Annotated in this window: 57 protein-coding genes (2 of these 57 cut by a window edge); 19 read left to right on the forward strand and 38 right to left on the reverse strand. The window is 71.4% G+C overall.

Annotated features, from left to right (window positions below):
* Positions 1–758: the 5' portion of a cysteine desulfurase family protein gene (locus V6R91_RS23420; RefSeq protein ID WP_336397301.1), read on the reverse strand. The gene continues 424 nt to the left of window position 1, outside the view; only the first 758 of its 1,182 coding nucleotides appear in the window; the start codon lies at positions 756–758; its stop codon lies beyond the left edge, outside the window.
* A gap of 114 nt (positions 759–872) precedes the next feature.
* On the opposite strand from V6R91_RS23420, the gene glgX reads away from it, so the two are divergent.
* The 3 genes from glgX to glgB are packed head-to-tail and all read left to right on the forward strand — an operon-like array spanning position 873 to position 7,286.
* Positions 873–2,969 (forward strand): glycogen debranching protein GlgX, encoded by a 2,097-nt coding sequence (glgX, locus tag V6R91_RS23425; RefSeq protein WP_271061477.1) that lies wholly within the window; start codon positions 873–875, stop codon positions 2,967–2,969.
* Positions 2,970–3,009: 40 nt separating this feature from the next.
* Entirely contained in the window at positions 3,010–5,094 is a 2,085-nt protein-coding gene (locus V6R91_RS23430; RefSeq protein WP_442928174.1) for a maltotransferase domain-containing protein, read from the forward strand.
* Positions 5,091–7,286, forward strand: a complete 2,196-nt coding sequence (glgB, locus tag V6R91_RS23435; RefSeq protein WP_271061475.1) for a 1,4-alpha-glucan branching protein GlgB — start codon at positions 5,091–5,093, stop codon at positions 7,284–7,286. Before V6R91_RS23430 ends, glgB begins: the two co-directional genes overlap by 4 nt.
* Positions 7,287–7,289: 3 nt before the next feature.
* Here the strand turns inward: glgB and V6R91_RS23440 are convergent, their stop codons facing one another.
* Complete coding sequence (locus V6R91_RS23440) at positions 7,290–8,699, reverse strand: MFS transporter (protein ID WP_271061474.1); 1,410 nt, start codon at positions 8,697–8,699, stop codon at positions 7,290–7,292.
* Between the two features lie 68 nt (positions 8,700–8,767).
* On the opposite strand from V6R91_RS23440, the gene soxR reads away from it, so the two are divergent.
* Positions 8,768–9,214, forward strand: coding sequence for a redox-sensitive transcriptional activator SoxR (gene soxR, locus V6R91_RS23445; protein WP_336397459.1), 447 nt, complete (start codon positions 8,768–8,770; stop codon positions 9,212–9,214).
* Positions 9,215–9,258: 44 nt separating this feature from the next.
* Here soxR and V6R91_RS23450 read toward each other — a convergent pair whose 3' ends face one another.
* Both V6R91_RS23450 and V6R91_RS23455 read right to left on the reverse strand, forming a co-directional pair.
* Positions 9,259–10,197 (reverse strand): tetratricopeptide repeat protein, encoded by a 939-nt coding sequence (locus V6R91_RS23450; RefSeq protein WP_336397302.1) that lies wholly within the window; start codon positions 10,195–10,197, stop codon positions 9,259–9,261.
* Complete coding sequence (locus tag V6R91_RS23455) at positions 10,194–12,014, reverse strand: glycosyl transferase (protein ID WP_336397303.1); 1,821 nt, start codon at positions 12,012–12,014, stop codon at positions 10,194–10,196. The genes V6R91_RS23450 and V6R91_RS23455 overlap by 4 nt, the downstream gene beginning before the upstream one ends.
* Before the next feature lie 170 nt (positions 12,015–12,184).
* On the opposite strand from V6R91_RS23455, the gene V6R91_RS23460 reads away from it, so the two are divergent.
* Positions 12,185–13,249: an AI-2E family transporter gene (locus tag V6R91_RS23460; RefSeq protein ID WP_067243226.1), complete on the forward strand. Its 1,065-nt coding sequence runs from the start codon at positions 12,185–12,187 to the stop codon at positions 13,247–13,249.
* A gap of 27 nt (positions 13,250–13,276) precedes the next feature.
* Here V6R91_RS23460 and V6R91_RS23465 read toward each other — a convergent pair whose 3' ends face one another.
* From V6R91_RS23465 to rpsB, 9 genes are all read right to left on the reverse strand, one after another.
* Entirely contained in the window at positions 13,277–13,993 is a 717-nt protein-coding gene (locus tag V6R91_RS23465; RefSeq protein ID WP_271061470.1) for an alpha/beta hydrolase, read from the reverse strand.
* The gene (locus tag V6R91_RS23470; RefSeq protein WP_067243225.1) at positions 13,993–14,277 is read right to left on the reverse strand and encodes a hypothetical protein; all 285 of its coding nucleotides are present in this window, start codon (positions 14,275–14,277) and stop codon (positions 13,993–13,995) included. The genes V6R91_RS23465 and V6R91_RS23470 overlap by 1 nt, the downstream gene beginning before the upstream one ends.
* A gap of 15 nt (positions 14,278–14,292) precedes the next feature.
* Positions 14,293–15,003 carry a transglycosylase SLT domain-containing protein gene (locus V6R91_RS23475; protein WP_336397304.1) on the reverse strand — a complete coding sequence of 237 codons (711 nt, stop codon included), beginning with the start codon at positions 15,001–15,003 and terminating at the stop codon, positions 14,293–14,295.
* A 76-nt stretch (positions 15,004–15,079) separates the two neighbouring features.
* The gene (locus V6R91_RS23480) at positions 15,080–15,652 is read right to left on the reverse strand and encodes a DivIVA domain-containing protein (protein ID WP_231821004.1); all 573 of its coding nucleotides are present in this window, start codon (positions 15,650–15,652) and stop codon (positions 15,080–15,082) included.
* A complete protein-coding gene (locus tag V6R91_RS23485; protein WP_084344328.1) occupies positions 15,649–16,668 on the reverse strand; it encodes a phosphatidate cytidylyltransferase in 1,020 nt (339 codons plus the stop codon). Before V6R91_RS23485 ends, V6R91_RS23480 begins: the two co-directional genes overlap by 4 nt.
* A 7-nt stretch (positions 16,669–16,675) precedes the next feature.
* Positions 16,676–17,230, reverse strand: a complete 555-nt coding sequence (gene frr, locus V6R91_RS23490; RefSeq protein WP_336397305.1) for a ribosome recycling factor — start codon at positions 17,228–17,230, stop codon at positions 16,676–16,678.
* Between the two features lie 86 nt (positions 17,231–17,316).
* Positions 17,317–18,033, reverse strand: a complete 717-nt coding sequence (gene pyrH / locus V6R91_RS23495; protein ID WP_219084769.1) for a UMP kinase — start codon at positions 18,031–18,033, stop codon at positions 17,317–17,319.
* Positions 18,034–18,133: 100 nt separating this feature from the next.
* A complete protein-coding gene (gene tsf, locus V6R91_RS23500; protein WP_067243222.1) occupies positions 18,134–18,961 on the reverse strand; it encodes a translation elongation factor Ts in 828 nt (275 codons plus the stop codon).
* Positions 18,962–19,002: 41 nt separating this feature from the next.
* Positions 19,003–19,914: a 30S ribosomal protein S2 gene (rpsB, locus tag V6R91_RS23505; protein WP_067243221.1), complete on the reverse strand. Its 912-nt coding sequence runs from the start codon at positions 19,912–19,914 to the stop codon at positions 19,003–19,005.
* 299 nt (positions 19,915–20,213) lie between these two features.
* On the opposite strand from rpsB, the gene V6R91_RS23510 reads away from it, so the two are divergent.
* Positions 20,214–20,786 (forward strand): murein hydrolase activator EnvC family protein, encoded by a 573-nt coding sequence (locus tag V6R91_RS23510; RefSeq protein ID WP_336397306.1) that lies wholly within the window; start codon positions 20,214–20,216, stop codon positions 20,784–20,786.
* Between the two features lie 12 nt (positions 20,787–20,798).
* Here the strand turns inward: V6R91_RS23510 and V6R91_RS23515 are convergent, their stop codons facing one another.
* The 9 genes from V6R91_RS23515 to V6R91_RS23555 all read right to left on the reverse strand — a co-directional run bounded on the left by V6R91_RS23515 (position 20,799) and on the right by V6R91_RS23555 (position 28,395).
* Positions 20,799–21,701: a tyrosine recombinase XerC gene (locus V6R91_RS23515; protein ID WP_336397307.1), complete on the reverse strand. Its 903-nt coding sequence runs from the start codon at positions 21,699–21,701 to the stop codon at positions 20,799–20,801.
* Between the two features lie 46 nt (positions 21,702–21,747).
* A complete protein-coding gene (gene dprA, locus V6R91_RS23520) occupies positions 21,748–22,962 on the reverse strand; it encodes a DNA-processing protein DprA (RefSeq protein ID WP_336397308.1) in 1,215 nt (404 codons plus the stop codon).
* Complete coding sequence (locus V6R91_RS23525) at positions 22,959–24,527, reverse strand: YifB family Mg chelatase-like AAA ATPase (RefSeq protein WP_336397309.1); 1,569 nt, start codon at positions 24,525–24,527, stop codon at positions 22,959–22,961. Before V6R91_RS23525 ends, dprA begins: the two co-directional genes overlap by 4 nt.
* Positions 24,524–24,886: a YraN family protein gene (locus V6R91_RS23530; RefSeq protein ID WP_231821010.1), complete on the reverse strand. Its 363-nt coding sequence runs from the start codon at positions 24,884–24,886 to the stop codon at positions 24,524–24,526. The genes V6R91_RS23525 and V6R91_RS23530 overlap by 4 nt, the downstream gene beginning before the upstream one ends.
* Positions 24,887–25,414: 528 nt before the next feature.
* The gene (locus V6R91_RS23535) at positions 25,415–25,741 is read right to left on the reverse strand and encodes a DUF2469 family protein (RefSeq protein ID WP_067243216.1); all 327 of its coding nucleotides are present in this window, start codon (positions 25,739–25,741) and stop codon (positions 25,415–25,417) included.
* 53 nt (positions 25,742–25,794) lie between these two features.
* Positions 25,795–26,454: a ribonuclease HII gene (locus tag V6R91_RS23540; RefSeq protein ID WP_336397310.1), complete on the reverse strand. Its 660-nt coding sequence runs from the start codon at positions 26,452–26,454 to the stop codon at positions 25,795–25,797.
* Complete coding sequence (gene lepB, locus V6R91_RS23545) at positions 26,451–27,221, reverse strand: signal peptidase I (RefSeq protein ID WP_271061672.1); 771 nt, start codon at positions 27,219–27,221, stop codon at positions 26,451–26,453. Before lepB ends, V6R91_RS23540 begins: the two co-directional genes overlap by 4 nt.
* A gap of 120 nt (positions 27,222–27,341) precedes the next feature.
* On the reverse strand, positions 27,342–27,689 hold the full coding sequence (gene rplS / locus V6R91_RS23550) for a 50S ribosomal protein L19 (RefSeq protein ID WP_336397311.1): 348 nt from the start codon (positions 27,687–27,689) through the stop codon (positions 27,342–27,344).
* 187 nt (positions 27,690–27,876) lie between these two features.
* On the reverse strand, positions 27,877–28,395 hold the full coding sequence (locus tag V6R91_RS23555; RefSeq protein ID WP_271061671.1) for a hypothetical protein: 519 nt from the start codon (positions 28,393–28,395) through the stop codon (positions 27,877–27,879).
* Between the two features lie 110 nt (positions 28,396–28,505).
* Between V6R91_RS23555 and map the strand changes: the two genes are divergently transcribed.
* Together map and V6R91_RS23565 are read left to right on the forward strand one after the other, a co-directional pair.
* Positions 28,506–29,288 carry a type I methionyl aminopeptidase gene (gene map / locus V6R91_RS23560; RefSeq protein WP_271061670.1) on the forward strand — a complete coding sequence of 261 codons (783 nt, stop codon included), beginning with the start codon at positions 28,506–28,508 and terminating at the stop codon, positions 29,286–29,288.
* Positions 29,289–29,347: 59 nt separating this feature from the next.
* Positions 29,348–29,941: a histidine phosphatase family protein gene (locus V6R91_RS23565; protein WP_336397312.1), complete on the forward strand. Its 594-nt coding sequence runs from the start codon at positions 29,348–29,350 to the stop codon at positions 29,939–29,941.
* A 7-nt stretch (positions 29,942–29,948) separates the two neighbouring features.
* On the opposite strand, the gene trmD is transcribed toward V6R91_RS23565, so the two are convergent.
* The 4 genes from trmD to rpsP are packed head-to-tail and all read right to left on the reverse strand — an operon-like array spanning position 29,949 to position 31,915.
* On the reverse strand, positions 29,949–30,644 hold the full coding sequence (gene trmD, locus V6R91_RS23570; protein ID WP_336397313.1) for a tRNA (guanosine(37)-N1)-methyltransferase TrmD: 696 nt from the start codon (positions 30,642–30,644) through the stop codon (positions 29,949–29,951).
* Positions 30,634–31,245 carry a ribosome maturation factor RimM gene (gene rimM / locus V6R91_RS23575; RefSeq protein WP_336397314.1) on the reverse strand — a complete coding sequence of 204 codons (612 nt, stop codon included), beginning with the start codon at positions 31,243–31,245 and terminating at the stop codon, positions 30,634–30,636. The genes trmD and rimM overlap by 11 nt, the downstream gene beginning before the upstream one ends.
* 1 nt (position 31,246) lies before the next feature.
* The gene (locus V6R91_RS23580) at positions 31,247–31,477 is read right to left on the reverse strand and encodes an RNA-binding protein (protein ID WP_067243208.1); all 231 of its coding nucleotides are present in this window, start codon (positions 31,475–31,477) and stop codon (positions 31,247–31,249) included.
* A 6-nt stretch (positions 31,478–31,483) separates the two neighbouring features.
* On the reverse strand, positions 31,484–31,915 hold the full coding sequence (gene rpsP / locus V6R91_RS23585) for a 30S ribosomal protein S16 (protein ID WP_336397315.1): 432 nt from the start codon (positions 31,913–31,915) through the stop codon (positions 31,484–31,486).
* 240 nt (positions 31,916–32,155) lie between these two features.
* Between rpsP and V6R91_RS23590 the strand changes: the two genes are divergently transcribed.
* Positions 32,156–33,286: a glutamate--cysteine ligase gene (locus tag V6R91_RS23590; RefSeq protein WP_271061666.1), complete on the forward strand. Its 1,131-nt coding sequence runs from the start codon at positions 32,156–32,158 to the stop codon at positions 33,284–33,286.
* A gap of 9 nt (positions 33,287–33,295) precedes the next feature.
* Here the strand turns inward: V6R91_RS23590 and V6R91_RS23595 are convergent, their stop codons facing one another.
* Positions 33,296–34,276, reverse strand: coding sequence for a sugar-binding transcriptional regulator (locus V6R91_RS23595; RefSeq protein WP_067243205.1), 981 nt, complete (start codon positions 34,274–34,276; stop codon positions 33,296–33,298).
* 119 nt (positions 34,277–34,395) lie between these two features.
* Here V6R91_RS23595 and V6R91_RS23600 point away from each other — a divergent pair, with 119 nt between their 5' ends.
* The 3 genes from V6R91_RS23600 (at position 34,396) to glpK (ending at position 38,483) form a co-directional block, all read left to right on the forward strand.
* Complete coding sequence (locus V6R91_RS23600) at positions 34,396–36,102, forward strand: glycerol-3-phosphate dehydrogenase/oxidase (RefSeq protein ID WP_336397316.1); 1,707 nt, start codon at positions 34,396–34,398, stop codon at positions 36,100–36,102.
* 85 nt (positions 36,103–36,187) lie between these two features.
* Complete coding sequence (locus V6R91_RS23605) at positions 36,188–36,943, forward strand: MIP/aquaporin family protein (protein WP_067244499.1); 756 nt, start codon at positions 36,188–36,190, stop codon at positions 36,941–36,943.
* 25 nt (positions 36,944–36,968) lie between these two features.
* The gene (gene glpK / locus V6R91_RS23610) at positions 36,969–38,483 is read left to right on the forward strand and encodes a glycerol kinase GlpK (protein ID WP_336397317.1); all 1,515 of its coding nucleotides are present in this window, start codon (positions 36,969–36,971) and stop codon (positions 38,481–38,483) included.
* A 132-nt stretch (positions 38,484–38,615) separates the two neighbouring features.
* On the opposite strand, the gene ffh is transcribed toward glpK, so the two are convergent.
* A complete protein-coding gene (ffh, locus tag V6R91_RS23615; protein WP_336397318.1) occupies positions 38,616–40,169 on the reverse strand; it encodes a signal recognition particle protein in 1,554 nt (517 codons plus the stop codon).
* Between the two features lie 49 nt (positions 40,170–40,218).
* Positions 40,219–40,809: a TetR/AcrR family transcriptional regulator gene (locus V6R91_RS23620; RefSeq protein ID WP_336397319.1), complete on the reverse strand. Its 591-nt coding sequence runs from the start codon at positions 40,807–40,809 to the stop codon at positions 40,219–40,221.
* Between the two features lie 97 nt (positions 40,810–40,906).
* Between V6R91_RS23620 and lipB the strand changes: the two genes are divergently transcribed.
* Together lipB and lipA are read left to right on the forward strand one after the other, a co-directional pair.
* Positions 40,907–41,548, forward strand: a complete 642-nt coding sequence (lipB, locus tag V6R91_RS23625; RefSeq protein WP_271059759.1) for a lipoyl(octanoyl) transferase LipB — start codon at positions 40,907–40,909, stop codon at positions 41,546–41,548.
* Positions 41,545–42,534 carry a lipoyl synthase gene (gene lipA / locus V6R91_RS23630; protein ID WP_067244489.1) on the forward strand — a complete coding sequence of 330 codons (990 nt, stop codon included), beginning with the start codon at positions 41,545–41,547 and terminating at the stop codon, positions 42,532–42,534. Before lipB ends, lipA begins: the two co-directional genes overlap by 4 nt.
* A gap of 49 nt (positions 42,535–42,583) precedes the next feature.
* Here lipA and V6R91_RS23635 read toward each other — a convergent pair whose 3' ends face one another.
* The 3 genes from V6R91_RS23635 to smc all read right to left on the reverse strand — a co-directional run bounded on the left by V6R91_RS23635 (position 42,584) and on the right by smc (position 47,595).
* Positions 42,584–43,084 (reverse strand): DUF2004 domain-containing protein, encoded by a 501-nt coding sequence (locus V6R91_RS23635; protein ID WP_067244487.1) that lies wholly within the window; start codon positions 43,082–43,084, stop codon positions 42,584–42,586.
* Positions 43,085–43,147: 63 nt separating this feature from the next.
* Positions 43,148–44,023, reverse strand: a complete 876-nt coding sequence (gene ftsY / locus V6R91_RS23640) for a signal recognition particle-docking protein FtsY (protein WP_336397320.1) — start codon at positions 44,021–44,023, stop codon at positions 43,148–43,150.
* A 29-nt stretch (positions 44,024–44,052) separates the two neighbouring features.
* Positions 44,053–47,595, reverse strand: a complete 3,543-nt coding sequence (smc, locus tag V6R91_RS23645) for a chromosome segregation protein SMC (protein WP_336397321.1) — start codon at positions 47,593–47,595, stop codon at positions 44,053–44,055.
* Positions 47,596–48,100: 505 nt separating this feature from the next.
* On the opposite strand from smc, the gene V6R91_RS23650 reads away from it, so the two are divergent.
* The 5 genes from V6R91_RS23650 to V6R91_RS23670 all read left to right on the forward strand — a co-directional run bounded on the left by V6R91_RS23650 (position 48,101) and on the right by V6R91_RS23670 (position 52,806).
* Positions 48,101–48,388, forward strand: a complete 288-nt coding sequence (locus V6R91_RS23650) for a hypothetical protein (RefSeq protein WP_336397322.1) — start codon at positions 48,101–48,103, stop codon at positions 48,386–48,388.
* A 44-nt stretch (positions 48,389–48,432) separates the two neighbouring features.
* The gene (locus tag V6R91_RS23655; protein ID WP_336397323.1) at positions 48,433–49,569 is read left to right on the forward strand and encodes a GNAT family N-acetyltransferase; all 1,137 of its coding nucleotides are present in this window, start codon (positions 48,433–48,435) and stop codon (positions 49,567–49,569) included.
* On the forward strand, positions 49,566–50,666 hold the full coding sequence (locus V6R91_RS23660; protein WP_336397324.1) for a GNAT family N-acetyltransferase: 1,101 nt from the start codon (positions 49,566–49,568) through the stop codon (positions 50,664–50,666). The genes V6R91_RS23655 and V6R91_RS23660 overlap by 4 nt, the downstream gene beginning before the upstream one ends.
* A gap of 116 nt (positions 50,667–50,782) precedes the next feature.
* Positions 50,783–51,490, forward strand: coding sequence for an ABC transporter ATP-binding protein (locus tag V6R91_RS23665; RefSeq protein WP_231821024.1), 708 nt, complete (start codon positions 50,783–50,785; stop codon positions 51,488–51,490).
* Entirely contained in the window at positions 51,487–52,806 is a 1,320-nt protein-coding gene (locus tag V6R91_RS23670; protein ID WP_336397325.1) for an FtsX-like permease family protein, read from the forward strand. The genes V6R91_RS23665 and V6R91_RS23670 overlap by 4 nt, the downstream gene beginning before the upstream one ends.
* Before the next feature lie 86 nt (positions 52,807–52,892).
* On the opposite strand, the gene V6R91_RS23675 is transcribed toward V6R91_RS23670, so the two are convergent.
* From V6R91_RS23675 to coaD, 6 genes are all read right to left on the reverse strand, one after another.
* Positions 52,893–53,720, reverse strand: a complete 828-nt coding sequence (locus tag V6R91_RS23675; protein ID WP_336397326.1) for a TrmH family RNA methyltransferase — start codon at positions 53,718–53,720, stop codon at positions 52,893–52,895.
* Between the two features lie 75 nt (positions 53,721–53,795).
* Positions 53,796–54,704: a bifunctional DNA-formamidopyrimidine glycosylase/DNA-(apurinic or apyrimidinic site) lyase gene (gene mutM, locus V6R91_RS23680; RefSeq protein WP_336397327.1), complete on the reverse strand. Its 909-nt coding sequence runs from the start codon at positions 54,702–54,704 to the stop codon at positions 53,796–53,798.
* A complete protein-coding gene (rnc, locus tag V6R91_RS23685) occupies positions 54,697–55,389 on the reverse strand; it encodes a ribonuclease III (RefSeq protein WP_067244463.1) in 693 nt (230 codons plus the stop codon). The genes mutM and rnc overlap by 8 nt, the downstream gene beginning before the upstream one ends.
* A 16-nt stretch (positions 55,390–55,405) precedes the next feature.
* Positions 55,406–55,615 (reverse strand): 50S ribosomal protein L32, encoded by a 210-nt coding sequence (gene rpmF / locus V6R91_RS23690; RefSeq protein WP_050721097.1) that lies wholly within the window; start codon positions 55,613–55,615, stop codon positions 55,406–55,408.
* 2 nt (positions 55,616–55,617) lie between these two features.
* Complete coding sequence (locus V6R91_RS23695; RefSeq protein WP_067244461.1) at positions 55,618–56,166, reverse strand: YceD family protein; 549 nt, start codon at positions 56,164–56,166, stop codon at positions 55,618–55,620.
* A 73-nt stretch (positions 56,167–56,239) separates the two neighbouring features.
* On the reverse strand, positions 56,240–56,402 hold the end of the coding sequence (gene coaD, locus V6R91_RS23700; protein WP_219084751.1) for a pantetheine-phosphate adenylyltransferase. 335 nt of this gene lie beyond the right edge of the window; only the last 163 of its 498 coding nucleotides appear in the window; its start codon lies off the right edge, out of view; it ends in the stop codon at positions 56,240–56,242.

The following is a 56,402-nucleotide window of genomic DNA, read 5'->3' on the forward strand; positions in this document are numbered from 1 at the left end:
GCCAGCGCCGCGGCCCCCGCGATGTCCTGCGTGCCCGGCCGCAGCCCGCGCTGCTGCCCGCCGCCGTGCAGCAGCGGGGCGATCCGCGTGGTCCGCGAGACCACGAGCGCCCCCGTGCCCACCGGCGCTCCGATCTTGTGCCCGGCGACGCTCATGGCGACGAGGCCGACGCCCGCCGGCGCATCCGCGCGCAGGGCGCGGAACGGCACCGCGACGTGCCCGAACGCGGCGACCGCGTCCAGATGCAGCGGGACGCCCGCTCCCGCGGCGGCCCGAGACAGGCCCGGCGCGTCGTTCACCGTGCCGACCTCGTTGTTCGCGACGAGAGCCGTGGCCAAGGCCGCCCCCTCGTCCGCGAGCCCACGGGCGAACGCCTCGAGCGGGATGCGGCCGACCCCGTCGACGGGTACCGGGATGACGCGGGCGCCGTCCGCGGCGAGCGCGGCGACCGTGTCCAGCGTCGCGTGATGCTCCCCGTCCGGGAGGATCACCGCATCCCGGTCGTCCGCACGCCCTTTCCAGAGCCCCTGGAGCGCCAGGTTGACCGACTCGGTGCCGCCGGAGGTGAAGACCACCTCGATCGGATCGGCGTCGAGCACCGCGGCGAGGCGCTCCCGCGACTCCTCCAGGATCCGGCGCGCCTGCTGTCCCGCGCCGTGGGTGGACGAGGCGTTCCCCACGACCGCTGAGGCCCGGATCCACTCCTGCGCCGCCTCGGGGCGCAGCGGGGACGTCGCGGCGTGGTCGAGATAGTGCACACGACTACTCTCGCACCCCCGTGCCGTTCGGGATCCGCCCGGCTGAGACGCGGTGGCGGCGTTCCTGGGACGCAGTTGCGCCGACGACACGCCGATGGCCGTACTCTGGAACCCATGTGTCCGCATGTGTCCGCCGAGCCCGTCGTGCCCGATGAGCAGGGATGCGCCCTGTGCAGTCCGGCGCTCGACGACCTCGGCGTGCGTCTGCATGACGGCGGCGGCACGCTCCGCGTCTGGTCCCGCAACGCCGGCTCGGTCGAGCTCGTGGTGTTCGACGAGACCGACCTCGACTGGGAGACGGCCCAGCTTCCGCTGGAGCGCAAGCCCGGCGGGGTCTGGGAGGTGACGACCGAGCTGCTGACACCCGGCGCCCGGTACGCGCTCCGCGTCAACGGCGCCCACAGCCCGGGCAACACGTTCAACCCGGAGACGCTGCTGCTGGACCCGTACGCCCGCGGCCTCGCCGAGGGCGACGGGTATGCGGAATGGCGCTCGGTGGTCGTCGCGGACGGGTTCGACTGGGGCGGCACGGCCAAGCCCCGCATCCCGTTGGACCGCACGGTGATCTACGAGGGACACGTCAAGGGGCTGACCAAGCGGCACCCGGGCGTTCCGCCCGCGCTCCACGGCACCTATGCGGGCCTCGCGCATCCCGCGATGATCGAGCACCTCCGAGCGATCGGCGTGACCACGGTCGAACTGCTCCCGGTGCACGCGTTCGTCCCGGAGCCGCGCCTGCTGGAGCGCGGGCTCACCAACTACTGGGGCTACAACACCCTGAACTTCTTCACCCCGCACGCCGCCTACGCGACCGAGGAGTCGCGCAAGGAGGGGCCGGAGGCCGTGCTGGCCGAGTTCAAGGGGATGGTCCGGCTCCTGCACGAGGCCGGGCTGGAGGTGATCCTCGACGTGGTCTACAACCACACGAGCGAGGAGGGCATCGGCGGCCCCCGCTCCAGCCTCCGCGGAATCGACAACGCGTCCTACTACCGGCAGCAGCCGGACGGGGCGTACATCGACACGACGGGCTGCGGCAACACGCTGAACACGGCGACCGACGCCGCCGCGCGGCTGGTGCTGGACTCGCTGCGCTACTGGACCACCGAGATGCAGGTGGACGGATTCCGCTTCGACCTCGCCGTCGCGCTCGGACGCGACGCCGCCCACGAGTTCACCCCGGACCACCCGCTTCTGCAGGCCATCCGGACCGACCCCGTGCTCGCGGACGCCAAGATCATCGCCGAGCCGTGGGACGTCGGAATGGGCGGCTGGCACACCGGCGGGTTCCCCCCGGGGTGGAGCGAGTGGAACGACCGCTACCGCGACCGGGTCCGCAACTTCTGGCTGAGCGACATCGACTACGCCCGCCGCGCCTCCGCCCCCGTCGGGATCGGCGGGTTCGCGAATCGCCTGGCGGGTTCCGCGAACACCTACAGCGAGGAGCGCGGGCCGCTCGCGAGCATCAACTTCGTCACCGCGCACGACGGCTTCACGCTCCACGACCTGGTCTCGTACGACGTCAAGCACAACGAGGCCAACGGCGAGGACAACCACGACGGCGCGGACATGAACCGCTCGTTCAACCACGGCGCCGAGGGGCCGACCGACGATCCGGTCATCCTCGCGGCCCGGCGCAAGGCGATGCGGAATCTCCTCGGCACGCTCATGCTCTCCGCCGGCGTGCCGATGCTGACCGCAGGCGACGAGTTCGGCCGCACCCAGCGCGGCAACAACAACGCGTACTGCCAGGACGGTCCGCTGACGTGGCTGAACTGGGAGCACGAGACGTGGCAGCAGGATCTGCTCGCCCACGTCTCGCTGCTCACCCGCCTGCGTGCGGAGAACCCGGCGCTGCGCCCGCTCCGGTACGCGCGCCTGGGGGAGCACATCCCCAACGCCTCGATCATGGACTGGTACGACCAGGACGGCGACACCATGGAGGTCGAGCAGTGGAACGACCCCCGCAACCGGACGCTGCAGTACGTGGCCTCCTCGACGCCGGACACCGAGGAGTTCAACCGGATCCTGCTGATCGTCCACGGCACGGAAGCGCCGATCGACGTGCGCCTGCCGGAGATCGAGGGCGTCACCCGGTTCGTGTCGCTGTGGTCGAGCGCGGACGAGCGCCCTGCCGAGGATCCCACGGAGCACCGCCCCGGCGAGGTCATCGCGATCCCCGGGACCTCCATGCGGCTGTTCCGCGCGGAGTGACCCGCTATCCCCGCACCGCCCGCCGCGGTAGGTTCGGGGTGTGGCCCCACGTCCTGGTTCCTCTCGTCGTCCCGAGGCTCTCCGGAGCCCCGCGCAGATCCCGCTGCGGCCCGCTCCCGAACCGGACGACGCCGACACGCTGACCCCGCGGATCCCGCTCGCCGCGCCCTCGCCGAGCGTCCCGGGGGGCTTCCTGCCGAAGGCGTTCGCCCGCGAGGTCGTCCCGTTCCGGGTCGTCGCCTTCCGCGAGGGCCACGACCGGATCGGCGTGCACCTGCGCCTCCTCTCCCCCGACGGCGCGGAGACGCTGCACCGGCTGGAGCCGCTCGACGACGGCACGGACCGCTTCGAGGTCTCCGTCGCCCTGGACGAGCTCGGCCCCTGGTCCTTCCGTTTCGAGGCGTTCGCCGACGAGTTCGCCACGTGGGCCCGCGCGGCCGAGGTGAAGCTGCGGGCGGGAGTGGACGCGGCCGTCGTGCGCATGCTCGGCGCCGATCTGCTCCGGCGCGCCGCCGCGCAGAAGGACCGCCCGGCCGCCGAGCGCCGCCGGCTCTCCGCTCATGCCGAGGACCTGGCGGCGCCGGACGGGTCCGCCGAGGCGGCACTCGCGGTCGCGACGGACCCGGAGCTGGCCGCGGTGTTCCGGCAGCGTCCGCTGACGGATCTCGACTCGGTCACCGGCTGGCAGCGGATCCTCGTCGAGCGCACCCGCGCGGGCGTCGGCGCCTGGTACGAGTTCTTCCCGCGCTCCGAGGGGGCGGTGCGCCTTCCGAACGGAGGGATCCGCAGCGGCACGTTCCGGACGGCCGCCGAGCGGCTCCCCGCCGTCGCCGACATGGGGTTCGACGTCGTCTACCTGCCTCCGATCCACCCGATCGGGCGGGTCCACCGGAAGGGGCCCAACAACACGCTGGTCGCCGGTCCCGACGACCCGGGATCGCCCTGGGCGGTCGGATCCGCGGAGGGCGGTCACGACGCGGTGCATCCCGACCTCGGGACGCTCCAGGACTTCCGGGACTTCGTGGGGAGGGCGAAGGAGCTGGGTCTCGAGGTGGCGCTGGACCTCGCCCTGCAGGCCGCGCCGGACCACCCCTGGGTGGCCGCGCACCCGGAGTGGTTCACCCCTCTCCCCGACGGCACCATCGCCTACGCGGAGAACCCGCCGAAGAAGTACCAGGACATCTATCCGCTGAACTTCGACAGGGACGGGGACGGGCTCGGCGCCGAGGTGCTGCGGATCGTGCGGCACTGGATCGCGCAGGGCGTGCGGATCTTCCGGGTGGACAATCCCCACACCAAGCCCCTGCGCTTCTGGGAGTGGCTGATTCGCACGGTCAACGCCGAGCACCCGGACGTGATCTTCCTGGCCGAGGCCTTCACCCGCCCGGCGCCGCTGCGGGGGCTCGCGGCGGTGGGCTTCCAGCAGAGCTACACCTACTTCACCTGGCGCAACACCAAGGCCGAGCTGGAGGAGTTCCTCTCCTCCCTCGCCGAGGAGACGGCGGACTACCTCCGTCCGAACCTCTTCGTGAACACCCCGGACATCCTCACGGAGTATCTCCAGTTCGGCGGCCGCGCCGCCTACCGCATCCGCGCGGCCATCGCGGCGACGGCGGCGCCGACCTACGGCGTCTACGCCGGCTTCGAGCTGTTCGAGAACGTCGCCCGCCCGGGGTCCGAGGAGAACGTCGACAACGAGAAGTACGAGTACAAGCTGCGGGACTGGGCGGGCGCCGAGGAGGCCGGCGACTCGCTCGCACCCCACCTGCGCCGGCTCAACGAGATCCGCCGTGCGCACCCGGCGCTCCGCCAGCTCCGCAACCTCCGCGTGCACTGGAGCGACGACGACGCGATCCTCGTGTACTCGAAGCATCTCGATGCCGCGTTCACGGGCACGGGAGACGCCGACACGATCATCGTCGTCGTCAACGTCGACCCCCACTCCGTGCGTCAGACGACCGTCCACCTCGACACCCGCGTCTGGGGCGTCGAGCCGGGTGACCCGTTCGAGGTCGAGGACCTCCTGACCGGTGCCGTCTGGACCTGGACCGATCACGACTACGTGCGACTCGATGCCTTCACCGAGCCGGTCCACATCCTGAAAGTGAGGGAACTGGGATCATGATCACCGTCGAACCCGCCATCCGCGAGTCCGTGGCCGGGGGAACCCACCACGACCCGCATTCGATCCTCGGAGCGCATCCCGAGCCCGAGGCCGACGGCCGCCTCACCACCGTCGTCCGGGCGCTTCGCCCCCTCGCGGAGAGCGTCACCGTCCTGCTCTCGGACGGCGGGGAGGTGCCGCTGGCCCACGTCGGGGACGGCATCTGGGAGGGCAGGGTCCGCGGGTCCGTCGGGCCGTACCGGATCTCCGCCGCGTACGAGGACGGATCGGAGTGGGTGGTCGCCGATCCCTACCGCCACACGCCGACCGTCGGCGAACTGGACCTGCACCTGATCCGCGAAGGACGGCACGAAAGGCTGTGGGAGGCGCTCGGCGCCCACCATCGGATCTTCGAGGGCGACCCGGGAACGGCGTTCGCGGTCTGGGCTCCGCACGCCCGAGCAGTCCGCGTGGTGGGCGACCACAACGGCTGGGACGGCCGTCTGCACGCCATGCGCTCGATGGGCGCCAGCGGCGTCTGGGAGCTGTTCATCCCCGACGTGGAGCCGGGAACGCGGTACAAGTACGAGATCCTCACCCGCGCCGGGGACTGGATCCTCAAGGCCGACCCCATGGCCCAGCTCGCCGAGGAGCCGCCCGCGACCGCATCCGTGGTCACCGCGTCCGCGCACACCTGGCAGGACGGGGCGTGGATGACCCGTCGCGCCGCCACCCACGCGGTCGCCCAGCCCCTGTCGGTGTACGAGGTGCACCTGGGCTCGTGGCGCCCGGGGCTGGGCTACCGCGCGCTCGCGGACGAGCTCATCGGGCACGTCACGGCGACCGGCTTCACGCACGTGGAGCTCATGCCGGTGGCCGAGCACCCCTTCGGCGGTTCCTGGGGCTATCAGGTCACCGGCTACTACGCGCCGACCCGCCGGTACGGAACGCCCGACGACCTGCGCTATCTGATCGACCGGCTTCACCAGGCCGGCATCGGCGTGATCCTCGACTGGGTGCCGGGGCACTTCCCGAAGGACTCCTTCGCGCTGGCGCGCTTCGACGGGGAGCCGGTCTACGAGCACCCCGACCCACGACGCGGCGAGCATCAGGACTGGGGCACGCTGATCTTCGACTACGGCCGTGACGAGGTGCGCAACTTCCTCGTCGCGAACGCGCTGTACTGGCTGGAGGAGTTCCACGCCGACGGGCTGCGCGTGGACGCGGTGGCTTCGATGCTCTATCTCGACTACTCGCGCCGGGACGGCGAGTGGGAGCCGAACGTGCACGGCGGCCGGGAGAACCTGGAGGCGATCCGCTTCCTCCAGGAGGTCAACGCGACCGCATACCGTCGGAACCCCGGCGTCCTCATGATCGCGGAGGAGTCCACGAGCTTCCCCGGCGTGACCGCGCCGACCGACCACGCCGGTCTCGGATTCGGATTCAAGTGGAACATGGGCTGGATGAACGACTCGCTGGAGTACATCCATCGCGACCCCCTCTATCGCGGCCACCACCAGGGCGAGATGACGTTCTCGTTCGTCTACGCCTTCGGCGAGAACTACATCCTGCCGATCAGCCACGACGAGGTCGTCCACGGGAAGGGAAGCCTCCTGTCCAAGATGCCCGGCGACCACGCGGCGAAGCTCGCGAACGTGCGCGCCTACCTCGGATACATGTGGGGGCATCCGGGCAAGAACCTGCTGTTCATGGGCCAGGAGTTCGGGCAGCTCGCCGAGTGGTCCGAGTCGCGGGGCCTGGACTGGTGGCTGCGGGATCAGCCCTCGCATGCGCAGCTGGAGCAGTTCGTGGCCGCGCTCAACCGGACGTACCGGTCCCATGCACCGCTGTGGGAGCGCGATGACGACGCCACCTCCTTCACCCGCATCGGCGCTCCGGAGTGGGATCCGAGCGTCGTGGCGTTCGTGCGCCGGGACGCGCACGGCGGCCAGCTCGCGGTGATCAGCAACTTCGCGGGTGTGACGAGGACCGGCGTCCCGCTGGATCTGCCGGTCCCCGGCACGTGGACCGAGGTGCTCAACACGGACGCTGCCGAGTTCGGCGGGTCCGGGGCGGGGAACCTGGGCTCGGTCTACGCCCCGGACCGTGAGGACGGCCCAGCCCGGGCGACGCTGACGCTCCCGGCGCTGTCGACGCTGTGGCTGCGTCACGTCCGCGACCCGCACCTGCCGCGCGCGGGCCGGCTCACCTGACGGTCAGCGTCGCCGTACGCCCTGGGCGGTGAGGATGGCCACCGCCGTCAGCGCCGCGAGCCCGAAGACCATCCACTGGGCCGAGCCCAGCGCGCTCGCCCCGAAGCTCACGAACGTTCCGCCGAGCGCGGAGGCGATCGTGTTGGCGATCAGCTGCGTGGTCGACAGCGCCGCGGCCGCCTGAGCGCCGACCGCCGCGTCCGCGGAGCTGCGCATCGCCGCGACGCCGAGATGGGGGAAGGCGAGGCCGATCCCGGCTCCGGCCACGAGCAGGGCCAGGGCCCAGCCGATGACCCGGCCGATGTCCGCACCGTCGCGCAGCAGCACGCCGAACAGCACGAGGCCGCCGGTGAGCAGGAGCGGAGCGCAGCGCAGCACGGCTCCGACCGTCCGGTCCGGGAGCGACACGCTGAACAGCTGGGCACCGACCCAGCCGATCGACAGAGCGGCCCCGAGGAATCCTGCCATCAGGGGCGACAGTGACGCGAGTTCCTGCCCGAAGAGCGGGATGAAGTTCTCCGTCATCACGCCGGCGCAGATCAGCGCGACCGTCAGGTACACCCACTTCAGCGGGTTCCTGCGCTGGTACGTCAGCTTCGGGAGCACACCGGACGCCGATCGGGCGTCGACGACGAGGAACACCACCAGGAGGACTGCTCCGAGACCGAGCGCCGCTCCGACGGCGGGGCCGGCCGGGACCACGGACGACATGCTGAACGCCGCCGCGGCGAGCGTCAACAGGACCAGCGACGCGTACGGGACCGACATCCGCGCGTCGGCGGATCGGTCCGGCCCCGGGAGCACGCGGGTGCTCACGATGGCGAGGACCACGGCGACGGCGGCGAGGGCCGCGAACGCCCACGGCCACGCGTGCAGCTCGGCGAACAGCCCGCCGACGCTCGGGCCGACGAGAGTGCCCACGCCCCACATCGCCGAGACCAGGCCCGCCGCGCGGGTCCAGAGCGCAGGCGGCAGGGCAGTGCGGATCACGGCGTACCCGAGTCCTGCGAGCAGACCTCCGCCGAGCCCCTGGATCACCCGGCCCGCGATGAACAGGCCCATGGTCGGGGCCAGCGCGCTCAGGACGGCGCCGGCGGCGAAGACGAGGAAGCCGACGGCGTAGGAGGCCGCCGCTCCCCATGCCCCGAGGATGCGGCTGACGAGCATCGAGGAGATCACCGCCGCGAGGAGAAACCCGGTGGCGGCCCAGGCGTAGTAGGCGCTCCCGCCGAGGTCCTGGACGATCGACGGCATCAGGGCCGCGGCGATGAAGAGGTTCATCGCGTACAGGCCCACGCCCCCGGCGAGGACCGCGGACACGGCCAGCCGGCGGCCCGAGAACAGGTCCCGCCAGCGGTCCTGGACGACCTCCGGCGGTGCGGCGACGGGGATTTCACTGGTTTCTGTGCTCACGGTGATCTACCGTAGAACTTCAAGTGTCCTTGAAGTCAAGGAGCTCCGTGCGCACACCGACAGACCTCATGACCATCGGCGACCTCGCGGCGAGGGCCGGCGTCGCCACCTCCGCCGTGCGCTTCTACGAGGAGCAGGGTCTCATCCGCTCCGAGCGCACCGCCGGCAACCAGCGACGGTATCCGCGGCACATGCTGCGGCGCCTCTCGCTGCTTCTGTTCGCGCGACGGCTCGGCATCCCCCTCACCGAGATCGCCGAGGTCTTCGCCGAGCTCCCCGAGGACCGGATGCCCGGCAAGCGCGACTGGGCGCGCATCTCGGCACGGTGGCACGCGCACCTCGAGGAGCGTCGCCGGGAGATCGAGCGCCTGGAGGCGGAACTGACCGGCTGCATCGGGTGCGGCTGCCTGTCGCTGCGCCGATGCCGGATCCTCAATCCCGAGGACGCGCTGTCCGACGAGGGCCCGGGCCCCCGCCGGCTGCTCGCCGAGCACGACGACGAGCACGAGGCCTGACGCCGCGGGCGACGGCTCAGCAGGAACGGCTCGAGCGAGCCGGCTCAGAACAGGAGGGTCGCCAGCCGCTTGCGGGCGGAGACCACCCGCTCGTCGGCGTCCCCGACGAGGCCGAAGAGCTCGACGAGGCGCTCGCGGACGCGGCCGCGGTCGTCCCCCTGAACGGCCGTGAACAGGTCCAGGAGCCGGTCGAAGGCGTCCTGGACGTGTCCGCCGGCGATGTCCAGGTCCGCGACCGCGAACTGGGCGTCCACGTCGCCGGGAGCGGCAGCCGCCGCCTCGCGCACCGCGGTGAGGTCGAGACCCTGCGTGCGGTGCAGCAGCCGGACCTGACCGAGCCCGGCGCGCGCGTCCTCGTCCCGGGGGTTCTCCGCCAGCGCCTTCTCGTAGGCCGCGATGGCGGCGGCGAAGTCCCCCGCCTCGATCGCGTCGAAGGCCGCCTGGTGCAGCGGCGGCAGCGGCGGCTCCTCCGGAGCGGCCGCCTCGCCCTCCGCGCGCCCGCCGCCGTCCACGGGGACCGATCCGGTGACGCCGTTCTGCGCCGCCAGGGCGAGGAGCTGGTCGAAGACGTCCCGCACCTGCTGCTCCGGGACCGCGCCCGTGAACAGCGGCACGGGCTGCCCGGCGACGAGGGCCACGACCATCGGGATCGACTGGGCGCGGAAGCTCTGCGCGAGCTGCGGGTTGGCGTCGACGTCCACCTTCGCGAGCACCAGGCGCCCCGCCAGCTCCGTCACGACCTTCTCCAGGATCGGGCTGAGCTGCTTGCAGGGGCCGCACCACTCCGCCCAGAGGTCCACGACCACCGGGACGGCGCGCGAGAGCTCAACGACGCTTCCGAAGGTGGCGTCGGTGACGTCCACGACGAGGGTGCCGGACGCGGCACCGGACGGCGCCTCCCCCGGTGCCGGCGACGCGGGACGGTTGCGCAGCGAGGACAGGTCGACGGCGCCGCGCAGTGCGGCGGCGGAGATGTCGGTCACGGGATGACCTCCACGGAGAGCAGCTGCTGCGTGGCAGCGAGCAGGGTGATCGGGGACGTAGAGCCCTGAGCGGGCACGGCGAAGAAGAGCTGCATGCTGTAGGTCGTGCGGAACCCGGTGGCCGAGGTGGCCGCGCCGGCGAGGACCGCCGTCGTGGAGTTCTCCGCCGTCCGGATGTCCACGCCCTCCTGGGTCGGCGTGACGGACTGGATGTCATCGACCGTGACCGCGACGATCGCGCCGCTGTCGATCGTGGAGATCGCGACCGGCTCCTCATCCCCGGCGACGGCGTCGAACGCGGCGGCCGAGGTCGTCTCCGCCCCGGCGTCGATCAGGTCCTGGGTGACCGAGGCACGACTGTCGTTCACGGCCTTGACGAACGCGAGCGAGGTCTCGTCGAACTGGTCGTACGCGGCGCTCTTCTCCCCGTTGTCGACGACGTCGGCGAAGGTCTCGCCGAGCTTGTCCGGGGCCACGGTGAGGAACGGCGAGTCCGGCGGCGTGAGCTTCGCGCCGAGCCAGGCCGGAGCCATGTCCGGGAGCTTCGCGGAGGCCTGCATCTCGGAGACGTATCCGACCGTGTAGTTCGACCACGGGTCGGCCTGCGTCATCGTGAGGATCAGCGGCGGCACGGTCTCGTCGGAACCGTGCTCGACGAGCATCATGGTCGTGCGCGGCCACGAGTCGTAGGCCTGGGGCACGAGGATGCGCACCTTCTCCGGCGGGATCGTGGCCGGGAGGGCGAAGTCCGCCACGGTGCCGCGCACGGTGTACGCGGTCTCGCGCTCGGCCAGAGCAGCCCCCGACAGACGCGTGGCCGCGAGCGTCGCATCGCGCTTCTCGTCCGCCTCTGCGACCGTCGCGGCGAGGTTCTCCAGGATGCGTGCCGCCTGCGTCTCGGTGACGGCCGGCGTCTGCTGGGTCGCGTCGGGCGTGGCGGTCGGGGTGGGCGTCGGCGTCGGCGAGGCGGTGAACTGAGGCCAGGCGTCGGGCGTGCACCCGGACAGGAGCGCCGCGGACAGCCCCATCGCGGGAACCACGAGCACAGCCCGACGCACGCGGCGACGAGGCGCCGCCGAGCGCTCGGCACGGGAGGCGTCCGACGACGCCCCCGTGTCGATGGCCCCCGTCCGGCCGCGGGCGAGCTCGATCGGCTCGGTCGGCGGCATCGGCGGCGGGCCCTTGCGCCGCGGTCCCTTGCCCCGGCGAGAGTGGCGCACGGCGAGGATGTAGAGGATCAGCCCCAGCAGCGCGAGGACGCCACCGGCCACCATCAGCGGGCCTGCCCAGGGCGTGGCGTTGTCGAGGGGCCAGGAGACCGCCACGTCCGCCGGCGCCTCGGCCGTGCCGTCGGAGGCGAGGAGAACGCTCACGCCGTCCGGGATCTGCATGCGGTCGATCACGGCGTTCTCGTCGGTGAGCTCGTCCAGCCACAGGTCCGAGCCCGCCGGGTCGCGCCCGTCGGCGGAACCGGCTGCGGCATCGGTCGACTCTTCCGGCTCCACCACCGTCGCCGCGGGCTCGCCCGCGTCGTCGAGGGCGATCCGGTTGTAGGGCACGTCGGACAGCCAGGCCTCGAGGTCGGCGGTGCGCGCCTGGGCCACGAAGATCGTGCCGTCGCCGTGCGCCACCAGGGTCTGCTCGCCCGGGTGGGAGCGGAGCACCTCACCGTCGATCATCGTGTAGCGCTGAGGCTGGTCGACGGACAGCTCCGCGGTCACGTCCTTCGGGCCGAGGAAGATGCTCCGCTGCGCGATACCGGTCCCGATGAGGACCGCAGCCAGCACGAAGGCCAGGACGGCCCATACAAAACGCACGAAAAGTCTCCTCCGTGATCCGCCGGCGGACGCCCGGGATCTCCGCTCGACGTTTCAGACTAGCGAAACGACCTGAAAGGATGCCACGAGGGGCACGATCCTGGGGCGTCGCGTCCCGGTTCCGTCCCTGCTCGCGGCTACGCTGTGGTCGTCCGAGACCGAGGAGCCGCATGAAGATCCACAACCCGTTCCGCACCGCCCTGGTGGCGACCCTGGGCGTGGGTCTGGGCATCATGCTCATCAACAGCGTCGAGTCGCTGTCCACGATCCTGCTGTACGTCGGCACGGCCCTGTTCCTCAGTCTCGGTCTCGACCCGGCCATCACGTTCCTCACGCGGCACCGCGTCCCCCGGTGGGCCGCGGTGCTCGTGACGATCCTCGCGGTCCTCGGCGTGTTCACCGGCATCGTGCTGATGGTCCTGCCGATCCTGATCGACCAGATCACGCAGCTGGTGCGCCAGATCACGGTCTTCCTGCAGAGCACGGCCTTGGAAGACGTCAAGGACTGGGTGCTGTCGGTCTTCCCCGGCCTCCAGCCGGCCTTCCTCGACGACCTCATCAGCAACGCCACGGACTGGCTGCTGCGCAACTGGGGATCCATCACCGAGAGCGTGGTGGCGGCCGGAACGGCGATCGTGACGGGTCTCGCCGGGGCCTTCATCGTGCTGATCCTGACGATCTACTTCACCTCGGCGATCCCCTCGCTGAAGAGCTCCGTCTACCAGCTCGTCCCCGCCTCCAAGAGAGCGCGGTTCGTGGACCTCGCGGAACAGATCACCGCCTCCGTCGGCTACTACGTCATGGGGCAGGTCACCATGGGCGTCATCAACGGAGTCCTCAGCGCCATCCTCCTGTCGATCATCCAGGCACCGTTCCCCGCGGTGCTCGCGGTCATCGCCTTCTTCTTCTCCCTGATCCCGCTGGTCGGCACCCTCACGGGGTCCACGCTGATCGTCCTCATCTGTCTCATCCCGGGGCTCGGCGGACTGCCGTATCCGACCACGGCGATCATCGCCGCGGTGTACTACCTCGTCTACATGCAGATCGAGGCGTACGTGATCTCCCCGCGCGTCATGAACCGGGCGGTCTCGGTGCCCGGTGCCGTGGTCGTGATCGCGGCCTTGGCCGGCGGCGCACTGCTGGGGCTGCTCGGCGCCCTGATCGCGATCCCGGTGGCCGCGAGCATCCTGATCATCTACCGCCAGGTCCTGATCCCGCGGATGAACGAGCGGTAACACCCGCGATGCGGCTCGTCCGGGCGGTCAGCGGGCAGCCGGCCAGTGCAGCGGCAGCGGCAGGGCCGCCGGGTGAACGGCGGCGACGATCTCCGTGAGCACCCGCCGGGTCTGGGACTCGCCCACCCAGAGGTGCCGCCCGCCCTCGACCGCGATCAGCGTCGCGTGCGGGATCGCTGCGAATCGCCGCGCGGCCTCGTCCGGACGCAGGTAGTCGTCGAGCTCCGGGATGAGGGCGATCACGCGCCGCGGGTCGTCGGCCCATCCGGCGAGCTCGGCGTCGGTGGTCCGATGCAGCGGAGGCGAGAGGAGGATGACCCCGTCCACCGCGTGATCGCGGCCGTACTTCAGCGCCAGCTCGGTGCCGAACGACCAGCCGAGGAGCCACGGAGCCGGCAGGCCCCGCTCGCGGACGAGGGCCATCGCGGCCGCGACGTCGTGCTCCTCGTCGACACCGCCGCCGAAGGATCCCTCGCTCGTGCCGCGCGGCGACCTCGTGCCCCGCGTGTTGAACCGCAGCACCGCCAGGTCGGCGAGCGCCGGAAGACGGGCGGCGGCCTTCCGGATGATGTGGGAGTCCATGAACCCGCCCGCCGTGGGCAGGGGGTGGAGGGTCACCAGCGTGGCCACCGGATCCCGGTCGAGCGGAAGGGCCAGCTCACCGACGAGGGTGAGCCCGTCGGCCGTGCGCAGGGTCAGGTCCTCTCGCCGCGCAGGAAGGTCCAGAGGCCCGCGGATCTCCATCAGCGCCTCCGCCAGCACCCGTTGTGCCAGTGCCGCCGTGCCGCGAGGTCGGCGGCGTCGCCGAGCACGCCGTCCGCACGCCACGTCACGACGTGGGCGACGCCGGGCAGCACGAGGCTCCGGCATCCGGGGCAGACGTATTCCTTCTGCGCCTGCGCGGCCGAGATCGGCTGCACGTACCACTCCACGCCGCCGCGGATCTCGGTGCGCTTCCACCCCGCGATGAGGCGGTCGAGGGCGTCGTCGCGCGGACGTTCAGGACGACGACGGTGCGATCGGGGCATGGCGGGCGCGGACGCTCACCACCAGTGGTTGGCGGACCAGAAGCCGACGGCCTCCGCCCAGCTCCCGTACCGGCCCTTCGCATAGCCGTCCGCCCAGCGGAGGTTGTCCACCGGATCGAAGCAGCTGCCCGGCACCTTGTCGCACGGAAGCGCCTGGACGAGTCCGCTCGCGCCGGACGACGAGTTCACCGCATTCGGGTTCCAGCCGCTCTCCCGGCTCACGATGTAGTCGACGTAGCCCCAGTCCTCCGGCGCGATGCCCGCCGCCGCCATCCACGCGGCCGGGTCGCCCCCTCCGGTGTAGTACATGGGGCCGCCACCGCCCCCGCCACCGGACGACTCGCCCGACTCCTCGGACGAGCCGGAGCCCGGATCCGAGGCGGGCTCCGGGGTCGGCGTCGGAGTCGGCGTGGGCGTCACGTACACCTCGAAGCCCTCGCGCGCGATCGGGGTCGCCTGAGCGCCCTGGGCGCCCTGCACCGTGATGTCGAAGGTCTGGGCGTCCCTGGCGGCCAGCGAGTACACGCTCTGCGCGGCCGCCGGTTCATCGGCGGACGGGGTCGCCATGGCGATGCCTGCCGGCGCGACGATCGCAGCGGAGAAACCGACGACGGCCAGACCGGCGAGGATCGTCGCGGTCGTGCGGCGCCGGGGCGTCGCGGCACCGCGGCGCGGCGCCTTCGCACGGACGGAGACGTCGGCTCGGGCAGCGTCCGTCGAAACCAAATCGTTATCGGGAGTCACAATGCGCCCCAGTCTAGCGACCCGATGCTGAATCCACCATGAGCACGCGCGCTCGCGGTCAGCGGACCGCGAGGAGCACCTCGATCGTGGCGTCCAGCAGCGCATCCACCTGCTCCTCGCGGTATCCGCGCCGCTGCATCCGGAAGGCCGTGTGACGGACCTGCTCCGCCGACAGCGCGTCACCGTCGCGGAGGTAGCGGACGATCCGCTCGGCCACGTGGTCCACCTCGTCCACCCGGTAGCCGAAGGTGAGCAGTCCCGTCCGCCCGAAGCGATGCCCCTTCGGGCGGTTCAGGTGGTCCAGGATGACCTGGGCCTCGGAACGCGCGCGGCTCACCCAGGCGCGCGCGCCCTTCTGCGAGAGCGCCGTGCTGCGCTCGCGTCCCGCGAACGCGTCCTCGACCCGCGCCAACGCGGCGTCGACCTCGGCGATGCGGTAGCCGCCGCGCACGAGCGGGAACGAGACGGCCCGCACACTGGCCGCGTCGAGCTCGGGCGGGTTCGCCTCGAACGCGGTCTTGGCCCGCGCGAGGAAGGCGTCCACCGCGGAACGCTGATAGCCCTTCTCGCGTCCCTGAGCGAGGGGGAAGGGCGCCGAGGCGCCGTCGGCCGGAGAGGAGGAGAGGGTCACGATACCGCCAGGGGGCTGAGGAGATGGAACAGGGCCAGGGCGACCACCGCAGAGGGGAGGATGCTGTCGAGACGATCGAGGAGGCCTCCGTGGCCGGGGAGCCACGAGCTCATGTCCTTGATGCCGAGGTCGCGCTTGAGCATCGACTCGGCGAGGTCGCCGAGGGTCGCGGATGCGACCAGGGCGGCGCCGATGATCAGTCCCGCCCACCACGGCAGCCCGAGCAGGAAGACGCCGAGCAGCGCACCGGCGAGGAGGGAGCCCGCGACGGCGCCCGCGAAGCCCTCCCAGGTCTTCTTCGGACTCACCCGCGGAGCCATCGGATGCCGCCCGCCCCGCCCGAACAGCAGGCCGGAGGCGTAGGCGGCGGTGTCGGCCACGACCACCACGATGATGAACGAGAGCACCCACCACTCCCCCCGCTCCTCGCGCAGCAGCATGAGCGCGGTCGCAGCGAGGAAGGGGATGTAGATCTGGATGAACCCCGCGGAGACGGCGTCGGTGAGGACGTCGCCGTACGTGCGCCCGTCCCTGGCGGCCATCTGCCCGACCAGGCGCCACACCACGACGACGAACACCGCGACGAAGAGCATCACCCAGCACAGCCACGGGTCGGCGAAATAGCCCGCCGTGACGAGCGCCGCGCCGACGACGAGCTGCGGCCACAGATCCACCCGCCGCCCGCCCGTGCGCAGGGCGAGGACGAGCTCTCCGATCGCCAGCAGCGCCGCCGCGACCGCGAAGATCACGAACGCCCACTTGACGAACACGAGGGACGCCAGCAGGGCCCCGCCGATCAGCAGCCCGATCAGGATCGCCACGACGAGATCGCGGCCCGTCCGCTCCTTGATGCGCTCGTTCGCCTGGTCGAGCTGATCCCGGGCATGCGAGACCTGGGTGCCGATCTCCGCCTTCTTCGCCTGCCACTGCGCATGGAGCTGATCACCGTGGCGAGGAGCGGGAAGCGGAGGGCGCGGCGGGATGTCCTGCGGTTCGTCCGCCGAAGGACCTGTCATCCCGACCTCACACCTCGAGCAGTTCGGCCTCTTTGCGCTTCACAGCCTCGTCGATGAGGTCGACGTGCTGGCGCGTGAGGGCGTCCAGCTCCTTCTCGCCGCGGGCGATCTCGTCTTCACCGAGCTCGCTCTTGAGCCCGTCGAGCTCGTCCTTGGCCTTGCGGCGGATGCCGCGGACGTGGACCTTCGCGTCCTCGCCCTTGGACTTCACGAGCTTGACGTACTCCTTGCGGCGGTCCGCCGTGAGTTCCGGCATCGTCACCCGGATGATGTTGCCGTCGTTCGAGGGGTTCGCGCCGAGGTTCGGCATGTCGCGGATGGCCTGTTCGATGGCCTTCAGCGCCGACTTGTCGTAGGGCGTGATCAGGAGCGTGCGCGCCTCGGGGTTGGCCAGGGACGCGAGCTGGGCGAGCGGAGTGGGCGAGCCGTAGTAGTCGACCATCAGCTTCTGGAAGAGCTGCGGGTTCGCGCGGCCGGTGCGCACCGTGGCGAAGTCCTCCTTCGCAGCCTCGACGGCGCGCTGCATGCGGGAAGTGGTGTCGGCGAGGACGTCCGCGATCACGGGGGCTCCAATCGTCAGAGGGTTCGTCTCAGTCTACTCGGGGCGGCCCGCCGCCCCCGTGCGGGGCGCCGGGCCGGGCGCGGCGCTCAGGCCGTGACGCGGGTGCCGATGGCCTCGCCGCGCAGCGCACGGGTGATGTTGCCGGCCGGCTCCATGCCGAACACGCGCATGTCCATGCCGTTGTCCATGCAGAGGCTGAACGCCGTCGAGTCCACGACCTTGAGCCCCTTCTGCAGGGCTTCGCGGTAGGTGACGTGGTCGATGCGCTCCGCGGACGAGTCCTTGTTCGGGTCCGCCGTGTAGATCGCGTCCACGCCGTTCTTGGCGACGAGCACCTCGGTCGCGCGGATCTCGAGCGCCCGCTGGGCGGCGACGGTGTCGGTGGAGAAGTACGGAAGGCCGGCGCCGGCACCGAAGATGACGACGCGCCCCTTCTCCATGTGCCGCTCGGCGCGCAGCGGGATGTAGGGCTCGGCGACCTGGGTCATGGCGATCGCGGACTGCACGCGCGGCTCGGCGCCGGCCTGCTCGAGGAAGTCCTGGAGGGCGAGGGCGTTCATGACGGTGCCCAGCATGCCCATGTAGTCCGCGCGTCCGCGATCCATCCCGCGCTGGCTCAGCTCCGCGCCGCGGAAGAAGTTGCCTCCGCCGACCACGACCGCGATCTCGACCTCGTCGGTCGCCGCGGCGATCTCGCGGGCGATCTGGCCGACGATGTCGGGGTTGACCCCGAGCTGGCCGCCGCCGAACGCCTCGCCCGACAGCTTCAGAACGACGCGACGGCGTCCGGGTCCTTGCATCATGGGGTTGTTCCTCTCGTCCCTGATCAAAATAGCGTGCGCGCCTCGCGGCGGGCATGAAGAAGGGGTTCGGATCGCGATGATCCGAACCCCTTCCGCGGTCTTACGCGCCGACCTTGAAGCGCGCGAAGTCCGTCACCGTGATGCCGGCGTCCTTCGCGACCTGGCCGACGGACAGCTTGTTGTCCTTGGCGTAGTCCTGCTCGAGGAGCGCGACCTGCTTGAAGAACGCGGACACACGGCCCTCGACGATCTTCGGCAGGGCCGCCTCCGGCTTGCCCTCGTTGCGGGAGATCTCGGTGACGATCTCGCGCTCCTTCTCCACGTCCGCCGCCGGGACGTCCTCACGGGTGAGGTACGACGGGTTGGCGAAGGAGATGTGCTGGGCGATGCTGCGCGCGGTCTCCGCGTCGTCACCCGTGTAGGCGACGACGACGCCGATCTGCGGCGGCAGGTCCTTGCTCGTGCGGTGCAGGTACACCGAGACGGCGTCGCCGGTCACGGTGCGGACGCGCCGCAGCTCGACCTTCTCGCCGATGATGGCGGCCTCGTCGGATATCAGCTGCTCGACGGTCTGGCCGCCGGCGGAGGCCGCGAGGACCTCCTCGACGGTGTTCGCCGACGCCGCGGCAGCCGCGTCCGCGACCTTCTCGGCCAGCGCGATGAAGCGCTCGTTCTTCGCGACGAAGTCCGTCTCGCAGGCGAGCTCGATCAGGGTGACGCTGTTGCCGTTCTCGCGGGCGACGACCAGGCCCTCGCTGGTGGAGCGGTCGGCGCGCTTGGCGTTGCCCTTGGCACCCTTGAGACGCAGGATCTCGGTGGCCTTCTCGACGTCGCCGCCGGCCTCCTCGAGCGCCTTCTTGGTGTCGACCATTCCCGTGCCGAGCTGCTCACGCAGCGCCTTGATGTCGGCGATGGTGAAGTTGGCCATGTGTGGTGGCTCCTTGCTACGTGTCGTGTGTGTACGAGGGATTACTTGTCGGCGGCCTCAGCGGCGGCGACCTCGGCGGGCGCCTCCTCGGCGGCAGCGGCGATCGCCTCGTCGTGCGCGGCGGCACCGGCCTCGTCCGCGGCCGTCTCGGTCGCCGCGGTCTCGGTCGCAGCGGCCTCGGTGGCGGCCGCCTCGGCGTCGCCGCCCTCGAGCAGCTCGCGCTCCCACTCGGCGAGCGGCTCGGCGTCGCCCTGCTCCGGGTTGTGCTTCTGCTGCAGGCCCTCGGCCGCGGCGTCGGCGATGATGCGCGTCAGCAGCGAGACGGAGCGGATCGCGTCGTCGTTACCGGGGATCGGGTACTGGAAGTCGTCCGGGTCCGCGTTCGTGTCGAGGATGCCGATGACCGGGATGCCCAGCTTCTTCGCCTCGTCGATGGCGAGGTGCTCACGCTTGGCGTCGACGACCCACAGGGCCGACGGGGTCTTGGTGAGGTTGCGGATGCCGCCGAGCGACTTGTGCAGCTTGTCGAGCTCGCGCTTCTTGAGCAGCAGCTCCTTCTTGGTGAAGCCCGAGGCGGCGGGGTTCTCGTAGTCGAGCTCCTCGAGCTCCTTCATGCGGGCCAGACGCTTCGCGATGGTCGAGAAGTTCGTCAGGAGGCCGCCCAGCCAGCGCTGGTTGACGTAGGGCTGGCCCACGCGGGTCGCCTGCTCGGCGAGGATCTCCTGCGCCTGCTTCTTGGTGCCGACGAAGAGGATCGTCCCGCCGTGCGCGACGGTCTCCTTGACGAAGTCGTAGGCGCGGTCGATGTAGGCCAGCGACTGCTGCAGGTCGATGATGTGGATGCCACTGCGCTCCGTGAGGATGAAGCGCTTCACCTTCGGGTTCCACCGACGGGTCTGGTGTCCGAAGTGCACGCCGCTGTCGAGCAGCTGGCGGATGGTGACGACGGCCATGGTCGTACTCCCCTGTTCTGGCGGTTCTCGCCGTTGCGGTTGATCGCCGACCGGGCGGTCGGCTGTCCTGGTGCCCGGCGCACACCCCGCCCTCGGAAGGGACCGATGGGGTGTCGCACCACGATGGACGCTGTGGGCACGCGTAGTCACCTCGATCGCTCGAGATGCCTTGTCAGTGTATCAGCCTCGACGCCTCGCGAGCACCGCCCTCGTCCTGCACGAACACCGGTCCCCCGCCCGTCGTCCACCGTTCCGGCGCGGGGTCCGCGCCGACGGCGGCGCCCCGGCATCATCGGGTCATGTCGCCACGTCGTCTCCATGCCGGTCGCGTCGCTCCGCCGCTCGCTCTCATGCTCCCCCTCGTCCTCCTCGGCTCCCCCGTGTCGGCCGCGGGAGCCGTCACCGCCGCGGCGACCACCTCCGCCCCATCGGCTCACGCGGCGACGGCTCCTGCGGGAGCCGACTGGCGATGGCCGGTGTCCGGACCCCGAACCGTCGTCGCCCCGTTCCGCGCCCCGGCCCACGCCTACGGCCCCGGCCATCGCGGGATCGACGTCGCCGCCACCGGCCCCGTGAGGGCACCGGCCGACGGCACGATCGCGTTCCGCGGCACCGTGGTGGATCGCCCGCTCCTCACGATCGACCACGGCGACGGGCTCGTCACGACCTACGAGCCCCTGCAGAGCGACCTCGACCCGGGCGCGGCGGTCGCCGTCGGAGACGCCGTGGGCGAGCTCGCTCAGGGAGGACACGCACCGCCCGGGACGCTCCACGTCGGCGTCCGGTGGCACGGCGAGTACATCAACCCCCTGCTGCTGTTCGGCGAGGTGTCGCGCGCCGTCCTGCTCCCCTGCGGCGGGGTCGTCTGCTGAGCGGTTCTCCGCTCACGCCCGGGGGTGCGCGAGGCGGTACGTCGCGGTCAGCCGCTCGGCAGACACGTGCGTGTAGATCTGCGTGGTACCGAGGCTGGCGTGCCCCAGGATCTCCTGCACCGCCCGCAGGTCCGCGCCGCCGTCGAGCAGATGCGTCGCCGCGGAGTGCCGGAGCGCGTGCGGGCCGACCGTCTCCTCACCGAGCACCGGGCCGAGCGTGCGCGCGACGAGCGCGTAGACGGTCCTCGGTCCGAGCGCGCCGCCGCGCGCGCCCCGGAAGAGGGCGGGTGAGGAGCGGTCCGTGCGCGCCGCCAGGGCCGGCCGGCCGCGCCGCAGATAGGCCGCCACGGCGTCCTTCGCGGGGACGCCGAACGGCACCACCCGCTCTCTGTCCCCCTTGCCCCGCACCCGGGCCGTGGCGCGGTCCAGGTCCACATCGTCGACCGCGAGGCCGCAGAGCTCCGAGACGCGCATCCCCGAGCCGTAGAGGAGTTCCAGGACGGCGCTGTCGCGCAGGCGGACCGGATCGCCGCCCGCCGCGTCGTGGCGAAGTTCGTCGAGCAGGTGCCGGAGCGAGTCCGCCGAAGCGACCGCGGGAAGCGATCTGCCGCGCTTCGGCGCGACGAGTCGGAGACTGGGGTCGACCGGGATCCGTTCCTCCTCCCTGGCCCAGGCGAAGAAGGAACGGGCGGCGGCCGTCCGGCGCGCCAGGGTCGCTCGGGCGTCGCCGCGCTGCGTGGCGCGCCAGAGCCACTCCCTCAGGGTCTCGAGGTCCACGTCCTCCAGATCCGGGTCGCCGGCAGCCCGGACCAGATCGGTCAGATCGTTGCGATACGCGCGGATCGTCGCCGCGGACAGCCGCCGCACCGACGCCAGGTGCGTCGTGAAGTCGTCCACCGCGTGGGAGAGTCGCACCCTCCCAGTGTGCGGCCCCGGCCGTTCGGAACGAGGAGCCTCGCCGTCAGACCGCCAGCCGACGCCAGCCGCCGGGCGTACGCACGACCGCCCCGTCCAGTTCCAGGATGCCGAGCAGGGCCGTGACCCGCTCCAGTGAGAGTCCGGCCGCCCGGGCCAGCTCCTCGACCGCGCGTCCGTGCCGGGTGCTCAGCGCATCGGAGATCCGGATCATGTCCGGGTCCTCCGCGGGGATGCTCGGGGGCGCAGACGGAGCAACCCCGAGCAGCTCCCTGACCTCATCGGCGGTCGTGACGCACTGCGCCGCGTATTCGCGGAGCAGGCGGTGGCACCCGGCCGATGTCGCCGACGTGATCGGTCCGGGAACCGCGCCGAGCGGTCGTCCGAGCGACGCGGCGTGACCCGCGGTGTTCAGGGAGCCGCTGCGCCGCCCCGCCTCCACGACCACGGTGGCCGCGGCGACGGCCGCGATCAGGCGATTGCGGGCGAGGAAGCGCCATCGCGTGGGCGCCGTCCCGCACGGGACCTCGCTCACGACGGCTCCCGAGCCGGCGATGCGGGTGAGGAGCCCCGCGTGTCCGCTCGGGTAGGCCCGGTCCACTCCGCCCGCGAGGATCGCGAGCGTCCGGCCGTCCGTTCCCAGAGCGACCCGGTGCGCCACCCCGTCGATCCCGTAGGCGCCGCCGGAGACGATGGAGGTCCCGTCGGCGGCGAGCGGGCCGACGATCTCCGCGGCCGCGTGCTCGCCATACGCCGTCGATGCCCGCGCCCCCACCACGGCGACGCCGAGCTCACCGAGCGCCGACGGGTCGCCGCGGACCCAGAGGGCATGCGGCGCGTGCGGTCCGAGATCGGCGATCCGCCCGGGCCAGTCCGGATCGTCCGGGATCAGCAGCGACGCCCGCACCCGGGACGCACCGGCGAGCGCCGCGACGACCGCCTCTCGCCGGAGGCGCGGTGCCCACCGGCGGCGCGCCTCCTGAAGGGCGCGGCGGGCCGGGCATCCGGAGTCCTCCTCCCCCGCGGACGATGCGGCTGCGCCGAAGACCTCCTCCACCGCGCCCCGCGCGCCGAGCGCCGCGACGAGGGCACCGGAGACCCCGTCGCCCGGCTCGGCGATGACGCTCCACACGACGCCGGCGCGGGCCTCGTCGGTCGAGCCCGCCGCGTGGACCTCGTCGAGCCTCCGGCCGATCTCGGGGTCGTCCATGATCGCCATGAGCTCCGCTGCCGGATCCACGCCGCGGTCGTGCTCGGTCACGCCGCCAGCCCCTTCTTCAGGAACAGCGCCCGGCCGACGTGCTCCAGCCGCGGTGCGGCCGCGCCGTCGAGGTCCGCGACGGACCAGGCCAGTCGCAGGACGCGGTCGTAGCCGCGCAGGGTGATCGCGCCCCGCCGCAGCGCCCGGTCGAGGGGCTCGCGCACCGGTGTCGGAAGCCGGTGGGCGCCACGTCGGAGCCACGCCCCGGGAACATGTGCGTTCACCCGCCAGGGCGTGCCCCGCCAGCGTCGCGACGCCCGCTCGCGCGCCTCCCGGACCCGATCGCGCGCCTGCGCCGTGGAGACCGTGCCGCGCGTCGCAGCCGTGGCGAGGTCCGCGGAGACCCGGGCCACCTGGATCTCGATGTCGAGGCGGTCGCGCAGCGGACCCGACAGTCGCGACGCGTAGCGCCGGACGGCCGCGGGCGGGCAGACGCACTCTTCCCCGGGCACACCGTAGACCCCGCACGGGCACGGATTGGTCGCCAGGACGAGCTGGAAGCGGGCCGGGAACGAGGCCGTGAACTCGGACCGGTGGATCTCGATCCGCCCCGATTCCAGCGGCTGCCGCAGCGCGTCGAGGACGGCGCGCGGCGCCTCCGACGCCTCGTCGACGAACAGCAGTCCGCCGTGCGCGCGGACGATGGCGCCCGGCCGGACCTGGCGGGACCCGCCTCCCACCAGCGCGGCGAGGGAGGCGCTGTGATGAGGCGCGACGAACGGTGGCCGACGATCGAGATCCACGACCGCCTCACCCGCCAGGGAACGGACGCACGCGACGTCCAGAGCCAGGTCGTCGTCGAGGTCCGGCAGGATGCCGGGAAGCCGTCGCGCGAGCATCGTCTTCCCCGCGCCCGGTGGGCCGCTCAGGAGCACGTGGTGCCCGCCGGCCGCGGCCACGGTCAGCGCGGCCACGGCCTCGTCCTGGCCGATGACCTCGTCGAGGTCCGGCTCCCGCTCCGTCGTCTTCGGGCGCTCCGCACGGGGGAGTCGCTCCGGCGCTGCGGGAGGATCCAGCTCGGCGCCGTGGAGCACCGCGGCATGGGCGAGCGTCGCGACGGCATGCACGTCCAGCCCGGGGACGAGCCGCGCCTCCGCCTCGTTCGCCCGTGGAACGATCGCGCGGGCGATCCCCGCCCGGACGGCGGCGTGAAGCGCAGGGAGCACGCCTGCCACGGGCCGAAGCCGGCCGTCCAGCCCGAGCTCCCCGATGTGCACGGTGCGGGCCAGCGACGCGACGTCCAGTCTGCCCTCGGTGCCGAGGGCGGCGAGAGCGATCGCCAGGTCGAACCCCGACCCGTGCTTCGGCAGGCTCGCCGGCGACAGGTTCACCGTGAGCTTGCGCCGCGGAAGCTCCACGCCGCTGTTCTTGCAGGCGTTGTGAACGCGACGCACGGCCTCGCTCAGCGCCCGGTCGCCGAGGCCGATCAGGTGGAACTCCGGCGTCTGCTGCGAGAGGTCGGCCTCGACCTCGACGAGATGGCCGGTGATGCCGGTCAGCGCGACCGCCCAGGTGCGGGAGGTCCGCGACCCCGAGGCCCCCTCCTCCAGGAGCTCCGCCGTCATCGCAGGTCCGTCAGGTGCTCGAGGACGCCGCAGGAGGGCTCCGATCCGACGATCCCGATGGCCTCCAGGCGCAGCGGTCGGCCGCGCGCCGACAGCGGGTGCTCCCGCACCCACGCATGCGCCAGGCGCCACATCCGTCGCCTCTTGCGCTCGTCGATCGCTTCGAACGGGTGCCCGAACAGGAGACTGCGCCGCGTCTTCACCTCGACGAACACGAGGACGTCGCGCCACTCGGCGACGATGTCCAGCTCGCCGAGCTCGCACCGCCAGTTGCGCGCGAGGATGCGGTATCCGAGATCCGTCAGATAGAGGGCCGCCCGGTCTTCGCCGGCTCGCCCGAGGTCGTCTTTCGCTGCCATGCCGACAGCCTCGTGCGCTCAACCGCCGCGCCCGGCGCGGGCCGCGGGATCAGCGGAGAACAGCGCGTCGTCGTCGGGTGTGCAGGACGAGGCTCGCCGCCCCCGCCGGAGCATGTGACCCCCGCGGAAACACGGGTCCTCCGCGGAAACACGGGTCCTCCGCCCGAGCGTGATCCTCCGTATGAGCGCGTGACCTCCGCGGAACGGAAGCCGTTCCGGAGGACACACTCCTTCGCGCGGACGAATGCCGATCCACCCTCTGCCGACGCGCGGAATCTCCGCCGACGCGTGCGATCTCCGTAGGAACGCGTGGCATCCGTATGAGCGCGTGATCTCCGCGGAACGGAAGCCTTCCCGAAGGACAACACCCGTTCGCGCGGACGAATGCAAGTCACCCCTCCGCCGACGCGCGCGATCTCCGCCGACGCGTGCGATCTCCGTAGGAACGCGTGCTCCTCCGTATGGGCGCGCGATCTCCGCACGAGATTGCGACGAGCGACGGCGGGCCGGCCGTCGGTCAGAGCTGTGTCACTCGCCGTCGAGCGAGAGCTCCTGCGGAAGCTCGAACTCCCGCCGGGACAGCTCCTCGATGTTGACGTCCTTGAACGTGAGCACACGCACGGCCTTCACGAAGCGGTCCGCCCGGTAGATGTCCCAGACCCAGACGTCGGTCATGGACACCTCGAAGTAGAAGTCGTGCTCGGTGTCCCGGCGGACGACGTTGACGTCGTTCGCGAGATAGAAGCGGCGCTCGGTCTCGATCACGTAGGCGAACTGCGAGACCACGTCGCGGTACTCGCGATACAGGGCGAGCTCGAGCTCGCGGTCGTAGTCGTCGAAGGCGTCCTCATCCATATCCGTCCATCCTAGGCCGTGCGGGCCGCCGTCGACGCGCCGTCGCCGACGGGTCAGAAGAGCGTGGGGGCCGCCGCGATCGCCCACGACGACCGGTGCAGCGGGCTCAGCCCGAGCCGGCGGATCGCGTCACGGTGCTCCGGGCTCGCATAGCCCTTGTTCCGCTCCCACTGGTAGTCGGGGTGGGTCTCGTGGAGCTCGACCATGAGGGCGTCGCGCGCGACCTTCGCGATGACCGACGCAGCGGACACGGAGGCGCAGTCGCGGTCGCCCTTCACGACCGTGCGCACGGTGACGGAGGACGGGTGGACCGCGGACAGGTAGTCGTGGTTCCCGTCGAGGATGACGAGCGCCGTGGCCGGATCCACGGCGTCGGCGCACGCGGCGATCAGCGCACGCGAGGCGGCGAGCCCGAGCGCGCGCATGATCCCGACCTCGTCGATCTCCGCGTTGTCCGCCCACCCGACGGCGCTCGACAGCACCCACCCCTGGGCACGGGCGGCGACGTCGGCACGACGGGCGGACGGCACGAGCTTGGAGTCGCGCAGCCCCTCGGGCACGCGTCGCCGGGCACCCGAGGCGTCGATGATCGCGGCGCCGACCGCGACCGGGCCGGCCAGGGCGCCTCGGCCGACCTCGTCGAGGGCGATGATGTGCTGGTGCTCGCGCAGCAGGCGGCGCTCCAGCGTCAGCCGAGGCGCGACGACGGTCACCGCGCGTCCTCCTCGCGCTCCCGCTCCTCGACGCCGTTGAACACGGCGTAGTGGCCGTCGATGAGCCCGAACCGATTGAAGGGCCAGCTGATGAGGAACGCGCGTCCGACGACGTTGTCGAGCGGGACGAAGCCGTTCCCGGGCTGGTCCTGGTTGTACCGGGAGTCCTGGGATCGGTCGCGGTTGTCGCCGAGCACCCACACCGATCCGGCGGGGACGGTGACGTCGAACGGGATCTCCGACGCGAGCGTGTCGCCCGGGGGGAGCTTGAGGTACGACGACTCGTCGATCGGAGAGCCGTTGACCATGATCTGGCCGAGCGAGTTGCAGCACTGCACCCGGTCGCCCGGGAGTCCGATCACCCGCTTCACGAGGTGGTCGTCCGAGTCCGGCGCCGCGATGCCGACGATCGTCAGGAGCCACTCCCCCGCCTCCAGCAGCGGCGATCGCGGAGGCTGCGGCTCGCTCGGCGGCAGCCACCCGCCGGGGTCCTTGAAGACGACGACGTCTCCGCGGTGATACGGGTTCCAGCGGGGCGTGATCTCGTCGACGAGGATCCGGTCCTTGACCAGGAGCGTGTCCTCCATGGAACTGGAGGGGATGAAGAAGCTGCGCACGATGAAGCTCTTCACCAGGAAGGAGACGAGCACGGCGACGAGCACGATGACGAGCACGTCCCTCAGGAACACGAGCCAGCCGCGACGGCGCGACGGGGCACGGCGGTCGCGGCGCAGCGCAGCCGGAGCGGAGGCGGTCTCGTCTGTCATCGGCTTCCTTCACGAGGGGGACGGCCGCCTCGTGACGGCCTCTCTAGCGTCGCACACGTCGGGGAGAACAGAGCACCCCGGGACACCGTGTCCCGGGGTGCTCTGCGATGGATCGGCGCGTCAGTTCTCGCGCTTCTCCTTGATCTTCGCCTTCTTGCCGCGGAGGTTGCGCAGGTAGTAGAGCTTCGCGCGACGCACGTCACCGCGGGTGACGACCTCGATGTGGTCGATCACCGGGGAGTGCACCGGGAAGACGCGCTCGACGCCGACCTGGAAGCTGATCTTGCGGACCGTGAAGGTCTCGCGCACGCCGTCGCCCTGGCGGCCGATGACGACGCCCTGGAAGACCTGGATGCGGGAGCGGTTGCCCTCGGTGATGTTCACGTGCACCTTCACGGTGTCGCCGGGGCCGAAGGAGGGGATGTCGGAGCGGAGCGAAGCCGCGTCGACGGCGTCGAGGATCTGCATGATCGTCTCTCTCTGCACTCGCCTCAGGTCGCGTGCACTCGGAAGGAAGGAAGGATGGTGTGTGTCGAACGGCGCGCAGGGCGTCCGCAGGCTCCCCTGAGGCAGAGCCGGGTCACGGCACAAGAATTCATTCTGTCATGGATCTCGCGTCGCTCCAAAACGCGGACGGCGCCGCGCAGGGTGCGCGTCAGTGCCCGCCGGCGTCGCCGGGGCGGCCTGCCTCGGCGATCACGATGACCTCGCCGCGAGGCGTCCCTCGGACCGACCCGGTGCGGTCGTCACCGCCGATCGTGGTCGCCCAGACCGTCTCGGACCGGGCGTCGACGCGGCGCCCGCCCCGCGCCTCGCTCCACAGCTGCCAGAGCGACGACCAGAACAGCGCGAGGAACGCCGCGATCGCGCCGGTGAGGAGCCAGGCGAAGGCCCCCTCCGGGAAGCAGCCCACCGCGACCGTGAGGCCGTGCCACACCGTGAAACCCAGCACGTCCCACCACGACACCGCTCGCTCGGCCCGGACCGAGGGACGCGCGCGCACGAGCAGCAGGAGCACGAGCTGCCCCACCAGTACCGACGGCACGGCGATGAAGAGGACCCACAGGAAAGCCCATCCGCCCGCCTGGAACACACCCCAGCCGACGAGGAGCCATACCGGCAGCACGGCCGCCGCCAGCGGGAGCCATCGGAAGAACACGCGCCGCAACCACATACCGAGATCGTACGTCGCTCCCGTCCGGCGGGCGCCGATCTTCCGCGATCGTGAGCGAAGTCGCAGGCACGGATGCGGGAGAATGGAGGGCGACGAGAGGAATACCCCCGATGATCGAACTGCGCACGCCCACCGAGATCGACGAGATGCGCGCCGCCGGGCGCTTCGTGGCCGAGACGCTGGCGACCCTGCGCGACGAGACGAAGGTCGGGACCAACCTGCTCGCGATCGACCGCCGCGCGCACGACCTCATCCGCAAGGCCGGCGCGGAGTCGTGCTACATCGACTACCACCCCTCGTTCGGCGCGAGCCCGTTCGGCAAGGTGATCTGCACGTCCGTGAACGATGCCGTCCTGCACGGCCTCCCCCACGACTACGCGTTGCGCGACGGCGACCTCGTCTCGCTCGACTTCGCCGTGTCGGTGGACGGGTGGGTGGCGGACTCCGCCGTCTCGTTCGTCGTCGGCACGCCCCGCGACGAGGATCTCCGCCTGATCGACACGACCGAGCGCGCGCTGGACGCGGCCATCGCTGCGGCGACCGTCGGCAATCGCATCGGCGACATCTCCGCCGCGATCGCCGCCGTCGCGCGCGGCGAGGGCTACTCGATCAACACGGACTTCGGCGGCCACGGCGTCGGCCGGATCATGCACGGCGACCCGCACGTGCCCAACGACGGCCGCGCCGGACGGGGCTTCCCGCTGCGCGCAGGCCTCGTCATGGCGCTCGAGCCCTGGTTCCTCGCCACGACGGACGAGCTGATCACCGACCCGGACGGCTGGACGCTGCGCAGCGGCGACGGCTCGCGGGGCGCGCACTCCGAGCACACCATCGCGGTCACGGAGGACGGCCCGATCATCCTCACCGACCGTTCCTTCCTCGGCGTCGACTGACCGCACTCAGGCGGGCGGCGACGCTTCCCCGCCGCGGCCTCGGCTGTCATCCTGGGTCCATGATCCCGCAGGACCGCCCCGTGCCGCATCGGCTCTTCCTCGCGCGCCACGGCCAGACGACCTGGAACCGGGAGGGACGTCTGCAGGGACAGCTCGACTCGCCGTTGACCTCGGACGGCGTCGCCCATGCCCGGGAGATCGCACGCCGAGTGCGCGGTCGCGGCATCCGGACCATCTGTTCGAGTCCGCTCGGCCGGGCGGTGCGCACCGCCGAGATCATTGCCGAGATCCTGGAGGCCGAGGTCGTCCTCGTCCCCGGTCTCGCGGAGATCCATCATGGAACCCTGGCGGGACGGACCTGGGCCGAGATCGAGGCCGAGCTCCCGGGCACTCGCGCGGAGCGCGCGGACAACCGCTACGGATGGGCCTTCCCCGGGGGCGAGAGCTACGCCCAGGCCCGCGGCCGGGTCCGGCAGGCGCTCGAGCAGTGCACGGAGCTCGCCGACGGCGTTCCGCTGCTCATCTCCCACGAGATGATCGGACGGATGCTCCGCGGCGAGATGCGGGGGCTGAGCCCGCAGGCCTCGTTGGACCTCCGGCACCCCCACGGGGTGGTCTTCGAGCTCACGCACGAGGCGGAGCGGGTGCTCTGACGCGCGCTCAGCCGTCGAGCAGGTCGGGCCTGCGGGCGGCGGTCCGTTCCACCTGCTGCTCGCGGCGCCAGCGCGCGATCCGGCCGTGATCGCCGCTGAGCAGGATCTCCGGCACCGCACGGTCGCGCCAGACGGACGGCTTCGTGTAGGACGGGTACTCGAGAAGGCCGTCCTCGTGCGACTCCTCGATGAGGCTGTCCGGATTGCCGACCACGCCGGGAATGAGCCGGCCGATGGCCTCGACCATCGCCATGGTGGCCACTTCCCCGCCGTTGAGGACGTAGTCGCCGAGGCTCAGCAGCCGCACGTCGCCGAGCTCGGCCGCATAGTCGAACACGCGCTCGTCGATGCCCTCGTACCGGCCGCATCCGAAGACGAGATGTTCGTGCTCCGCGAGCGTGCGGGCGGTCGCCTGGGTGAAGACCTCCCCCGCCGGCGAGGGGAACACGATGGTGGGACGCGCGGCGGCGCCGTCGGCCGCGACCAGTGCGTCCAGCGCCTCGCCCCAGGGCTCGGGCTTCATGACCATGCCCGCGCCGCCGCCGTAGGGGGTGTCGTCCACGGTCCGGTGGCGATCGTGCGTCCACTCGCGCAGGTCGTGCACGCGAAGATCGATGAGGCCGCTCTCCTGCGCCCTGCCGAGCAGTGACAGGGTCAGCCCGTCGAAGTACGACGGGAAGATCGAGACGACGTCAATCCGCACCGGGCGCGTCCTGCTCGTCCGCGGCCGCCGCCTCGTCGGCCAGCTCCTCGAACAGTCCCGGCGGAGGCGTCACCACCAGGCGTCCGGCGGCGATGTCGACCGTCGGGACGATCGCGGAGACGAACGGCACCATGACCTCGGCCGCATCTCCGGAGACGCCGGCCCGGCGGACGATGAGCAGATCCTGTGCCGGAAGATGATCGACGCGGGTCACGCGCCCGACGACGACATCGTCGCGCACGACCTCCAGCCCGACGAGCTGATGGTCGTACCAGGCGTCCTCCTCGGGCGCCTCGGTCTCGTCCTGGTCCATCCAGAGGATCGCCCGGACCAGGCTCTCCGCCGCGGTCCGGTCCTCGACGTCCTCGAAGAAGACGACGGAGCTGCCGTTCATCACGCGATAATCGCGCACCGTGAGCGACTTCCCGTGCCAGGGAGACGCCTCGGGGACCTGCAGCGTGAACGACGCCCCGGGGACGAACCGCCCCGCCGGATCGTCGGTGTAGAGCTCCAGCTTGAGCGCGCCCTTCAGCCCGTGCGCCTTGACGAGCCGGCCCACGCGCAGCTGGTTCCGCCCTCCTGCGCGCCCGTTCGCGGGCACGTCAGTCGTCCGCGACGTCGACACGGACGCGCCGCCCGTCCGCGAGCGCGGAGACGAGCGTGCGCAGAGCCTTGGCGGTGCGGCCGCCGCGCCCGATCACGCGCCCACGGTCGTCCGGGTGCACACGCACCTCGAGCAGTTCGCCTCGCGGCGACGTGGATGCGGTGATGCGCACATCCTCCGGGTGATCGACGATCCCCGTGACGATGTGTTCGAGCGCGGCGGCGAGCACGGCGGATTACTCGGCGTCGGTCGCGGCCTCGGCCGCGTCCTCGACCGGTGCCTCGGCGGGAGCCTCCTCAGCGGGAGCCTCCTTCTTCTCCGCCTTGGGCTTGATGACCGACTTCTTGGCGGCGTCGGCCTCGAAGGCCGGCTTCGCCTCGGCGACCTTAAGCGTGGACTTCGCGTCCTTCTCGCCCTTGAAGGTGCCCCAGTCGCCCGTGATCTTGAGGATGGCGGTGACCTGCTCGGTGGGCTGGGCGCCCACGGACAGCCAGTACTGTGCGCGCTCCGAGTCGACCTCGATGAACGAGGGCTCCTCGGTCGGGTGGTACTTGCCGATCTCCTCGATCACACGACCGTCGCGCTTGGTGCGCGAGTCGGCGACGACGATGCGGTAGTAGGGCGCACGGACCTTGCCGAGGCGCTTGAGACGAATCTTGACAGCCACGATTCTCCTGAATGGTGTGGAAGGAACGAACTGGTCACCTGGAGCGTGGGGTGCACACCCGGTGGAAGCTCTTCGGGTGGATGGCGCGCTGGATAGAGGGTCGAGCGGGCCGTCCGACCCTCTATTCTGCCAGATCGCCCGCCCCGCCGCGAACCGCGTCACGGCGCGCCACGGCCGCGTTCGTGACGCCGCGCGTCAGGGACACAGGGAACGGGCGGCGCCGCGTGCCAGACTGTGCGGGTGACGATCCGCTTCGCCGAATCCGCGCGCTCGACGGTCGGCGTCGAGTGGGAGCTGATGCTCGCCGATCCTCTCTCCGGGGATCTCGTCGGGCGCGCCCCCGAACTGCTGGCCGCGCTGGAGGACGACAGCGCGGCGGAGCGCCACACCGTCACCGGCGAGCTGCTCACCAACACGATCGAGGTCACCAGCGGCGTGGGCGCCACCGTCGCGCACGCGATCGACGACGTCCGCCGGGCGATCCAGGCCGTCCGCGCGGCGACGGATCCCGCCGGCATCGCGCTGCTGTCGGCGGGCAGCCATCCCTTCGCGCAGTGGTACGACCAGCGGGTCAGCGACAAGACCCGCTACCACACCCTCATCGATCGCACCCAGTGGTGGGGGCGGAACATGATGATCTGGGGGATCCACGTCCATGTCGGGATCGAGGACCGAGACAAGGTGCTCCCGATCATCGGCGCGCTGACCGCCTATCTCCCGCATCTGCAGGCCCTCGCCGCCTCGAGCCCGTTCTGGGCGGGCGAGCGCACGGGATACGCGTCCAACCGCGCGCTCGTGTTCCAGCAGCTGCCGACCGCGGGATTGCCGTGGCCGCTGACCACCTGGGCCGAGTTCGAGGCCTACCTGGAGGACATGCGCAGGACGGGGGTGATGGCCGATGCCACCGAGGTGCGCTGGGACATCCGGCCCGCACCCCGCTGGGGCACGATCGAGGTGCGCGCCTGCGACGGCCTGTCGACGCTGCCCGAGCTCGCCGCCGTCGCGGCGCTGGTCCAGACTCTCGTCGAGAAGTTCTCCCGCGAGCTCGACGAGGGCCGGGTCCTGCCGACCCTGCCGCCGTGGTTCCACCGCGAGAACAAGTGGCGTGCGGCGCGCTACGGACTCGACGCCGAGGTCATCGTGGACTCCTCGGGTTCGCAGCGGCCGGTCCGCGAGCACCTCGCCGAGACGCTCGAGCTCCTCGCCCCGGTCGCGCTGGACCTGCAGTGCCCCGCCGAGCTCACCCGGGTGGCGGGGATCCTCGACACCGGGGCGAGCTACGCCCGCCAGCTCGCGGTCGCGGACGCGCAGGGCGACCTGCGGGCCGTCGTCGCGCATCTCATGGAGGAGTTCCGGGCAGGGCTCGACTGAGCCCGCCGCTCAGCGCTCGCCCGACTCCGCCAGCCGGCGCGCCAGCCCCTCGTCGAGCACCACGTCGGTGACGAGCCCGGCGGAGATCGCCGCCTGGAGGCTCGGGAGCTTCTGGAGTCCGGCGACGACGCAGAGACGCCGCGGCACACGACGCAACCGGTCGAGCGTCGGCCCGGTGGCCCTCGCGTTGAGACGGATGTCCTGCCAGGTGCCGTCCGCACGGAAGAAGACCGTCGCGACGTCTCCGATGGCACGATCCTCGCGCAGGCTCCGGTAGTCGTCACGGCTGAGGTAGCCGCCGACGTACACGCGGCTGGGCACCTCGGCCGTCGGCGAGCCCAGGCTGAACACCGCGATGTCCATCTTCGCCTGAAGGTCCAGCACGCGCCGCGTGCTGCGCTCGCGCCACATCGCCTCCCGCGTGAGGGGGTCGTCGAAGAAGGCCGGCACGGGGAACAGCTGCACCTGTGCGCCGAAGGCCCGACCGAACCGCTGCAGGATGTCGCTCGAATACTCCAGACCGCTCGTCTGCGTGTTGCCCGCACCGTTGAGCTGGACGACGGTGGTTCCATGGGTCTCCTGCTGGCCGAGCTCGCGGCTGACCGCGCTGATCGTCGACCCCCACGCGACCCCGACGACCATGTTCGAGTCCACGAAGGACGTCAGCAGCCGGCCCGCGGTGAGCGCCACGCGCTCGAGACGCTCCACCTCGGTCACGCTCTCCGACATCGGCACGACATGGGCGGAGACGCGCAGACGCTGATGGATGCTCTCCTCGAGCATGCCGGCGCGCTCGAACGGCGAGTTGATCCGGATGTCCACCAGCCCGACCTGACGGGCGAAGCTCAGCAGGCGCGAGACCGACGAGCGCGAGGTGCCCAGCTCCTCGGCGATGACCTCCATGGTCTTGTCCTGCATGTAGTAGAGCTGCGCGGCGGTGAGCGCGGCTTCGAGCTTCGCATCGCGCGTCCGTGCATCCTGAGAGCCCATGTCCGACCCCCTTTCCCCCCGATCCTTGCACATTCGTGCACGGAGGTTGCGCAAAGTGCCGAAGGAGTCGATGCTGTGAGCAAGCTCGACGTGATGAGCAGGCAGGAAAGGGGACGACGATGACCGAGCAGCTCTCGTCCGCGCAGGAGCGCACCGATGTCCGACGGGTCCGGGAGGCCGGCCGCACGACCGTTCTGGTGATCGGCGGCGGGATCAACGGCATCTCAACCTTCCGCGAACTGGCTCTGCAGGGCGTCGACGTCGTGCTGGCCGAGCGCGGGGACTTCGCCTCCGGAGCGTCGGCCGCCTCCAGCCACATGGTCCACGGCGGCATCCGCTACCTCGAGAACGGCGAGTTCCGCCTGGTCAACGAGTCGGTGCACGAGCGCAACGGACTGCTGAAGATCGCGCCGCACTACGTCAAGCCCCTCCAGACCACGATCCCGATCTACTCGACCTTCTCCGGGATCCTGTCGGCGCCACTGCGCTTCCTCACGCACAAGTCCGGCAAGCCGAAGGAGCGCGGCGCCTTCCTCATCAAGATGGGGCTGATGATCTACGACACCTTCTCGCGCGACGGCGGGACGGTGCCGAGGCACCGCTTCCACGGGCGCAAGAAGTCGCTCGAGGCGCTGCCGATGCTCGATCCGAAGATCAAGTACACCGCCACCTACTACGACGCGTCCATGCACGACCCGGAGCGGCTCGCGCTCGACGTCCTCCAGGATGGCCGGGCCGCGCACCCGGGTGCGGTCGCGCTGAACTACGTCGAGGCCGTGGGGCGCGACGGTGACCGGATCCTCCTGCGCGATCTGGAGACGGGGACCGAGTTCGGCGTGGCGGCCGACGTCGTCGTGAACACCTCCGGGCCCTGGACGGACCTCACCAACGAGGCCCTCGGCACCGAGACGCGGTTCATGGGCGGGACCAAGGGCTCGCACATCGTGCTGGACCACCCGGAGCTGCTCGCGGCAACGGGCGGCCGCGAGATCTTCTTCGAGCACTCCGACGGCCGCATCGTGCTGATCTACCCCCTCAAGGGCCGCGTGCTCGTCGGGACCACCGACATCGACGCCGACCCCCGCGAGATCGCCCTGTGCACGGAGGAGGAGGTCGACTACTTCTTCGACCTGATCCACCACGTCTTCCCTTCGATCTCCGTCGACCGGGGCCAGATCGTCTACCGCTTCTCCGGGATCCGCCCGCTGCCCCGCCACGAGGACACCGCACCGGGGTTCGTGTCCCGCGACTACCGCGTCGAGGTCGACCGCGAGGGCGCCGTGCCGCTGGTGTCGCTCGTCGGCGGCAAGTGGACCACCTTCCGCGCTCTGGGCGAGTCCCTGTCGGACATCGTGCTGGGTCTGATCGACCGCACCCGCACCGTCTCCACGGCCGGGCGCGCGATCGGCGGCGGACGCGACTACCCCGCCGCCGAGGCGCGCGACGCCTGGCTCACGCGGAACCTCCCCGGCGCCGGTGCCCGCGCCGAGCTGCTCATGGCGCGGTACGGCACGCGCGCCGCCGAGGTGTGGGAGCACATCGAGCAGGGCCCCGACACCCCCCTGGCCGGCGGCGCCGTGTCCACCCGGGAACTGGAGTGGATGGTCGAGAACGAGCTCGTCGTGCGCCTCGCCGACATCGTCCTGCGCCGCACCAGCCTCGCGTTCACCGGCGATGTCGACGAAGCAGTGCTGGAGCAGCTCGCCGCGGCCCTGGCGCCGCTGCTGGGCTGGGACCGCGCCCGGACCGACGCCGAGGTCGACCGCACCCGCGCGCTGCTGAACGAGCGCCACGGACTCGCTCTTCCCTCCCCCGCCCGGGGCTGAGGGCCGCAGGACGCCGCCCTCGATTCGGCTCCACCCACCCAGCACCGGCAGAGGGGTCGGTGCCCCGTGAAAGGTCAAAGAAGACATGACTGAGGTCAACCTCGGGCTCTACTTCCTGTCAGAGCTCGTCGGCACCGCCATGCTGATCCTTCTGGGCTGCGGCGTCGTCGCGAACGTCGCCCTGGTCAAGAACAAGGGATTCGGCGGCGGATTCCTGATGGTCAACTGGGGCTGGGGTCTGGCGGTCTTCGCCGGTGTCCTGGTCTCCGCATACTCCGGCGCGATCCTGAACCCCGCCGTCGGCATCGGCCTGCTGATCGCGAACAAGATCAGCTTCGCGCAGTTCGCCGTCGCCACCGGAGCCGAGCTTCTCGGCGCCATCATCGGTGCGATCCTGTGCTGGCTGGCCTACAAGCAGCACTTCGACGAGGAGCCGGAGCCCGCGAACAAGCTGGGCGTCTTCTCCACGGGGCCGGCGATCCGCTCGTACGGCTGGAACCTGGTCACCGAGATCATCGGCACGTTCGTGCTGGTGTTCGCGATCTTCGCGTTCGCCGACTACGGCGACATCGAGGTCGGCGTCCCCGGAGGCCTCGGCCCGCTGACGGCCCTGCCCGTCGCGCTGGTCGTTGTCGCCATCGGCGCCTCGCTCGGCGGCCCGACCGGCTACGCGATCAACCCCGCGCGTGACCTGGGCCCGCGCATCGCCCACGCGATCCTGCCGATCAAGGGCAAGGGCTCCAGCGACTGGGCGTACTCGTGGGTCCCCGTGGTGGGCCCGCTGATCGGTGGTGCGATCGCCGCGCTGCTCGCTCCGGTCCTGCTGGGCCTGGCCGCCTGATCCCCGAACCCGAAGGAGAAGAACCATGGCCGACTACATCATCGCCATCGACCAGGGCACGACCTCGAGCCGTGCCATCATCTTCGACCGCAAGGGCAGCATCATCGCCACGGGTCAGAAGGAGCACGAGCAGATCCTGCCGAAGGCCGGCTGGGTCGAGCACGACGCCGCGGAGATCTGGGCCAATGTCCAGGAGGTCATCGGCCTCGCGCTGACGCGCGCGCACCTCACGCGTCACGACATCGCGGCGGTGGGCATCACCAACCAGCGCGAGACCGCCGTCGTGTGGGACAAGACGACGGGCAAGCCGGTCTACAACGCCATCGTCTGGCAGGACACCCGCACGCAGGAGATCGTCGACCGCCTCGCTGCCGACGGCGGGGTCGACCGGTTCAAGCCGATCGTGGGCCTGCCGCTGGCGACCTACTTCTCCGGCACCAAGATCGCCTGGATCCTGGAGAACGTCGACGGTGCGCGCGAGAAGGCGGAGGCCGGGGACCTGCTGTTCGGAACCACGGACTCCTGGGTCCTATGGAACCTCACCGGCGGCGTCAACGGCGGCGTGCACGCCACCGACGTCACCAACGCCTCGCGGACGCTGTTCATGGACCTCGAGACGCTGGAGTGGCGCGACGACATCCTCAAGGCGTTCGGCGTGCCCCGCTCGATGATGCCCGAGATCCGTTCGTCGTCCGAGGTCTACGGCGCGGCGGAGAGTTCGTCGCTGCTGCGCGAGACGCCGATCGCCGGGATCCTCGGCGACCAGCAGGCGGCGACGTTCGGTCAGGCCGCGTTCAACAAGGGCGAGAGCAAGAACACCTACGGCACGGGCTGCTTCCTCATCTTCAACACGGGCGAGGAGATCGTCCACTCGAAGAACGGGTTGCTGACCACCGTCGGCTACAAGCTCGGCGACGCGCCGACGCACTACGCGCTGGAGGGCTCCATCGCCGTCACGGGGTCTCTGATCCAGTGGCTGCGCGACCAGCTCGGCATCATCGACTCCGCCCCGCAGGTGGAGGAGCTCGCCGACAAGGTCGAAGACAACGGCGGCGTGTACATCGTGCCGGCGTTCTCTGGCCTGTTCGCGCCGTACTGGCGTCCGGACGCCCGCGGTGCGATCGTGGGCCTGACCCGCTTCGCCAACAAGAACCACATCGCGCGCGCCGCGCTGGAGGCGGTCGCCTTCCAGACCCGCGACGTGCTCGACGCGGTGAACGCGGACGCCGGGGTGGACCTCACGGAGCTGAAGGTCGACGGCGGAATGGTCGCCAACGACGCGCTCATGCAGTTCCAGGCGGACGTGCTGGGCGTCCCGGTCGTCCGGCCGGTCGTCGCCGAGACCACCGCGCTCGGCGCCGCGTACGCCGCGGGGCTCGCCGTGGGCTTCTGGAGCGGCCTGGACGACCTCTCTGCCAACTGGCAGGAGGACAAGCGCTGGGAGCCGTCGATGGACGAGGGCGAGCGCGACCGTCAGCTGCGCCTGTGGCGCAAGGCCGTCACCAAGTCCATGGACTGGGTCGACGACGACGTGAAGTGATCGTCCGCTGACGACGACGAAGGGCGGGGCCGGTCGATCCGGTCCCGCCCTTTCCGCGTCGGTTCGGGGCGCTGCGCGGGGATTCGGGGCGCATGACAGTGCCGGATCGCCCCGGATCGGACCCCGAACGGGTCAGCTCTTGCCGAAGAGCTTCTGGATCTCGGCGAGGTCCGCCTCGGAGGGCGCCTTCTGTCCGCCGAGGCCGAAGCCGGTCCCCGTCGGCTGAGAGTTCGCCGCGGCGAGGCCCGCGTTCTCCGCCGCGCGCTTGGCTGGGTTGCCCGAACGGGAACCCCCGCTCTTGGCCTTCTTGCCGCGCTTCGACGAGCCGCCCGGGCGTCCCATGCCGGGTACCGGCCCCATGCCGGGGATGTTGGGGGTGCCGCCGCGGGCGACGGTCTTCATCATCTTCGCGGCCTGCTCGAAGCGCTGCACGAGCTGGTTCACGTCCGTCACCGTCATCCCGGAGCCGCGTGCGATGCGCAGACGGCGGGAGCCGTTGAGGACCTTGGGGTTGCGGCGCTCCCCCGGCGTCATCGAGCGGATGATGGCCTCGGTCCGGTCGATCTCCCGGTCGTCGAAGTCCTCCAGCTGCTGCTTCATCTGGCCCATGCCCGGGAGCATCCCGAGCATCTTCTTCATGGAGCCCATCTTCTTGAGCTGCTGCATCTGCTCGAGGAAGTCCTCGAGGGTGAAGGTCTCGGTCGCGAGCTTCTCGGCGACCTTCATCGCCTCGGCCTCGTCGAACGCCTGCTGCGCCTGCTCGATCAGGGTGAGGATGTCACCGAGGTCGAGGATCCGGCTCGCCATCCGGTCGGGGTGGAACGGCTCGAGGTCGTCGAGCCCCTCGCCGGTCGAGGCGAAGATGATCGGCCGACCGGTCACCGAGGCGACGGACAGCGCGGCACCGCCTCGGGCGTCGCCGTCGAGCTTGGAGAGGACGACGCCCGTGAAGTCCACGCCGTCCTGGAACGCCTTGGCCGTGTTGACCGCGTCCTGACCGATCATCGCGTCGATGACGAAGAGGACCTCGTCCGGGTCCACGGCCTTGCGGATGTCGGCGGCCTGCTTCATGAGCTCGGCGTCCACGCCGAGGCGGCCGGCCGTGTCGATGATGACGACGTCATGCTGCTGGCGGCGGGCGTGCTCCACGCCGTCGCGCGCGACACGGACGGGGTCGCCGACGCCGTTGCCCGGCTCCGGCGCGAAGATCGTCGCTCCCGCCTGCGCCGCCACCACCTGGAGCTGGTTCACGGCGTTCGGTCGCTGGAGGTCGGCGGCGACGAGGAGCGGCGTGTGTCCCTCCCCCTCCAGCTGCTTGGCGAGCTTGCCGGCGAACGTCGTCTTCCCGGAGCCCTGGAGCCCCGCGAGCATGATCACGGTCGGCGGCGTCTTCGCGAACTCGAGGCGGCGCTGCTCGCCGCCCAGGATCGCGATGAGCTCCTCGTTGACGATCTGGACGACCTGCTGCGCCGGGTTCAGCGCCTTGTTGACCTCGTCGCCGAGCGCCCGCTCGCGCACCTTCGCGGTGAAGTCCTTGACGACCGCGAGCGCGACGTCGGCGTCGAGGAGCGCCCGCCGGATCTCGCGGACGGTGCCGTCGACGTCGGACGCGCTCAGCTTTCCCTTCGTGCGCAGATTGCGGAAGGTCTCGGTGAGCCGATCGGAGAGGGTGCCGAAGGTAGCCATGGTGCCTTCGATTCTACGGGAGGCGCGCACGCGCCCCGCCCGCCCTGTCCTAGGGACCCCAGGGCAGGGCGTGGATGCTCCGCAGGGCCTCGTCGAAGCGGGCCTCCAGGGAGGCCTGCCCGGCGCCGTCCTCGGCCCAGACACGAATGGCGGACAGCACGGCGGTCGCGCATGCCGAGCCGAGGATGTCGGCCGGGATCACCGGCACGCCCGCCGCACGGGCGGCCGATGCGACCCCCGCCGCGAGCGTCGTGTGGCGCAGGCCGCTGTCGCGACGCAGCTCGGTCTCGACGCCCATGGCGGACGCGTTGCGCAGCGCCAGGGTGAGGGGGTCGGGTGCGAGGTCCCGGATCACAGCGCTCAGCGCGGCGCGCACCCCGGGGCCGTCGGCCTTGGTCCCGAGGGCGCCCAGCGCCACCAGGGCTGCGTCGATCCGCTCGTCGAGCCCCGACCACAGCACGTCGCTCTTGGAGGAGAAGTAGTTGAAGAAGCTGGACCGGCTCACCCCGGCGCGACGGGCGATGTCGGCGATCGACGTGGCCTCGTATCCCTGCTCCAGGAACAGCTCGCACGCCGCTTCCGCGAGCGTCTCCCGGGAGGACGCCCGCGGACGCCCGGAGGATCGCGCGTCCGTGTGCATCCCCTCACCGTATCGCCACGCCGCGCCACGACGCCGCGGCCGATCAAGGACGCTATTGTTGTACTCGATCCAATAACCGCTCCGGTTCGGAGGACCCATGCTCGACATCCAGACCGTCGGCCTCGCGCCGGACTTCGTGCCCTACCTCGACGGGTGGGATCTGCAGCGCCGTGTCCATGCGGAGGTCGTCGCGGGAACCCGTCCGGACACGCTCCTCCTGCTGGAGCACGAGGCCGTGTACACGGCGGGCAAGCGCACGGAGCCGCACGAGCGTCCCCAGGACGGCACTCCCGTGATCGACGTGGACCGCGGTGGCAAGATCACCTGGCACGGGCCGGGGCAGCTCGTCGGGTACCCGATCGTCCGGCTCGTCGAGCCGGTGGACGTGGTCGCGCACGTCCGGCGGATCGAGAGGACGCTCATCGACGTCCTCCGCGACTTCGGCGTGGACGGGTACCAGGTCGAGGGCCGCAGCGGCGTCTGGGTGCGCCGCCCGCTGTCGGAGGACAAGGTGGCCGCGATCGGCGTGCGTGTCCAGCAGGGTGTCACGATGCACGGGTTCGCGATCAACGCGGACAACACCCTCGCGGGGTTCCGCGGCATCATCCCGTGCGGCATCAGCGATGCCGGCGTGACGACGGTGAGCGAGGCGAGCGGCCGCCCGACCTCCCCCGCCGACCTGGCGGGAGCCGTCGCCGACGCCTTCTCCGCCGTGTACGCGACGGAGGTCGCCGCATGAGCGCCGCTCCCGAGGGCCGCAAGCTCCTCCGGCTCGAGGTCCGAAACGCCGAGACGCCGATCGAGCGCAAGCCGGAGTGGATCCGCACCAAGGCGAAGATGGGCCCGGAGTACCAGGCGCTGCACTCACTGGTCAAGGGCGAGGACCTGCACACGGTGTGCCAGGAGGCGGGCTGCCCGAACATCTACGAGTGCTGGGAGGACCGCGAGGCGACCTTCCTGATCGGCGGATCGCAGTGCACCCGCCGGTGCGACTTCTGCCAGATCGACACCGGCAAGCCCGCCGACTACGACACCGACGAACCGCGCCGCGTCGCGGAGAGCGTGCGGCGCATGGGCCTGCGCTACGCCACCGTGACCAGCGTCGCCCGCGACGACCTCCCCGACACCGGGGCGTGGCTGAACGCCGAGACGGTGCGTCAGATCCATGCGCTGAACCCGAACACGGGCGTCGAGCTGCTCGCGAACGAGCACAACGCCGATCCCGCCTTCCTCGGGCAGATCTTCGACGCCCGACCGGAGGTGTTCGCGCACAACGTCGAGACGGTGCCCCGGATCTTCAAGCGGATCCGGCCCGCCTTCCAGTACGAGCGTTCGCTGAACGTGATCACGCAGGGCCACGAGGCCGGGCTGATCACCAAGTCGAACCTCATCCTCGGCATGGGCGAGGAGCCCGAGGAGGTCGTGCAGGCACTGCAGGACCTCCACGACGCCGGCTGCGACATCATCACGATCACGCAGTACCTCCGCCCGTCGCCGAGGCATCTGCCGGTCGCCCGCTGGGTCAAGCCCGCGGAGTTCGTCGAGTTCAAGGAGGAGGCCGAGCGCATCGGATTCCTCGGCGTCCTCGCCGGACCCCTGGTGCGCTCGTCCTACCGGGCCGGTCGCCTCTGGGCGCAGTCGATGATCTCGAAGGGTCGTCCGATCCCCGAGCACCTCGCGCACATCGCGGAGGGTGCGGAGCTCGGGTTCGCACAGGCGGTCTGACGCCGGCTCGGTCGGGCGGCCACCGGGGGGAGGCCGCCCGGCCCTCGAGTCAGTCCGCGCTCATCACCGAGAGCACGGAGCCGTCGGACCCGAAGTTCACCAGCAGCACGTCATCCGTCGAATCGGCGTCCAGCGCGTACTCCAGCACCGCGAACGGGTCCGTGCCGCCGTGCTCGTCGGCGAGGATCGTCATGCTCATGAGACGCAGCGAGCGGATGATGTCGACCGCGGCGTCGCCGGACACGTCGACGAGGATGTCGTTCAGCTCGTCGCCGTAGGCCTCCTGCTGCTGCAGCACGAACTCCGTCACCTCGCTGGTGCGATCGTCCACCTCGGACAGCATGGCGTTGCGGGCGTTGCCGTCGACCGACTCGATGCCGGACACCAGCGCTGCGGCGATGTCGAGTGCCTCGGCCGACACGTCGTCCTGGTCCGGCGCCGTGAGATCCACGGTCACGACCTGATCCCCGAACTCCACGATCTCCGACCAGAAGATCGATCCGTCCGGGCCCGAGGACAGCAGTCCGAAGAAGTCGTGTTCGATCGCCATACGGCTATGAAACCAGTCGCCCGGGCGGTGCGGTACCCCCGCGCCGGTGCGTCTGCGGACCGATCAGCCGTCGACCAGCGCCTGGACGAACACGTGGGGGGTGAAGCCGGTCAGGTCGTCGATCCCCTCGCCCTGCCCGAGCAGCTTCACCGGGATGCCGGTGCGTTCCTGGACGGCGAGCACGAAACCGCCCTTCGCCGATCCGTCGAGCTTCGTCAGCACGAGTCCGGTGACCCCGGCGTGCTCGAGGAAGGCCTCCGCCTGCATCACGCCGTTCTGCCCCGTCGTGGCGTCGAGAACGAGCAGGACCTCGCTGATCGGCGCCTGCTTCTCGATCACCCTGCGGATCTTGGACAGCTCGTCCATCAGCCCGCCCTTGGTGTGCAGCCGCCCCGCCGTGTCGACGAGGACGATCTCGGTGCCGGTGCGCTGGGCGTGCTCGATCGTCTGAAACGCCACGGACGCGGGATCCTGACCCTCGTGCTGCGGACGGACGATCTCCGCCCCGCCGCGCTGCGCCCACGTGGCGAGCTGATCGACGGCCGCCGCGCGGAACGTGTCCGCCGCGCCGACGACGACCGATCGGCCGTAGCTGCGGAGGAACTTCGTGAACTTGCCGATCGTCGTGGTCTTGCCGACCCCGTTCACCCCGACCACGAGCACCACGGCGGGACGCTCGGTGAGCTTCAGGGTGGTGTCGAACCGGGCGAAGTGCTCTTCGAGGGTCTCGCGCAGCATGCGCTGCAGATCCCGGGGATCGGTGGTCCGGTACTTCTCCACCTTCTCGCGCAGCTCGTCCACCAGGCGCTCGGTGATGTCGGGGCCGAAGTCGGCCGTCAGCAGCGCCGTCTCCAGGTCCTCCCACGTCGTCTCGTCGATGGTGGGCTTGACGAACATGCCGCGCAGGGCACGGGTGAGGGACCAGGACTTCTCCGCCATGGGATCCAGCCTACGGGGCGGGGCGTGGATCAGGCGTTCGCGGCCTCGCGCTGTGCCCGGTCGCCGACACGCTGTCCGACGACCGCGGACACCCCGTCCTGTCTCATGGAGACGCCGTACAGCGCGTCCGCGATCTCCATCGTGCGCTTCTGATGAGTGATCACGAGCAGCTGCGAGCTCGCCCGGAGCTGCTCGAAGACGGTGAGCAGGCGCCCGAGGTTCGCGTCGTCGAGGGCGGCCTCGACCTCGTCCAGGATGTAGAACGGGCTCGGCCGCGCCTTGAAGATCGCCACCAGCAGCGCGACGGCCGCCAGGGAGCGCTCACCGCCCGACAGGAGCGAGAGGCGCTCGATCTTCTTGCCCACCGGGCGGACCGCGACCTCGATCCCGGTCGACAGGAGGTCGTCCGGGTTCGTCAGCGAGATGCTGCCCGTGCCGCCGGGGAACAACAGGGGGAACACCTCCCCGAACGCCGTCTTCGTGTCCTCGAAGGCGTCGGCGAAGATCGTCTGCATCCGCTCGTCGAGGTCCGCGATGATCGTCAGCAGATCCTGACGCGTCTTGGTGAGGTCGGCGAGCTGCTCCGTGAGGAAGGCGTGGCGCTGCTCCAGGGCGGCGAACTCCTCCAGGGCCAGCGGGTTGACGCGTCCGAGCTGCGTGAGCTTGCGCTCCGCCTCCTGGAGCCGGCGCTGCTGCACCCGGCGATCGAAGGGAACGGCGGCGTCCTCGGATTCGTCCGGGTCTCCGGGGTCGCGCGGAACCGGCTGGTCGGGGCCGTATTCCGAAACGAGAATGTCCTCGTCGAGCGCGAGCTCGCTGGACACGCGCTCAAGCAGGCTGGTGAGGTGCAGCTTCTTCTCGTGGATCTGCAGCTCGAGCCCGTGGACGCTCTCGGTGAGTCCGGCGAGCCGCTCGCGGATCGACGTCTCGCGAGCCCGCAGGGCGGTGAGCTCCTCGGTCTGTGCGGCGCGGGCGGACTCCGCCGCCGCGAGCGCCACTCGGGCCTCGGCGACGGAGCGGTCGATCGAATCGAGCACCCGGGGCAGCTCCGCGGCGACGCCGGACGCCGCCTCGCGCTGGGCGCGGCGGATCACCGCCCGCCGGGCGGCCTCGGCCGCCGCGTCCCGCTCGCGCTCGCGCTGACGCTCCAGCGTCGCGACTCTCGTCTGCGCCGCGCGGACCCGTTCCCGGAGCGTCTCGATCCCGAGGCGCGCCTCCAGCTCCTCCTCGCGCGCCTTCTCGAGCGCCTCGAGCAGGCCGTCGCGCGCGGATGCGTCCAGGATCGGGCGCGGCGCCGCCTGCGCCTGCTCGAACTCCGCCTTGGCCGACTCGGCCTTCGCCTCGGCCTCGGCGACGGTGGCCTGCACCTGGGCGAGGCCGGCCTCGAGGCGCTCGCATTCGGCGATCGCGGACTCGTGCCTCACGGTGACGCGGTTCACCTGCTCCGTGTGGGCGGCGAGCGCGGCGTCGTGCTCACGCAGCGTCCGCAGCGCCTCCTTCGCCGTGCGGCGGGCCGACTCCAGGGTCTCGGACGCATCCGCCCGCGCGCTCCGGAGCGTGTCGACGATGACGCGCACCTCCTCGAGCCGCTCGACCGCGGCGTCGCGTTCCGCGATCAGCTCCAGACGCGAGCGCTCCCCGGCCGCGCCCGCCCGCAGGGTGTGCGCGGTGAGCACCTCTCCGGTCTGCGTGACGATCGTGACCGGCGGTCCCGGAAGGGCCGACGCGGCCGCCCGCACCGTCCGTGCGGCGTCGAGGTCGGGGACGATCAGGACGTGGGAGAGGACGCCGAGGATGCCGGGCGGGCCCGTGACGACCTCGCTCGCCGCGGTGGCGCCGTCGATCGCGGGCGGCTCCGCGGGTGAGACGGACGCGCCGGGCTCCGCGATCACCAGATCGACGCCACCGGCGTCGATCGCCTCCGCCGCCAGCAGGAAGGCGGCCTCGTCGTCGTCGACGAGCACGCCCTCGGCGAGGGGGCCGAGCACCGCGGCGACGGCGGCCTCGTACCCGGGGCGCACCTGGACGGCATCGCCGACGAGTCCGCGGACGCCCGGTCCGCCCGCGCGGACGATCTCCGCCGCTCCCCCGGACACGGCGACCGCGCTGCCGAGGGCGGCCGCCTTCGCCGTGAGAGCGTCGGCCTCGCGCTCGGCTTCGTGCAGGCGCTCCCGCAGCCCCTCCAGCTCCGCCTCCGCGGCCGTCACCGCCGCCTGGGCGGACTCGTACGCGGCGGTGTGCTCGGCGGCCGTTCCCTCGGGCGCCTCGCCATCCTCGATGGCCTCGCGCGCCTCGGCCGCCTCACGGCGCCGGGCGTGTGCCGCTTCGAGCGCGTTCTCCTGCCTCAGCACGGCGCCGCGCACCGCGGCCAGGGCCGAGGCCGCGGCCTCCGCCTGACCGCGCAGCGTGGTGATCCGCATGTCGTGCGCGGAGACGAGGGCGCTCTGCTCGGCGATGTCGGCGTCCAGCGCGTCGAGCTCCGCGCGTGCTCGCGCCACCTCGCGCGCCGCCTCCTCGGCGGCATCCTGCGCCTGACCCAGCCCCGAGCCGATCTCGGTGATCTCGTCCTTCGCCTCGTCGATCGTCGCCTGCGTCACCGTGACCGCGGTGACGGCCGCATCGTCCTCCTCGGTGCCCAGGAGGGCGAGCCGTTGATTGGCCAGCGTGAACAGCCCCCGCATGCGCTCCTGCACCTGCTCCAGACCGAAGGCGACACGGCGGGCCTCGTCCACGGCGGCGGAGTTCTGCAGCGCCTCGAGACGGGCGATCTCGGCGCGCACCTCGTCGGACTGCTCGGACAGCACGACGCGCTCGGCATGCCGCTCGTGCTCGTTGCGGGTGTGGTCGGCGAGCGCGGCGCGCAGCGCGACCACATCGTCCGCGAAGATCCGCGCCTTCGCGTCCCGGACGACCGCGGCGATCGTCTGGGCCTCGCGGGCGATCTCGGCCTGGCGCCCGAGCGGCTTGAGCTGACGCCGGATCTCCCCGGCCAGGTCGCTGAGCCGGGTGAGGTTGGCCTCCATCGCGTCGAGCTTGCGGAGGGTCTTCTCCTTACGGCGGCGGTGCTTGAGGATCCCCGCGGCCTCCTCGATGAAGCCGCGGCGATCCTCCGGAGACGCCTGGAGCACGGTGTCGAGACGCCCCTGCCCCACGATCACGTGCATCTCCCGGCCGAGCCCGGAGTCGCTCAAGAGCTCCTGGACGTCGAGCAGCCGGCATCCCTCACCGTTGATCGCGTACTCGCTGGACCCGTTGCGGAACAGCGTCCGGCTGATCGTCACCTCGGCGTACTCGATCGGCAGCGCACCGTCGCTGTTGTCGATCGTGAGCTGCACCTCGGCACGGCCGAGCGGGCCGCGCGAGGAGGTCCCGGCGAAGATGACGTCCTCCATCTTGCCGCCGCGGAGGGTCTTCGCCCCCTGCTCGCCCATGACCCATGCGAGCGCGTCCACGACGTTGGACTTCCCCGACCCGTTGGGCCCGACGATGCAGGTCACCCCCGGCTCGAACGCGAACGTCGTGGGCTGCGCGAAGGACTTGAACCCCTTGAGGGTCAGGCTCTTCAGGTGCATGCGCGCGGCTGCCGTCCGGGTCGGATCACGCCCATACGCTATCCGACGCCACCCGGCCGCGACCGCGGAAACGCCCGGATGTCAGCGAATCCTGTGTGTTCGCTTGACGCGCGTCGTCGCGGTCGGATAGCGTGACGAACCGAACAGCCGAGAAAGGAGGTTGCCGACATGATGATGAAGCTTCGCGCTCAGACGACACTCACCCCATTCCGCGGGGTCACCGCCATCGCGGCGATCTCCGCCGGCATCACCCGCGCCGCGGCCGCATAGCGCGCCGCCCGCCCGGGTACGGCCCTCCCCCACGGGACGGCGCCGTCCGTGGTGCACTGCGCACCACGGCGCCCTGATCGTCACGATCCTCCGGCGCCTCCCGGACCCCTCTTCGGGTCCCCTCTCCGATCCGTCACGGATCACTCTCCACCGCGCCCCGGACCCGGTCCTCGTGATCAGCCGGCCTCGCCGTTCCCGGCGGCGCGCCCTTTCACCGCCAACGAAAGCGACAATCGTGAACACCTCACTGACCGCCTCGCAGGATCAACCCTCGAAGCACCTGTCCCGACCCGCCCTGTCGGGTACCGACCATCTGGCCGTGGAGTTCCCCCGCGAGGACGAGCTCCGACGCCTGTCCCTCGCGGATCGCCTGGCCTTGCGCGTCGCCCTGTGGCTCGTGCTGCACGCCCGTCGGGACGCCGACCCCGCCGAGCAGCACCGGCGCCACGAGGCACGCCTGCGCGTGCTCGCGGAGTACGAGCACCGGCGTCTCAACGCCGCGCGCTCGCCCCAGCTGTTCTGAGCCGTCGCGGACCCGAGGTCCGCAGAAGGGATCGCACGACGATCATGATCGACCACACCCTCGCCGACGCGCCGCCGATCGATCCGGCCGATGTCGTCGCCCTGCCGGAGGGGGCGCGGATGTACCCGCTCCCCCTCCCGGCACCGGGGCAGGGCCCCACCGCCCTCGTGCACGCCTACGCCGCGGTGCGCAACCGGAGCTCCTGGGAGACCTCGGGGCGCGGTGACGACCAGTTCACCGCCGAGGAGCTCCTTCCGCTGCTCGACTCCAACGCGGACGTGGTCCGTCGGCAGTGGTGCATCGAGCAGGACGGCGCCCTGATCGGGTGCGCGGTCCTGAACATCCGCCAGGACGGCGGCGCCGACGTCGCGCAGTGGTACCTCGCACTGCTGCGGGACGTGTGGGGACGCGGCATCGGATCCGCCGCGTACGCCGAGATCGAGCGCGTCGCGCGCGCAGACGGCGTACGGGAGCTCCAGCTGTGGGCCGAGCATGCGGATGTCCACGCGGACGGCGCACGCCTCGAGTCCCCCAGCGGGTTCGGCAGCGTCCCGCAGGACCACGCGACGCGCTTCCTCTCGCGTCACGGGCACACCATCGAGATGATCGACCGGGTCAGCATGCTGACATGGGACGACGCCACGATCCCGCACCTGCGCGGGCTCCTTGCCGACGCCGCGGCGCATGCGGAAGGGTACCGAGTGGTCCACTGGACGCTCCCCACCCCGCCCGAGCGCCGGGACGGCTACGCGTGGATGAAGTCCCGCATGTCGACGGACGCCCCGAGCGGCGACCTCGCCTCGCCCGAGGAGGCCTGGGACGCCGAGCGCGTCGTCCGGCATGACGAGCGGTACGCCGCGCGCGGACAGTCCGTGCTCGTGACCGCGGCCGAGCATGTCGGCACCGGGGAGCTCTGCGCGTTCAACGAGCTGGCCATCGGCATCGACCGCACGGCCACGACCCATCAGGAGGAGACCCTCGTGCTGTCCTCCCATCGCGGGCATCGCCTCGGCATGCTCGTCAAGTGCGCCGGCCTGCTGGCCTGGCGCGAGATCCACCCGCGGTCCCCCTCGGTCGTCACGTACAACGCCGAGGAGAACCGCCCCATGCTCTCGATCAACGAGGCGATCGGCTTCACGGCCATCGCCGCCGAAAGCGCCTGGAAGAAGGTACTGACATGACCATCGACGCGACGACCCCGACGCTCGAGATCGCTCCGCTCGTCGTCCCCTCCTCGATCGACGCGGCCGACGCCGCGGAGTTCCTCGCCTACGCCGAGCTCAACCGGCGGATCTGCGCGCAGGACGCGGGCCGCGCCGAGCTCGCGCCCAGCGCAGCCGAGATGCTCCCGGAGTGGCATGACACCACCGATGTCCTGCCGCTGGGCTTCGTGGCCCGGCGGGACGAGGAGATCGTCGGGATCCTCACGGTCTACCTTGCTCAGGAGGACGGCGCGACCGCGGCGGAGTTCGATCTGCTCGTCGCGCCCGAGCACTGGGACTCCGGCGCCCCGGAGGCGCTGCTGCGGAAGGCGCGTGAGGAGGCCGTGCGCCACGGGCGCACGGCGCTGCAGACCTGGACGCTGCACCGGCCTGACGCCGGCGCGGCCGAGGCGCTGACGCCCCTCACCGGCTGGGGCCGGGTCACCCGCACGCCCCTCGCATCGCTCCTGGAACAGGACGGCTACGCCCTGGAACAGGTCGAGCGCAACAGCGAGTTCGACCTGCGTGCCGACCCGTCGGCGCTCCGGGAGCGGCTCGATGAGGCCCTGTCGTTCGCGGGCGAGGACTACCGGGTGCGGCACTGGACGAGCCCGACGCCGCCGGAGCTGCGCGAGCGCTACGCGGCGATCCTCTCCCGGCTGTCCACGGACGCCCCGAGCGGCGGGCTGCACGTCGATGAGGAGTCGTGGGATGCGGGCCGGGTCGAACGGCGCGAGGCGCAGTTCGCCGAGGCCGGACAGCTCGTCTCCGTCGTCGCGGTCGAGCACGTGCCGTCAGGCGACCTCGTCGCGTACAACGAGCTGGTGATCGCCGGGGATCGCACGGGCATGACCCACCAGTACGGCACGCTCGTGCACGCCGATCACCGGGGTCACCGGCTGGGGACCATCGTCAAGTGCGAGAACCTGCTGCGCTGGCGGGAGCTCGCTCCGCACTCGCCGACGGTCTCCACCTTCAACGCGGAGGAGAACCGGCCCATGCTCTCGATCAACGAGGCGATCGGCTTCACCGCCGTGTCCTTCGCCGCCGCCTGGCAGAAGCGCCTCGATTCCTGAGATCCGGGCGGGGCCGCGGGGCCCTGCCCGGATCTCATCCTCCGGGATGACACGGTGCCCGCCATCTCCCTCTGCGGGCCGACGATCCGCGTCCTCCGGCCGACGAGGCTGGAGGCATGAGCACCGCAGTGACCCCTTTCGTCATCCAGGCCCAGGGCCTCGTCAAGACCTTCGGCACGACCAGAGCCCTCGCCGGCGTGGACCTCGGCATCGCCCCCGGCGAGTCCGTCGCGATCATGGGCGCGTCCGGATCGGGAAAGACGACCCTGCTGCACGTCCTCGCGGGCATCACCACCCCCGACGCCGGCCGCGTCGCCTTCCAGCCCCGCGGCGGCGCCGCGGTGGAGGTGAGCGCCCTGGACGAGACGAGCCGGTCGCGGCTGCGCCGGGAGCGGTTCGGCTTCGTCTTCCAGCAGGGTCTGCTGATCCCCGAGCTGACCGCGATCGAGAACGTCGCGCTGGCCGCCATGATCAACGGGACCTCGCGCGCCGAGGCCACGCAGTACGCCGCCGGGTGGCTCGCCTCCCTGGGACTGGCCGGGATGGAGGACCGCCGCATCGGAGAGCTGTCCGGCGGACAGGCGCAGCGCGTGGCCATCGCCCGCGCCCAGGTCACCGGCGCCGAGATCGTGTTCGCCGATGAGCCGACCGGGGCGCTGGACTCCGTCACGTCCGGCGAGGTCATGGACGCCCTGCTGTGGTCGACGACCGGACAGGGGCGCACGCTGGTCGTCGTCACGCACGATCCCCAGGTCGCGGCGCGCTGTGCCCGCACCGTGTCCGTCCGCGACGGCGCGATCGTCTCGCAGGGGGTCGCGGCGTGAACCTCTCCGTGCTCCGCCTGCTGCTGCGGCCGGCTCCCGGCAGCCTCGGCCCCCTCCTCATCCCCGCCGCCGCCTTCGCGATCGTTTCGGCGCTCATCCTGACCGTCGTGGGCGGGGCGCAGGCGTTCTGGCGCTGGGACGACGAGTACGCCATGATCTACCAGCTCCTCGCGACCATCGCGCTGGTCCTCCTTGTGGTGCCGCTCGGCACGCTCGGCGGTGCGGCGGCACGCCTGTCGGCCCGTCGCCGCGACGAGCGGCTGTCCACGCTGCGACTGCTCGGCGTGACGCCGGCCGGCGTCGGCGTCGTCGCCGTCGTCGAGTCCACGATGATCGCCGCCGCGGGCGTCGCGGTGGGCGTCGTCATCTCCTACGCGCTGGTTCCCGCGATCGCCCTGATCCCGTTCCGCGGCGAGCCCCTCGGCGTGGACGCCATCCTGCTGTCCCCGCTCGTCGTGGCCGCGATCGGCCTCGGCACGATCCTGCTCGCGACGGTGAGCGCGGTCATCGGGCTGCGTCAGGTGGTGATCTCGCCCCTCGGCGTCCGGACCCGCGCCACCCCGCCCCGCCTGCACTGGATCCGGGCCGTGATCGGCGTGATCGTGATCGCCGGCGGAGTGATCCTCGCCAAGCTCGTCCCGTCTCTCGGAGGCGTGCTCATCATCACCGCGGTGCTCGGCGGGCTCTTCGCCGTCGCGCTGGTCGTCCTGAACCTTCTCGGCCCCTGGCTCCTGCAGGTGTCGGCGCGGCGACAGGCCCGGACGGCCAAGACGCCGCAGCGGCTGCTGGCGGCGCGGATCGTCCTCGACTCCCCCAAGGCCGCGTGGCGACAGGTCAGCGGGATCGCAATGTCCAGCTTCATGGCCGTGTTCGCCGGAACCGGTGTCGCGCTCATGAACACGATGAGCGCGGAGGACGCCTCCGCGCAGGACCTCGCTCTCGTCACCGACATGCGCACGGGGCTCATCATCACCCTCGTCGGCTCCTTCCTCATGGTCGCCGCGTCGGTCGGGGTGACGCAGGCGTCGGACATCCTCGACCAGCGGGAGCTGCACCGCAGCCTGCACTACCTGGGCATGCCGCTCGACACCGTGGACGCCGCCCGGCGTCGCGCGATCATGTCGCCGCTGCTGTTCACGGCGCTGGGATCGGCGCTGTGCGCGGCCGCGCTGATCTTCCCCCTGCTCGGGATCGCCCTGATCACCGCGCCGGTGTCGCTGCTGACGATCGCGCTCGTCCTCGCCGCCGGCATCGGGCTCGTCTGGGTCAGCACGCGCGCCACCCGTCCCCTGCTGTCGCGCTCGTTCGCCGCGTAGGCGCAGGAAGGAGAAGGACGGCGCCCGCCTCGGGCGCCGTCCTCGTCGCCTTCCGCCGCGCAGATGAAGTCCGAGAGACTCCGACCTCACGCGCGGCTGCGCTCGTACAGCGCGATCCCGGCCGCGACGGACACGTTCAGCGACTCGACCCCCGCCGTCATCGGCACCGTGTAACGCCACCGGGCGAGACCGTCGAGCCGGCGGGAGGCGCCGCGACGCTCCGCGCCCATCAGGATCGCGATCCGACCGGGGATCGCCGCCATGCCGCTGAGCGGAGCGCCCGCCTCGGCGGCAAGGCTCACGAGCGGGATCCGTTCGGCGGCGAGGAATCCCTCCAGACCCGCCGCCGTCGTCCGCAGGACCGGCAGCGAGAACACGAGCCCCCGGCTCGCGCGGATCAGCCGGCGATCGTGCACCGAGGAGAGTCCGCTGTCGACGAGGACGACGGCGGCGACATCGAAGGCGCACGCCGTCCGCACGATCGCGCCGATGTTCCCGGGGATGCGCACGCCGTCCAGGACGAGGACATCTCCAGGCCGTCGGGACAGGTCGGCCCAGGTGGGAGATGCCGGGGCCACGGCCAGGGCAAAGACCGGGACCAGCTTGTCGCTGCCGAAGAGCGCGCGCAGCGCGCGGTCGGCGACGACGACGAATGCGGCCGACGGCGCCTGAGCGTGAACCCGGCGCCCGGCCTCCTCGTGACCCTCCGCCGCGTACACCGTCGCGATGCGCACCCCCGCACGAATCGCCTGCGCGACGTTCTCCTCGTCGTCCACGACGATCGTGCGCGGACGCGGGGAACGGGAACGCAGGACGTCGGCGACGCGCCGGATCGCAGGGTGTCGAGGGTCGCGGACCACGGTCTCGTCCGTGCGGTCCTCGGCGTGCGAAAGAGGGAGAAGCGCGCTGGTCATGCCTCCAGCGTCAACCCTGACGTAACGTCAGGGTCAAGCAGGGTGCCGAGAGGCCTCGAGCCGTCATCGCCCGGATCACCGGCGCCGCTGGCAGCGGGGGCAGTAGTGCGAGGAGCGGTTCATGAACGCCTCCCGACGGATCGGTCCTCCGCACCGCGGGCACGGCTCGCCCCCGCGCCCGTAGGCGTTCAGCGAGTGCGCGAAGTAGCCGGCCTGGCCGTTCACGTTGACGTACTGGGCGTCGAAGCTCGTGCCGCCCTCTGCCAGCGCCTTGTGGAGCACGGCGCGCACCTCGGCCATCAGGCGCCGTACGGCCGGGGTCGAGAGAGCGGAGGCCGAGGTCTCCGGATGAATCCGAGAGGCCCACAGCGACTCGTCCGCGTAGATGTTCCCCACGCCGCTGATGAGGGTCTGGTCCAGTAGAGCGCGCTTGATCGCGCTTCCCCGGCGGCGCAGCGCCGCGCGCAGCAGATCGTCGTCGAACGCCGGATCCAGCGGGTCCCGCGCGATGTGCGCGACCTGGGTCGGGACCATCGCGGCGTCGGTCCCCCAGCCGGCGGCCCGGCCGTCCGGCGTGGGCACCAGCGCATCGATCGCGAGGGAGCCGAAGGTCCGCTGATCAGCGAAGACGACCGCGAGCTCGCCGTGCCGCGGATGCTCGACGATCATGCGCACCCGCTCGTGGCGCTCCGGCGCCGCATCCGGCCGTCGCAGCAGGAGCTGGCCGCTCATCCCGAGGTGCCCGACCACGGCGTGCGCCGGGTCGCCGGAATCGGAGGCGACGAGCGGCATCCAGAGGAACTTGCCCCGACGGGCGACGCTCCGGACCTCCGCACCTTCCAGGCGTCCGACGAAGTCCGCCGCTCCGGGGAGGTGGCGGGTCAGCGCACGCTCGTCCAAGACGTCGACGGAGGAGATGCGCGCGCCCGTCATCGCAGGCGCGAGGCCGGCGCGGACGACCTCGACCTCGGGCAGCTCAGGCACGGTCGCTGAGGACGTGCCATGCGCGCAGCGCCGCGGCCATCTCGGCCGTCTTCTTGCTGCTGCCCTCGCCGGTGGTGGTGACGTCCCCGACGACGACCGTCGCGGTGAACCGCCGGTCGTGGTCCGGGCCGTCGGACTCGACCGAGTACTGCGGCGGCGTGGCGCCGAGACGCGCCGCGATCTCCTGCAGGCTGGTCTTGGGATCCATGGCGGCCCCGTACCGCTCCGGATCCGCGAGCAGCGGTTCCGTCAGCCGGAGCACGAGAGCCGTCGCGGCCTCCGCGCCCGCGGACAGGAAGGTCGCGCCGATCACGGCCTCCATCGAATCCGCGAGGATCGAGTCCTTGTCGCGGCCACCGGTCTGCTCCTCGCCGCGGCCGAGCAGGAGATGGTCGCCGAGACCGATCTTCCGCGCGACCTCCGCCAGCGCCACCGTGGAGACCACGCTGGCGCGCCGCTTCGCGAGGGCGCCCTCGTCCAGATCCGGCAACGTGGTGAACAGCATCACCGTCACGGCCTGTCCCAGGACGGAGTCGCCGAGAAACTCGAGCCGCTCGTTGTGCGGGATCCCGCCGTGCTCGTACGCGTACGAGCGGTGGGTCAGCGCCAACTCAAGAAGCTCGGGGTCGATCTCGACCCCGAGCGTCTCGGTGAGAGGTCGCGTCCCCCCAGGGACCTCCGTCACGATCGTTCGAACGCGATCAGACGTCGGCGACCTTGCGGCCCTTGTACTCCAGGAAGAGCTCGGTGCCCTGCGAGTCGGTGACGACCTTGGCCTGGTGCGGGCGGCTGTAGACGACCTTGCCGTTCTCGACGGTCTTGACGAGCGCGGGAGCCTCGGCCTTCCACTGCGCGCGACGCGAGCGGGTGTTGGAACGGGAGACCTTGCGCTTCGGGGGGTTACCGGCCATGACTAGTTACCTTCTGTGTTCTCGGGCGCACGGTCTGCCGCGCTCCCTTGGTCCGTGATCTGCTGGAGCGCGCTCCATCGAGGATCGATGGGAGCCACAGTCTCCGTGCCGGCATTCCTGACCAGCCGCTCACCGGTCTCGGGGTCGAGTCCAGGGCAATCCGGCTGGCACACCGGCTGAAACGGGAGCGATAGAACCACCGCATCCCTGACCAGAGTTTCAAGATCCACGTGGTCGTCTTGAACCTCGAAGTCGTTCGCTTCCTCTCCAGGATAGGCGAAAAGCTCCTGAAACTCGACTTCGACAGGCTCCTCGATCGGATTCAGGCATCGGCTGCACTCGCCGCGGTACCTCGAGTCGACCGTTCCGGAGGCCAGGATGCCCTCGTGCACGGACTCCAGGCGGACATCGACGCTCACGTCGGTACCGGCCTCGACGGCGACGAGCCCCTCACCCCACTGCTCGGGCAGGGCGACGGTGATCTCGTGCTCGCGCATCTCGCCCGGGCGTCGGACGATGTCGCGGACGGGCAGCACGAACGGTCCGTTCAATCTCGTCTTCACCCTGCGAGTCTACCGGCCGCGCGGCGTCCCGGACCGGGAGCCGACGGCGTGCGGGCCGGGGTCAGAGACCGCGTGCGCCGGTGTCCAGGAACCGCGCGACCGGCGCCGGGACGAACGGCGACACGTCTCCGCCGAGCGCCGCCACCTGACGGACCAGCGAGCTGGAGACCAGCGCGTGCGCCGGGTCCGGCAGCAGGAACACGGTCTCGATGTCGGCGAGGTGG

The organism is Microbacterium sp. CCNWLW41 (genome assembly GCF_037083505.1).

Bases quoted from the DNA above. Each gene is read 5' to 3' on its own strand.
- V6R91_RS23470 (WP_067243225.1), bottom strand. From the start codon at position 14,277: ATGCCCCGATCGCACCGTCGTCGTCCTGAACGTCCGCGCGACGACGCC.
- V6R91_RS23620 (WP_336397319.1), bottom strand. From the start codon at position 40,809: ATGCACACGGACGCGCGATCCTCCGGGCGTCCGCGGGCGTCCTCCCGG.
- V6R91_RS23565 (WP_336397312.1), top strand. From the start codon at position 29,348: ATGATCCCGCAGGACCGCCCCGTGCCGCATCGGCTCTTCCTCGCGCGC.
- tsf (WP_067243222.1), bottom strand. From the start codon at position 18,961: ATGGCCAACTTCACCATCGCCGACATCAAGGCGCTGCGTGAGCAGCTC.
- V6R91_RS23660 (WP_336397324.1), top strand. From the start codon at position 49,566: ATGACCATCGACGCGACGACCCCGACGCTCGAGATCGCTCCGCTCGTC.
- V6R91_RS23525 (WP_336397309.1), bottom strand. From the start codon at position 24,527: ATGACGGCGGAGCTCCTGGAGGAGGGGGCCTCGGGGTCGCGGACCTCC.
- V6R91_RS23600 (WP_336397316.1), top strand. From the start codon at position 34,396: ATGACCGAGCAGCTCTCGTCCGCGCAGGAGCGCACCGATGTCCGACGG.
- pyrH (WP_219084769.1), bottom strand. From the start codon at position 18,033: ATGATGCAAGGACCCGGACGCCGTCGCGTCGTTCTGAAGCTGTCGGGC.
- ftsY (WP_336397320.1), bottom strand. From the start codon at position 44,023: ATGGCGGAGAAGTCCTGGTCCCTCACCCGTGCCCTGCGCGGCATGTTC.
- V6R91_RS23460 (WP_067243226.1), top strand. From the start codon at position 12,185: ATGAAGATCCACAACCCGTTCCGCACCGCCCTGGTGGCGACCCTGGGC.
- lipB (WP_271059759.1), top strand. From the start codon at position 40,907: ATGCTCGACATCCAGACCGTCGGCCTCGCGCCGGACTTCGTGCCCTAC.
- V6R91_RS23465 (WP_271061470.1), bottom strand. From the start codon at position 13,993: ATGGAGATCCGCGGGCCTCTGGACCTTCCTGCGCGGCGAGAGGACCTG.
- lipA (WP_067244489.1), top strand. From the start codon at position 41,545: ATGAGCGCCGCTCCCGAGGGCCGCAAGCTCCTCCGGCTCGAGGTCCGA.
- glgB (WP_271061475.1), top strand. From the start codon at position 5,091: ATGATCACCGTCGAACCCGCCATCCGCGAGTCCGTGGCCGGGGGAACC.
- rpmF (WP_050721097.1), bottom strand. From the start codon at position 55,615: ATGGCCGGTAACCCCCCGAAGCGCAAGGTCTCCCGTTCCAACACCCGC.
- V6R91_RS23530 (WP_231821010.1), bottom strand. From the start codon at position 24,886: ATGGCAGCGAAAGACGACCTCGGGCGAGCCGGCGAAGACCGGGCGGCC.
- smc (WP_336397321.1), bottom strand. From the start codon at position 47,595: ATGCACCTGAAGAGCCTGACCCTCAAGGGGTTCAAGTCCTTCGCGCAG.
- V6R91_RS23605 (WP_067244499.1), top strand. From the start codon at position 36,188: ATGACTGAGGTCAACCTCGGGCTCTACTTCCTGTCAGAGCTCGTCGGC.
- V6R91_RS23535 (WP_067243216.1), bottom strand. From the start codon at position 25,741: ATGGATGAGGACGCCTTCGACGACTACGACCGCGAGCTCGAGCTCGCC.
- V6R91_RS23555 (WP_271061671.1), bottom strand. From the start codon at position 28,395: ATGTGGTTGCGGCGCGTGTTCTTCCGATGGCTCCCGCTGGCGGCGGCC.
- map (WP_271061670.1), top strand. From the start codon at position 28,506: ATGATCGAACTGCGCACGCCCACCGAGATCGACGAGATGCGCGCCGCC.
- V6R91_RS23510 (WP_336397306.1), top strand. From the start codon at position 20,214: ATGTCGCCACGTCGTCTCCATGCCGGTCGCGTCGCTCCGCCGCTCGCT.
- V6R91_RS23485 (WP_084344328.1), bottom strand. From the start codon at position 16,668: ATGACAGGTCCTTCGGCGGACGAACCGCAGGACATCCCGCCGCGCCCT.
- rplS (WP_336397311.1), bottom strand. From the start codon at position 27,689: ATGCAGATCCTCGACGCCGTCGACGCGGCTTCGCTCCGCTCCGACATC.
- V6R91_RS23635 (WP_067244487.1), bottom strand. From the start codon at position 43,084: ATGGCGATCGAACACGACTTCTTCGGACTGCTGTCCTCGGGCCCGGAC.
- V6R91_RS23675 (WP_336397326.1), bottom strand. From the start codon at position 53,720: ATGACCAGCGCGCTTCTCCCTCTTTCGCACGCCGAGGACCGCACGGAC.
- V6R91_RS23595 (WP_067243205.1), bottom strand. From the start codon at position 34,276: ATGGGCTCTCAGGATGCACGGACGCGCGATGCGAAGCTCGAAGCCGCG.
- V6R91_RS23665 (WP_231821024.1), top strand. From the start codon at position 50,783: ATGAGCACCGCAGTGACCCCTTTCGTCATCCAGGCCCAGGGCCTCGTC.
- glpK (WP_336397317.1), top strand. From the start codon at position 36,969: ATGGCCGACTACATCATCGCCATCGACCAGGGCACGACCTCGAGCCGT.
- V6R91_RS23655 (WP_336397323.1), top strand. From the start codon at position 48,433: ATGATCGACCACACCCTCGCCGACGCGCCGCCGATCGATCCGGCCGAT.
- soxR (WP_336397459.1), top strand. From the start codon at position 8,768: ATGACCATCGGCGACCTCGCGGCGAGGGCCGGCGTCGCCACCTCCGCC.
- ffh (WP_336397318.1), bottom strand. From the start codon at position 40,169: ATGGCTACCTTCGGCACCCTCTCCGATCGGCTCACCGAGACCTTCCGC.
- rpsB (WP_067243221.1), bottom strand. From the start codon at position 19,914: ATGGCCGTCGTCACCATCCGCCAGCTGCTCGACAGCGGCGTGCACTTC.
- lepB (WP_271061672.1), bottom strand. From the start codon at position 27,221: ATGACAGACGAGACCGCCTCCGCTCCGGCTGCGCTGCGCCGCGACCGC.
- glgX (WP_271061477.1), top strand. From the start codon at position 873: ATGTGTCCGCATGTGTCCGCCGAGCCCGTCGTGCCCGATGAGCAGGGA.